The sequence below is a fragment of the Methylobacterium sp. Leaf361 genome (assembly GCF_001424445.1).
Lineage (GTDB): Bacteria > Pseudomonadota > Alphaproteobacteria > Rhizobiales > Beijerinckiaceae > Methylobacterium.
The window spans coordinates 54,151-109,094 of record NZ_LMPY01000009.1 but is presented as its reverse complement, the minus strand read 5'-3'; the positions used below and the strand labels follow the sequence as shown (position 1 = coordinate 109,094).

Annotated in this window: 56 protein-coding genes, 1 tRNA gene, 4 pseudogenes and 1 riboswitch (1 of these 62 running past the window's edge); of the genes and pseudogenes, 33 read left to right on the top strand and 28 right to left on the bottom strand. The window is 72.2% G+C overall.

The genetic code is table 11. The features are described 5' to 3' along the window. From ASG32_RS08475 to ASG32_RS08465, 3 genes are all read right to left on the bottom strand, one after another. Positions 1–401: the 5' end (the start) of a PAS domain-containing protein gene (locus tag ASG32_RS08475; RefSeq protein ID WP_056524532.1), read on the bottom strand. 2,182 nt of this gene lie to the left of the window's left edge; only the first 401 of its 2,583 coding nucleotides appear in the window; it begins with the start codon at positions 399–401; the stop codon falls past the left edge of the window. Positions 402–665: 264 nt separating this feature from the next. Next, positions 666–1,022: a hypothetical protein gene (locus ASG32_RS08470; protein WP_026605381.1), complete on the bottom strand. Its 357-nt coding sequence runs from the start codon at positions 1,020–1,022 to the stop codon at positions 666–668. Between the two features lie 164 nt (positions 1,023–1,186). Next, complete coding sequence (locus ASG32_RS08465; protein WP_056524529.1) at positions 1,187–2,287, bottom strand: L-dopachrome tautomerase-related protein; 1,101 nt, start codon at positions 2,285–2,287, stop codon at positions 1,187–1,189. A gap of 226 nt (positions 2,288–2,513) precedes the next feature. Here ASG32_RS08465 and ASG32_RS08460 point away from each other — a divergent pair, with 226 nt between their 5' ends. The 6 genes and pseudogenes from ASG32_RS08460 (at position 2,514) to ASG32_RS08445 (ending at position 6,084) form a co-directional block, all read left to right on the top strand. Further along, a complete protein-coding gene (locus ASG32_RS08460) occupies positions 2,514–2,768 on the top strand; it encodes a hypothetical protein (RefSeq protein WP_056524526.1) in 255 nt (84 codons plus the stop codon). Beyond that, positions 2,769–3,158: an AAA family ATPase gene (locus ASG32_RS35785; protein ID WP_348271887.1), complete on the top strand. Its 390-nt coding sequence runs from the start codon at positions 2,769–2,771 to the stop codon at positions 3,156–3,158. It begins immediately after the preceding gene. A gap of 107 nt (positions 3,159–3,265) precedes the next feature. Next, positions 3,266–3,541, top strand: a pseudogene (locus ASG32_RS35780) (Holliday junction DNA helicase RuvB C-terminal domain-containing protein); the annotation flags it as partial. Positions 3,542–3,602: 61 nt separating this feature from the next. Beyond that, complete coding sequence (locus ASG32_RS35775) at positions 3,603–3,764, top strand: Holliday junction DNA helicase RuvB C-terminal domain-containing protein (RefSeq protein ID WP_348271888.1); 162 nt, start codon at positions 3,603–3,605, stop codon at positions 3,762–3,764. A 67-nt stretch (positions 3,765–3,831) separates the two neighbouring features. Then, on the top strand, positions 3,832–4,452 hold the full coding sequence (locus ASG32_RS08450) for a glutathione S-transferase N-terminal domain-containing protein (protein WP_056524523.1): 621 nt from the start codon (positions 3,832–3,834) through the stop codon (positions 4,450–4,452). Positions 4,453–4,512: 60 nt separating this feature from the next. After that, on the top strand, positions 4,513–6,084 hold the full coding sequence (locus tag ASG32_RS08445) for an ABC transporter substrate-binding protein (RefSeq protein ID WP_056524520.1): 1,572 nt from the start codon (positions 4,513–4,515) through the stop codon (positions 6,082–6,084). Positions 6,085–6,115: 31 nt separating this feature from the next. On the opposite strand, the gene ASG32_RS08440 is transcribed toward ASG32_RS08445, so the two are convergent. Continuing rightward, positions 6,116–8,047, bottom strand: a complete 1,932-nt coding sequence (locus ASG32_RS08440) for an EAL domain-containing protein (RefSeq protein WP_244491857.1) — start codon at positions 8,045–8,047, stop codon at positions 6,116–6,118. Between the two features lie 446 nt (positions 8,048–8,493). On the opposite strand from ASG32_RS08440, the gene ASG32_RS08435 reads away from it, so the two are divergent. Further along, the gene (locus ASG32_RS08435; protein ID WP_056524514.1) at positions 8,494–8,838 is read left to right on the top strand and encodes an MliC family protein; all 345 of its coding nucleotides are present in this window, start codon (positions 8,494–8,496) and stop codon (positions 8,836–8,838) included. 143 nt (positions 8,839–8,981) lie between these two features. Beyond that, positions 8,982–9,680, top strand: coding sequence for a phosphoglycolate phosphatase (gene gph, locus ASG32_RS08430; protein WP_056524511.1), 699 nt, complete (start codon positions 8,982–8,984; stop codon positions 9,678–9,680). Positions 9,681–9,687: 7 nt separating this feature from the next. Here gph and rclC read toward each other — a convergent pair whose 3' ends face one another. From rclC to ASG32_RS08410, 4 genes are all read right to left on the bottom strand, one after another. Further along, complete coding sequence (gene rclC, locus ASG32_RS08425; protein WP_020096314.1) at positions 9,688–10,311, bottom strand: reactive chlorine resistance membrane protein RclC; 624 nt, start codon at positions 10,309–10,311, stop codon at positions 9,688–9,690. Between the two features lie 36 nt (positions 10,312–10,347). Beyond that, positions 10,348–10,695, bottom strand: coding sequence for a carboxymuconolactone decarboxylase family protein (locus ASG32_RS08420; RefSeq protein WP_020096313.1), 348 nt, complete (start codon positions 10,693–10,695; stop codon positions 10,348–10,350). A gap of 87 nt (positions 10,696–10,782) precedes the next feature. Then, on the bottom strand, positions 10,783–11,766 hold the full coding sequence (locus ASG32_RS08415; RefSeq protein WP_056524508.1) for an AraC family transcriptional regulator: 984 nt from the start codon (positions 11,764–11,766) through the stop codon (positions 10,783–10,785). Between the two features lie 85 nt (positions 11,767–11,851). Beyond that, the gene (locus tag ASG32_RS08410; protein ID WP_056524505.1) at positions 11,852–12,565 is read right to left on the bottom strand and encodes a TetR/AcrR family transcriptional regulator; all 714 of its coding nucleotides are present in this window, start codon (positions 12,563–12,565) and stop codon (positions 11,852–11,854) included. 165 nt (positions 12,566–12,730) lie between these two features. Between ASG32_RS08410 and ASG32_RS08405 the strand changes: the two genes are divergently transcribed. The 4 genes from ASG32_RS08405 to ASG32_RS08390 all read left to right on the top strand — a co-directional run bounded on the left by ASG32_RS08405 (position 12,731) and on the right by ASG32_RS08390 (position 16,584). Then, a complete protein-coding gene (locus ASG32_RS08405) occupies positions 12,731–13,936 on the top strand; it encodes an acyl-CoA dehydrogenase family protein (RefSeq protein ID WP_056524502.1) in 1,206 nt (401 codons plus the stop codon). Positions 13,937–14,021: 85 nt separating this feature from the next. Continuing rightward, complete coding sequence (bktB, locus tag ASG32_RS08400; RefSeq protein ID WP_056524499.1) at positions 14,022–15,200, top strand: beta-ketothiolase BktB; 1,179 nt, start codon at positions 14,022–14,024, stop codon at positions 15,198–15,200. A 17-nt stretch (positions 15,201–15,217) separates the two neighbouring features. Then, positions 15,218–16,258: a phosphotransferase family protein gene (locus ASG32_RS08395; RefSeq protein WP_056524496.1), complete on the top strand. Its 1,041-nt coding sequence runs from the start codon at positions 15,218–15,220 to the stop codon at positions 16,256–16,258. Beyond that, positions 16,255–16,584 (top strand): DUF6285 domain-containing protein, encoded by a 330-nt coding sequence (locus ASG32_RS08390; protein ID WP_056524493.1) that lies wholly within the window; start codon positions 16,255–16,257, stop codon positions 16,582–16,584. Before ASG32_RS08395 ends, ASG32_RS08390 begins: the two co-directional genes overlap by 4 nt. A 138-nt stretch (positions 16,585–16,722) precedes the next feature. Here the strand turns inward: ASG32_RS08390 and ASG32_RS08385 are convergent, their stop codons facing one another. The 9 genes and pseudogenes from ASG32_RS08385 to ASG32_RS34955 form a co-directional block, all read right to left on the bottom strand. Further along, the gene (locus ASG32_RS08385; RefSeq protein WP_056524491.1) at positions 16,723–17,118 is read right to left on the bottom strand and encodes a CsbD family protein; all 396 of its coding nucleotides are present in this window, start codon (positions 17,116–17,118) and stop codon (positions 16,723–16,725) included. Positions 17,119–17,199: 81 nt separating this feature from the next. Beyond that, positions 17,200–17,323 (bottom strand): annotated as a pseudogene (locus ASG32_RS34965) (CsbD family protein); the annotation flags it as partial. Position 17,324: 1 nt separating this feature from the next. Continuing rightward, positions 17,325–17,503, bottom strand: a 179-nt coding sequence (locus ASG32_RS32275) for a CsbD family protein (protein WP_082557793.1), incomplete at its 3' end; no start/stop codon positions are given. A gap of 97 nt (positions 17,504–17,600) precedes the next feature. Beyond that, the gene (locus ASG32_RS08375; protein WP_020096304.1) at positions 17,601–18,524 is read right to left on the bottom strand and encodes a hypothetical protein; all 924 of its coding nucleotides are present in this window, start codon (positions 18,522–18,524) and stop codon (positions 17,601–17,603) included. A gap of 110 nt (positions 18,525–18,634) precedes the next feature. Beyond that, the gene (locus tag ASG32_RS08370) at positions 18,635–19,138 is read right to left on the bottom strand and encodes a CsbD family protein (RefSeq protein WP_056524488.1); all 504 of its coding nucleotides are present in this window, start codon (positions 19,136–19,138) and stop codon (positions 18,635–18,637) included. 90 nt (positions 19,139–19,228) lie between these two features. Beyond that, positions 19,229–19,399 carry a CsbD family protein gene (locus ASG32_RS32270; RefSeq protein WP_020096302.1) on the bottom strand — a complete coding sequence of 57 codons (171 nt, stop codon included), beginning with the start codon at positions 19,397–19,399 and terminating at the stop codon, positions 19,229–19,231. 95 nt (positions 19,400–19,494) lie between these two features. After that, positions 19,495–20,301: pseudogene (locus ASG32_RS33280) on the bottom strand (PAS domain S-box protein); the annotation flags it as partial. Next, a pseudogene (locus ASG32_RS34960) lies at positions 20,300–20,773 on the bottom strand (PAS domain S-box protein); the annotation flags it as partial. The pseudogenes ASG32_RS34960 and ASG32_RS33280, both read right to left, overlap by 2 nt. A 1-nt stretch (position 20,774) precedes the next feature. Then, a partial coding sequence (locus tag ASG32_RS34955; protein ID WP_244491856.1) for a PAS domain-containing protein occupies positions 20,775–21,298 on the bottom strand: 524 nt, incomplete at its 3' end. A gap of 259 nt (positions 21,299–21,557) precedes the next feature. On the opposite strand from ASG32_RS34955, the gene ASG32_RS08355 reads away from it, so the two are divergent. After that, positions 21,558–21,989 (top strand): RNA polymerase subunit sigma-70, encoded by a 432-nt coding sequence (locus tag ASG32_RS08355; protein WP_244491854.1) that lies wholly within the window; start codon positions 21,558–21,560, stop codon positions 21,987–21,989. A gap of 383 nt (positions 21,990–22,372) precedes the next feature. Then, complete coding sequence (locus ASG32_RS08350) at positions 22,373–22,756, top strand: hypothetical protein (RefSeq protein WP_056524481.1); 384 nt, start codon at positions 22,373–22,375, stop codon at positions 22,754–22,756. Between the two features lie 53 nt (positions 22,757–22,809). Here the strand turns inward: ASG32_RS08350 and ASG32_RS08345 are convergent, their stop codons facing one another. After that, on the bottom strand, positions 22,810–24,138 hold the full coding sequence (locus tag ASG32_RS08345) for an alpha-amylase family glycosyl hydrolase (protein WP_056524478.1): 1,329 nt from the start codon (positions 24,136–24,138) through the stop codon (positions 22,810–22,812). A gap of 270 nt (positions 24,139–24,408) precedes the next feature. Continuing rightward, positions 24,409–24,484, bottom strand: a tRNA-Ala gene (locus ASG32_RS08340). A gap of 123 nt (positions 24,485–24,607) precedes the next feature. Here ASG32_RS08340 and ASG32_RS08335 point away from each other — a divergent pair. Further along, on the top strand, positions 24,608–24,910 hold the full coding sequence (locus ASG32_RS08335; protein ID WP_020091350.1) for a YggT family protein: 303 nt from the start codon (positions 24,608–24,610) through the stop codon (positions 24,908–24,910). Between the two features lie 12 nt (positions 24,911–24,922). Beyond that, a complete protein-coding gene (locus ASG32_RS08330; protein ID WP_043353002.1) occupies positions 24,923–25,966 on the top strand; it encodes a MaoC family dehydratase in 1,044 nt (347 codons plus the stop codon). A gap of 49 nt (positions 25,967–26,015) precedes the next feature. Here ASG32_RS08330 and ASG32_RS08325 read toward each other — a convergent pair whose 3' ends face one another. From ASG32_RS08325 to ASG32_RS08315, 3 genes are all read right to left on the bottom strand, one after another. Then, entirely contained in the window at positions 26,016–26,648 is a 633-nt protein-coding gene (locus tag ASG32_RS08325; protein ID WP_056524475.1) for a hypothetical protein, read from the bottom strand. Between the two features lie 93 nt (positions 26,649–26,741). Continuing rightward, positions 26,742–27,290: a formaldehyde-activating enzyme gene (locus tag ASG32_RS08320; protein ID WP_012321386.1), complete on the bottom strand. Its 549-nt coding sequence runs from the start codon at positions 27,288–27,290 to the stop codon at positions 26,742–26,744. A 168-nt stretch (positions 27,291–27,458) separates the two neighbouring features. Next, a complete protein-coding gene (locus tag ASG32_RS08315) occupies positions 27,459–28,022 on the bottom strand; it encodes a L,D-transpeptidase family protein (RefSeq protein ID WP_020091347.1) in 564 nt (187 codons plus the stop codon). A gap of 280 nt (positions 28,023–28,302) precedes the next feature. Between ASG32_RS08315 and ASG32_RS08310 the strand changes: the two genes are divergently transcribed. The 9 genes from ASG32_RS08310 (at position 28,303) to crcB (ending at position 40,188) form a co-directional block, all read left to right on the top strand. Continuing rightward, on the top strand, positions 28,303–28,731 hold the full coding sequence (locus ASG32_RS08310) for a hypothetical protein (RefSeq protein ID WP_056524471.1): 429 nt from the start codon (positions 28,303–28,305) through the stop codon (positions 28,729–28,731). 156 nt (positions 28,732–28,887) lie between these two features. Continuing rightward, positions 28,888–30,168: an efflux RND transporter periplasmic adaptor subunit gene (locus ASG32_RS08305; protein WP_107351936.1), complete on the top strand. Its 1,281-nt coding sequence runs from the start codon at positions 28,888–28,890 to the stop codon at positions 30,166–30,168. A gap of 18 nt (positions 30,169–30,186) precedes the next feature. After that, positions 30,187–33,345: an efflux RND transporter permease subunit gene (locus ASG32_RS08300; protein ID WP_056524466.1), complete on the top strand. Its 3,159-nt coding sequence runs from the start codon at positions 30,187–30,189 to the stop codon at positions 33,343–33,345. Positions 33,346–33,696: 351 nt separating this feature from the next. Next, on the top strand, positions 33,697–35,313 hold the full coding sequence (locus tag ASG32_RS08295; RefSeq protein ID WP_042672016.1) for an ABC transporter substrate-binding protein: 1,617 nt from the start codon (positions 33,697–33,699) through the stop codon (positions 35,311–35,313). Between the two features lie 10 nt (positions 35,314–35,323). Further along, on the top strand, positions 35,324–36,304 hold the full coding sequence (locus tag ASG32_RS08290) for an ABC transporter permease (RefSeq protein ID WP_042672011.1): 981 nt from the start codon (positions 35,324–35,326) through the stop codon (positions 36,302–36,304). Between the two features lie 178 nt (positions 36,305–36,482). Then, positions 36,483–37,454 carry an ABC transporter permease gene (locus ASG32_RS08285; RefSeq protein WP_056524463.1) on the top strand — a complete coding sequence of 324 codons (972 nt, stop codon included), beginning with the start codon at positions 36,483–36,485 and terminating at the stop codon, positions 37,452–37,454. Between the two features lie 139 nt (positions 37,455–37,593). Further along, positions 37,594–38,574, top strand: a complete 981-nt coding sequence (locus ASG32_RS08280; RefSeq protein WP_056524459.1) for an ABC transporter ATP-binding protein — start codon at positions 37,594–37,596, stop codon at positions 38,572–38,574. After that, positions 38,571–39,551, top strand: coding sequence for an oligopeptide/dipeptide ABC transporter ATP-binding protein (locus tag ASG32_RS08275; RefSeq protein WP_056524456.1), 981 nt, complete (start codon positions 38,571–38,573; stop codon positions 39,549–39,551). The genes ASG32_RS08280 and ASG32_RS08275 overlap by 4 nt, the downstream gene beginning before the upstream one ends. 64 nt (positions 39,552–39,615) lie before the next feature. Continuing rightward, positions 39,616–39,677: riboswitch (Fluoride riboswitch) on the top strand. A 79-nt stretch (positions 39,678–39,756) separates the two neighbouring features. Beyond that, a complete protein-coding gene (gene crcB, locus ASG32_RS08270) occupies positions 39,757–40,188 on the top strand; it encodes a fluoride efflux transporter CrcB (RefSeq protein WP_020091338.1) in 432 nt (143 codons plus the stop codon). Between the two features lie 37 nt (positions 40,189–40,225). Here the strand turns inward: crcB and ASG32_RS08265 are convergent, their stop codons facing one another. Together ASG32_RS08265 and ASG32_RS08260 are read right to left on the bottom strand one after the other, a co-directional pair. After that, positions 40,226–40,669 (bottom strand): MEKHLA domain-containing protein, encoded by a 444-nt coding sequence (locus tag ASG32_RS08265; protein ID WP_020091337.1) that lies wholly within the window; start codon positions 40,667–40,669, stop codon positions 40,226–40,228. A gap of 6 nt (positions 40,670–40,675) precedes the next feature. Beyond that, entirely contained in the window at positions 40,676–41,836 is a 1,161-nt protein-coding gene (locus tag ASG32_RS08260; RefSeq protein WP_082557790.1) for an L-dopachrome tautomerase-related protein, read from the bottom strand. Positions 41,837–42,144: 308 nt separating this feature from the next. On the opposite strand from ASG32_RS08260, the gene ASG32_RS08255 reads away from it, so the two are divergent. After that, on the top strand, positions 42,145–42,873 hold the full coding sequence (locus tag ASG32_RS08255) for a ParA family protein (protein WP_056524449.1): 729 nt from the start codon (positions 42,145–42,147) through the stop codon (positions 42,871–42,873). Positions 42,874–42,892: 19 nt separating this feature from the next. On the opposite strand, the gene ASG32_RS08250 is transcribed toward ASG32_RS08255, so the two are convergent. Next, positions 42,893–44,278 carry a M20/M25/M40 family metallo-hydrolase gene (locus ASG32_RS08250; protein WP_042672005.1) on the bottom strand — a complete coding sequence of 462 codons (1,386 nt, stop codon included), beginning with the start codon at positions 44,276–44,278 and terminating at the stop codon, positions 42,893–42,895. Positions 44,279–44,551: 273 nt separating this feature from the next. Here ASG32_RS08250 and ASG32_RS08245 point away from each other — a divergent pair, with 273 nt between their 5' ends. The 5 genes from ASG32_RS08245 (at position 44,552) to ASG32_RS34405 (ending at position 49,214) form a co-directional block, all read left to right on the top strand. After that, entirely contained in the window at positions 44,552–45,076 is a 525-nt protein-coding gene (locus ASG32_RS08245; protein WP_026604649.1) for a (2Fe-2S)-binding protein, read from the top strand. Continuing rightward, the gene (locus tag ASG32_RS08240) at positions 45,073–46,080 is read left to right on the top strand and encodes a xanthine dehydrogenase family protein subunit M (RefSeq protein ID WP_056524445.1); all 1,008 of its coding nucleotides are present in this window, start codon (positions 45,073–45,075) and stop codon (positions 46,078–46,080) included. The genes ASG32_RS08245 and ASG32_RS08240 overlap by 4 nt, the downstream gene beginning before the upstream one ends. An 8-nt stretch (positions 46,081–46,088) precedes the next feature. After that, positions 46,089–48,341: a xanthine dehydrogenase family protein molybdopterin-binding subunit gene (locus ASG32_RS08235; RefSeq protein WP_056524442.1), complete on the top strand. Its 2,253-nt coding sequence runs from the start codon at positions 46,089–46,091 to the stop codon at positions 48,339–48,341. A gap of 204 nt (positions 48,342–48,545) precedes the next feature. Continuing rightward, positions 48,546–48,983, top strand: coding sequence for an EamA family transporter (locus ASG32_RS08230; RefSeq protein WP_056524439.1), 438 nt, complete (start codon positions 48,546–48,548; stop codon positions 48,981–48,983). A gap of 75 nt (positions 48,984–49,058) precedes the next feature. Then, entirely contained in the window at positions 49,059–49,214 is a 156-nt protein-coding gene (locus tag ASG32_RS34405; protein WP_020091329.1) for a hypothetical protein, read from the top strand. A gap of 25 nt (positions 49,215–49,239) precedes the next feature. On the opposite strand, the gene ASG32_RS08225 is transcribed toward ASG32_RS34405, so the two are convergent. The 3 genes from ASG32_RS08225 to ASG32_RS08215 all read right to left on the bottom strand — a co-directional run bounded on the left by ASG32_RS08225 (position 49,240) and on the right by ASG32_RS08215 (position 52,176). After that, positions 49,240–49,920 carry a glutathione S-transferase family protein gene (locus ASG32_RS08225; protein WP_056524584.1) on the bottom strand — a complete coding sequence of 227 codons (681 nt, stop codon included), beginning with the start codon at positions 49,918–49,920 and terminating at the stop codon, positions 49,240–49,242. A gap of 73 nt (positions 49,921–49,993) precedes the next feature. Further along, positions 49,994–51,478 carry a M48 family metalloprotease gene (locus tag ASG32_RS08220; RefSeq protein ID WP_056524436.1) on the bottom strand — a complete coding sequence of 495 codons (1,485 nt, stop codon included), beginning with the start codon at positions 51,476–51,478 and terminating at the stop codon, positions 49,994–49,996. Between the two features lie 5 nt (positions 51,479–51,483). Next, positions 51,484–52,176 carry a pentapeptide repeat-containing protein gene (locus ASG32_RS08215; RefSeq protein ID WP_244491852.1) on the bottom strand — a complete coding sequence of 231 codons (693 nt, stop codon included), beginning with the start codon at positions 52,174–52,176 and terminating at the stop codon, positions 51,484–51,486. 766 nt (positions 52,177–52,942) lie between these two features. On the opposite strand from ASG32_RS08215, the gene ASG32_RS08210 reads away from it, so the two are divergent. Both ASG32_RS08210 and metK read left to right on the top strand, forming a co-directional pair. Next, positions 52,943–53,350, top strand: a complete 408-nt coding sequence (locus tag ASG32_RS08210; RefSeq protein ID WP_012321411.1) for a helix-turn-helix transcriptional regulator — start codon at positions 52,943–52,945, stop codon at positions 53,348–53,350. A gap of 177 nt (positions 53,351–53,527) precedes the next feature. Beyond that, on the top strand, positions 53,528–54,706 hold the full coding sequence (metK, locus tag ASG32_RS08205) for a methionine adenosyltransferase (protein WP_020091324.1): 1,179 nt from the start codon (positions 53,528–53,530) through the stop codon (positions 54,704–54,706). Positions 54,707–54,944: the final 238 nt, after the last annotated feature.

Here is a 54,944-nt window from a genome sequence, read left to right as displayed (position 1 = left end):
CGGTAGGCGACGTCCCGCGGGGCGTCGCCGCGGCGCCGGCTCGCCGCCGTCGAGACGAGGGCCCGGTCCTCCGGCAGGATCAGCGCCTCGACCAGCTCGGCCGGGTAGGTGTCGCGCTCCGGCAGGCCGTAGAGCCGGCAGAATTGCGGGGTCGGGTGCAGGAGCCCGTCCGCGACCCCCACGGTGAACAGGCCGATCCCGCCCGCCTCCTGCGCCCGCAGCAGGCGCGCCTCGGCCTCCCGGAGGGCGAGTCCGGCCCCGGACAGGTCGGCGGGGGGCTGCGGGAGCGTCGGGGCGTCCGCCTCAGCGCCGGTGGCGGCCGCCCGCGCCCGGAGCCCGGCGGCCTCCGCCTCCAGCGCGCGGGCGCGCCGCAGGAGCGCCTCGGTCCCCGTCTCGTCCACGCTCAGCGCCCGTGCGTCGCGATGGACTCCCCCGCCGGCCGCGCGGGGCGGTCGGGGCGGATCGCCAAAATCGGGAGGGCGGGGGATACGGGCACGGGGCTGGCGCTGCGACAGAGGGGCGGGGCGTGGGCGCCTTCTGCCGGAAACGGACCTGGGACGCCACGGGACCGGGACCATAACGCGCGGAAACCGCTAAGGCTGCGTCGGCCGGCCCGGCGGCGGCGGAATCGGCGGGCGCGCCCGCCCGGGCGACGGGGCCGCCGGCTACGGCTCGGCGAGGCGGCAGGTGGCGCTGCTCGCGCGGGGCCAGCCGTAGTAGATCGTCTCGGCCTGCACGTCGGCGAGGCTCACGACCTCCGGCACCGAGGCCTGCTGCGTGTCGAGCACCGTCCCGCCGGCCCCCGTGAAGGTGCAGAGCACGGTCACGTTCGTCGCGAGGTCCGGGCCGGTGTTGCGCAGGTTGACCATCGCCCGCTGCGGCTCGTGCGAGTCCGGCGGCGTGTGCAGCCGGGTCTCCCGCAGGACCAGGGCGGCGTCGGCCCGCGCCGGCGGGGCGAACGCGACGACCAGGCCGGCAGCCAGGAAGGCGCCGGCCCACCGCGACGACTGCATCCTGCGCATGGTCGGTCCATCCTCTCCTCGTGCCGGGCCTCGGTGCCGGATCTCGGTACAGGGTCCCGGGCCCGGCACCCGCCTCGATCCAACTTGTAACCCGGGTTCCGGGTTCGGCGTCAGCCGCCGCGCGCCCGACGCGAGGCCGCCCCTGGGACCGGGCCGATCCGCCCTCAGTTGCGCAGCGGCTCGGCGTCGATCTGCATCCGGTAGATCGTCGTCGGGAACTTGACCGTCGAGGCCGCGCCGCCGCTCATCGCCGGCGTGCGGTTCATCTGCGCCGCCGGGATCCACAGGCCGCCCTGCTCGTCGATCCACATCGCGTCGACCCAGACGAGCCGCGGGTCCTGCACCAGCGTGCTCATCGTCCCGTCCGGCGCGATCTTGAGGATCCGCAGGCCGTCCGTGTCGCTCGCGTAGATGGTGCCGCCCGCGTCGATGGCGGTGCCGCCCGTCGCCACCGTGGCGGCGTGGAGCTTCACGTGCCGAGCGCGCTCGTCGTCGCTCACGGCCGCGTCGTCGAGGTACCGGGTCTCGATGCTGTAGAGCGGCCCGGTGCACGCTTGGTAGTAGAAGGTCTTGCCGTCCGGCGAGACTTCCAGCTGGTCGGCGTGGATGAAGAGCAGCTTGTCCTTGTCGTCCCGGAGCACACGGCCCTGGCCGGTCAGCGGGCGCTGCGCGATCGTCGACCAGTGTCCGTCGAGCACCCGCCGGAGGCCGCCGGTCTCGCGGTCGAGGACGATCAGACCGGGCTGGCCGGCATCCGTCAGGTAGATGTGGCCGCCGTTGAACCGGAAATCGTCGATGAAGCTCTTCTCGGTGGTCGCCGCCTGCAGCGGGTAGACCCTGCGCACGGCGTTCGTGGCGAGGTCGATCTGCACGAGCTTCGGGCCGCCCGGCAGCGGCGCCGCGCCCATGCCGGGCGCGCCCTTGTCGACCACCCAGAGATCCCCGTCCGGCCCGATCCGGATGGCGTTGACCGCCACGAAGGCCTTGGCCGGGTCGTCACCCGTCTTCCAGGCGTTCCAGGCCGCGTCGGGGAACGGGACCGCCTTGCCGTCCCGCCACTCGCCGAGCTCGATCCCCTTGTCCTGGCTCTGCCGCTGGAACGGCGAGAACAGCCGGCCGTCCGCGGACCGGGTGATGCCGTTGAAGACGAGGTCGTTCGACTCCACCATCGGCTTCAGGGCGTCGGACCCGGCCGGCGCCTCGGCGGCGCGCCCGGGCGCGCCGAGGCCGGCGGCCAGCAGGAGGGCGAGGAGCGTGGCGCGCATGGTGGGATCCCGGTCCGGCGGTGAGGCGTCTCGCCCGGTAAGCCCGCGGGGCGCGCGGTGTTCCGGTCCGGTCCCATCGGCCGCAGTCGTGAAGCCGGCGCGGGTCCGGCGCGGGTCGGTTCCGGGGACGCCTGCGACGCTTCGCCGGGGCTGAATCCGGCCGAGAACAGAACATATAGTGAACACAGGGTGAGCGCCGCGCGGGGCGGCCGAGGAGGAGCGAGGGATGGCCAAGTACCGATTCCACTGCACCAACGGCCTCGAATGCGTGTTCGATGCCCGCGGCACCGAGGTCCGCGCGACGGCGCGCCTCGTCGACCGCGCCCACAAGGTCGCCTCCGACGTGCGGCGCTCGCTGGCCAACCGCACCGACTGGGCCGAGTGGCGGGTGAGCGTGCACGACCTCTCGGGCCGGCGGGTCCTGGTGCAGCCCTTCGTGCAGCCCTTCGAGAAGGCGTCGGGTCGCGCCAGGGCGGCCTGAATGGCGACGCCGATCAGGACGGTCGCGCAGGGGGCCGGTGCCGCGGCCGCGGAGCCGGATCAGACGATCCGTCCGCTGAGCCTCGCCGAGTTCATCGGTCAGCGCGCGGCGCGGGCGAACATGCAGGTGTTCATCGAGGCGGCGAGGAAGACCGGGCAGGCGCTCGACCACGTGCTGTTCGTCGGGCCGCCCGGGCTCGGCAAGACCACGCTGGCGCAGATCGTGGCGCGCGAACTCGGCGTGAACTTCCGCTCGACCTCCGGGCCGGTGATCGCCAAGGCCGGGGATCTGGCCGCCCAGCTCACCAACCTGGAGGGGCGGCGCGCTCGGTCAAGATCGAGCTGCCGAAGTTCACGCTGGTCGGCGCCACGACGCGAGCGGGGCTGCTGACGACGCCGCTGCGCGACCGGTTCGGGATCCCGATCCGGCTGGAGTTCTACGAGATCGACGAGCTGGAGCAGATCGTGGCGCGCGGCGCGCGGGTGCTGGGTCTGGGCATGTCGGCGGAGGGCGCCAACGAGATCGCCCGTCGGGCGCGGGGCACGCCGCGGATCGCCGGGCGGCTCTTGCGGCGGGTGCGGGACTTCGCGGTGGTGGCGGAGGCCGAGACGGTGACGCGGGCGATCGCCGACCGGGCGCTGCAGCTCTTGGACGTGGACGGGGCGGGTCTCGACGTGATGGACCGCAAGTACCTGAGCCTGATCGCGCGCGCGTTCGGGGGCGGGCCGGTGGGGATCGAGACGATCGGGGCGGCGCTGTCGGAGCCGCGGGACGCGATCGAGGACATCATCGAGCCCTACCTGATCCAGCGCGGCTTCGTGCAGCGCACACCCGCTGTCGGAGCCGCGGGACGCGATCGAGGACATCATCGAGCCCTACCTGATCCAGCGCGGCTTCGTGCAGCGCACACCCCGCGGACGCGTCCTCACCCGACACGCCTACCGGCATCTCGGCCTGCCGGAGCCGGAGCCGGAGCCGGCCCCGGTCGCCGCCTGAGCGCCGGCCGAATTGCCGGATCCCGTCACGGGCCCTAGCTTCCCTCGGCACAGCGGAGGCGCCCGCGATGATCGATCTCTACGCCTGGAACACCCCCAACGGCCGGAAGATCAGCGTGGCGCTGGAGGAGATGGCGCTGCCCTACCGGGTCATCCCGGTCGACATCACGCAAGGGGCGCAGCACGCGCCGGACTTCCTGGCGATCAGCCCGAACAACCGCATCCCCGCCATCGTCGATCCGGACGGGCCGGACGGGTCCCCGATCCCGGTGTTCGAGTCCGGCGCGATCCTGCTCTACCTCGCCGAGAAGACCGGCCGCTTCCTGCCCGAGGACCGGCGGCAGCGCGTCGCCGCCCTGGAATGGCTGATGTGGCAGATGGGCGGCTTCGGGCCGATGCCCGGCCAGGTCCACCACTTCCTGTCCGTCGCGGAGGCCGACCGCGCCTATGGGCTCGCCCGCTACAGCAAGGAGACGCACCGGCTCTACGGCGTGCTGGACCGGCGCCTCGCGCAGGTCGCGTACGTCGCGGGGCCGCTCTCGGTGGCGGATTTCGCGATCCTCGGCTGGGCGTGGCGCCACGAGCGCCACCAGGTCGACCTCGCCGATTACCCGCAGGTCCGGCGCTGGTACGACCGGATGATGGAGCGCCCCGCCGCGCAGCGGGGCTTCGCCGTCTCGCTGAGCTGAGGCGGGGCGCCCCCTGGTCCGGCGCTTGCGACGCCGGGATCCACCGTTCGGGGAGTGACGATGAGGCGACGCACCTTCCTGGCCGCGGGGGCCGCGGCCCTGGCGGCCCCCTCCGTCGGGCGGGCGCAGGGCGCCCGGGTCCTGCGCATGGTCCCCCAAGCGAACGTCACCTCCATCGATCCGATCTGGACGACGGCGATCGTGACCCGCAACCACGCCTACGTGGTCTACGACACGCTGTTCGGCCTCGACGCCGACCTGCGGCCGCAGCCGCAGATGGCGGCCGGCCTCAAGGTCGAACAGGACGGGCGCCGGGTGACGATCCCCCTGCGCGCGGGCCTGCGCTTCCACGACGGCACGCCGGTCCTGGCGCGGGACTGCGTCGCCAGCATCCGGCGCTGGGCGGCGCGCAACGGCTTCGGCCAGACCCTGATGGCCGCCACCGACGAGCTCGCCCACGACGGCGACACCGACATCGTGTTCCGGCTGAAGGCACCGTTCCCGCTCCTGCCGCAGGCGCTGGCGAGCGTCAGCCAGCCGGCCTTCGTCATGCCCGAGCGGGTCGCCCAGACCGACCCGTACAAGCAGATCACCGACGCCACCGGCTCCGGGCCGTTCCGCTGGTGGGCCGACGAGTTCAACTCGGGCAGCCTGATGGTCTACGAGCGCCACCCCGGCTACGTGCCGGCGCCCGGCACACCGAGCCTGACGGCCGGCGGCAAGGTCGCCCATTTCGACCGGATCGAGTGGCGGATCATCGCCGACGGCGCCACCGCGGCGGCGGCCCTGCAGAACGGCGAGATCGACTGGTACGAGCAGCCGCCGCCCGAGCTCCAGCAGCTGCTCGCCCGCAACCGCGACATCGTGGTGGAGGGCCTCGACCGGCTCACCAACCCGGCGATCCTGCGGATGAACCACCTGCAGCCGCCCTTCGACGACGTCGCGGTGCGCCGGGCGGTGCTGCCGGCGATCGTCCAGAGCGACTTCATGGCGGCGATCGTCGGCGACGATCCCGGGGCCTACGACGACCGCTGCGGGATCTTCACGCCCGGCACGCCGATGGCGAGCCAGGTCGGCCTGGAGGCGCTCACCGGGCCGCGCAGCCTGGAGGCGGCCCGCGCGGCGCTCAGGGCCTCGGGCTACGACGGCGCGAAGATCCGGCTCATCGGCCCCACGGACCTGCTGGCGCCCGCGGCGCTGACCCAGGTCGCGGCCGACCTGCTCCCCCGGATCGGCTTCAACGTCGACCTGGCCCTGAGCGACTGGGGCACGGTGATCCAGCGGCGCGTCTCCCGCGAGCCCGTCGAGAAGGGCGGCTGGTCGGTGCTGCTCACCACCTTCTCGTCCTTCGACAACGCCGACCCCGCCGCCCTGCAGCCGCTCCGGGCCAGCGGGCCGAACGCGTGGTTCGGCTGGCCGTCGGTGCCGCGGCTGGAGGCGCTCCGGACCGCGTGGTTCGCGGCCCCCGACGCGGAGGCGCGCCGGGCGATCTGCGCCGACATGCAGCGGATCGCCCTCGAGGAGGTCGTGTTCGTGCCGGTCGGCTCCTACCGCTCGATGACGTCCTACCGGCGCGACCTCACGGGCCGCCTCCCGGGCTTCCCGATCCTCTGGAACCTCCGGCGCGCCTGAGGGCGCGGCTCCGCCTCGCGCCGGGGCCGCCTCAGGCCCTCCGGCGCACCGTGCCGGCCTCTGCCGCTGCCTCTGCCGCTGCCTCTGCCGCTACCTTCGCTTCCGCCGCGCCCTCGCGCTCCAGCCGCTCCAGCAGGTCGCCGAGGGGCATCGGGCGGCCGATGTGGTAGCCCTGGGCGTAGCGGCTGCCGTGCCGCCGCGCCACGTCGAGCTGCGCCTCCGTCTCGATCCCCTCGACGATCCCGTCGAGGCCGAGGTTGCGGCACAGGTCCAGGATCGTGGAGACGAGGCTGCAGCCCCGGTCGGTGTCGATGTCGGCCATGAAGCCGCGGTCGATCTTGATCTTGTCCAGCGGCAGGCGGTGGACGTAGCCCAGGCTGGAATAGCCGGTCCCGAAATCGTCGAGCGCGATCTTGATGCCCAGGCTGCGCAGGGTGGTGATGGCCGCCTTGGCGTGGTCGAAGTCGCGCATCAGGGCGGTCTCGGTCAGCTCGAGCGTCAGGCGGCGCGGGTCGATGCCGCTGCCCCGCACCGCCGCCAGGATCGACAGGACGGTCTCGGGCGAGGCGAGGTCGTGGGCGGACAGGTTGAAGGACAGGCCGGTCCCGGGCGGGAGCTGCGCGCAGTCGGCGAGCGCCTTGCGCAGGAGCAGCAGCGTCACCGTGTGGATCATGCCGCCGCGCTCGGCGGCCGCGATGAACCGGTCCGGCGCGACGCGGCCCAGCGTCGGGCTCGTCCAGCGCGCCAGACCCTCCACGAAGGCGGTCCGGCCCGTCTCGAGGTCGAGGACCGGCTGGTAGTGCAGCACCATCTCGGCGGCGAGGTCCGCCGTCCGCAGGGCCGTCTCCACCGCCTGCTCGGCGCGGATCGCGTCCTTGTGCTCCTGCGAGAACAGGGTCGTTGCGCCGCGCCGCTGCTCCTTGGAGTGGTAGAGCGCGTAATCGGCGCGGTCGAACAGGGCGTCGGCGTCGTGCGAGATCCGGCAGGGCTGGGCGAGCCCGCCCGAGCAGCCGGTGACGACCTGGATGTCGCCGATCCGGATCGGCCGCTGCAGCGCCGTGCAGACGCCGTCGCAGAAGGCGAGCGCCGCCGCGGCCGAAGCCGGCGCGCGCAGGATCACGCCGAACTCGTCGCCCCCCAGCCGCGTCACCACCACGTCCGCCCCCGCGAAGGCCGCGAGGCGCCGGCCGGCCTCCGCCAGGACGCGGTCGCCGACATTGTGCCCGTAGGTGTCGTTGATCGGCTTGAACCGGTCGAGGTCGAAGATCGCCAGGGCGAAGGGCGTGTCCGCCCCGGAGGACGACCGGAGCGCCTCGTCGAGCTTCTGGAAGAAGTAGCGCCGGTTGGGGAGGCCGGTCAGGCTGTCGGTCTGGGCGAGGCGCGCGTTCTCCTCCGAGAGCCGGCTCGCCACGGCCTGGGACGCGACGAGGGCGACGAAGGCCCGGTAGTTGGTGTTGAGGATGCGGACCATCACGGCCGTGACGAAGGCCGTATTGGCCGCGATGGCGAGGAACACGTGGTTCCCGCTCGTCACGCAGCAGAACAGGAACACGCCCATGACGATGCCGGTGACCAGGAAGGCCGCCAGCGGCAGGTAGGTCAGGCAGAAGATGCAGGCGATCACCGTGACGGCCACGAAGATCGCGACGTGGCCCTGCTCGTAGGGGCCGCCGAACGTGTTCAGGACCATCGCCCAGATCACGAAGGCGACGGAGAAGAAGACCGTGAGCAGCGTCGTCCGCCGCAGGTGGCGGGCGGCTTGCGCCTCGTCCAGGGTCTCGGGCCTCAAGCGCCACCAGTGAATCGCGCGCAGGAGGCACAGCGCGATCACGGTCCCCGGGATGCCGAGGGTCAGGTAGGCGGGCGCCAGACCGTAATGCGTCACCGCGAGGGCGCCGGCATTGACCGAGAGCAGTCCGTAGAGGGACGGGATATGCTTCTGCAGTTCCGCGAGCTGACGCATGGCCGTCAGACCCGGGGCGGATGCGGTCGACCTCCCGATCAATATCGAGAAAGGATATTTCGGACGGTTCATCGAAGCTGCGTCTGAGAGATTGCCATATTATTATACTCCTAACATTAAAGAGATATTTAAGCCGCGAGCTGTCATGGCGGTCGTCCACGGCTCTATTCCCCGCGCCGGACCGCCGCATCGCGGCGCACGGGAGACAATCCGCCGGGCGGGCGAGCCGACGATTTACAGCTTTCGTCCCAATTTGAGCGGGAAGTGATCCGGTTCGACTTGTATCGAGGATCGTACAATTGCCTCGCTGCTCCTTCTGCTCTTCCAGGGACTGGTGGATGGAGGTCGGCCGGCCGCCTCGCGTGCCGTCGGCGCCGATTGCCCGGACAGGACATCCCGGCGATGATCGTCGTCGCGGCCGCGGCCGCGGGGCTCAGGAGAGGCCGATGAGAATCCGTATCCGCGTCGCCCGGCTGGCGATCCTCGTCGGCGGGCTGTTGGTGGCCGCCGCGCCCGCGCAGGCTGAGACGATCGACGTGACCTTCGCCTGTCCGAACGGTCGGACGCTGGCCGTCACCTTCCTGAACGCCGCGGGGCCGGAGCGGGCGGTTGTCCGGCCGGACAACGGCGCCGCCGTCACCCTGCCGGTGCAGCTGAGCGGGTCGGGGTTCCGCTACGCCGACGCCACGCACGAGCTGCGGGGCAAGGGACGGTCGGTCACGTGGACCGACGGCGCCGGCACGCCGGTCACCTGCACCGACCGGACGCCGGCCGACGCCAAGCCGCGCTAGGCTGCCCGGGGGATGCTCGGGGGGGGGCTCGGGGCGCGTGCCGGACCCTGGCCCGGCAGCGCCGGACCCGCTAGGAACCGCCCGTCCCGGAGATTGAGGCGTCGGCGTCCCGCCGCGCGTCGCCCGCGACGCGGAGACGTTCCTTGCCCGCGCCCGCGCCCCCGTCGCGCTTCGACGCCGTCCTCCTCGACCTCGACGGCACCCTCGTCGACAGCCTGGCCGATCTCCGGACGGCCCTGAACGCCACCCTGGCGCGGGAGGGTCTGCCGCCGGTCGGGACCGCCGCGATGCGGGCCATGGTGGGCGACGGCGCGGTGGCGCTGCTGCGGCGCGCCCTGCGGGCTTCGGGCGGCGATCCGGAGCGGGCGCCGGACCTGCTCCCGGCCTTCCTGGCCGTGTACGAGCCGCTCGCGGCCGCCGGCACCGCCCTGTTCCCCAACGCCGCCGCGGCGGTCCGCGACCTCCGGGCGGCGGGCTACGCGCTGGCGATCGTCACCAACAAGCCGGCCCGCGCCACCGGCCTGATCCTCGACGCGGTGGGGCTGGCGCCGCTGATCGACACGGTCGTGGGCGGCGACACGCTGCCCGAGCGCAAGCCCGATCCCGCGCCGCTGCGGGAGGCCCTGCGTCGCCTGCGGGTCGAGCCCGGGCGGGCCGTCATGGTCGGCGACATGCACCACGACATCGCGGCCGCCCGCGCCGCCGGCACCGCCGCCATCCTGGCCCGCTACGGCTACGGGCGCCCGGACGACGCGCGGACCGCCGACGCCGTCCTCGACGACATCGGCGGCCTGCGGGCGATGATCGGGGCGCTGCCCGCGGGCGGCGCCCCGGCCTCCTAGGGGACTCCTAGCGGCTTGCCGCGAGGTCGAGGCGGGCGGGGGCGCCCGGCGCCCGGGCCTGCCGCTCGAGGACGGCGCGGGCGCTGTCGGCGAGGACGAGCCACGCGCCGGCCATGAGGGTGACGTCCTTGAGGACGAGGCGCCCGGCGCCCGAGAGGTAGGGGAAGCCGTGCTCGGCGTCGCCGAGCGCGGCGACCCAGGCCTCGGGGGTGGTCACGAGGAACGACAGGGTCACCACCGGGGTGAGGAAGGCCAGCACCGCGCCGGCCAGACCCAGCCGCCGCGACGCCAGCCCGACGAGGACGAGCAGGCCGATCAGCAGCTCGACCGTGCCGAGTCCGCGGGAGAACGCGTAGGTGTGGTTGGCCGTCTGCCACGCGCGGGCGGCGAGGTTGAGCTCGCCCTCGTGGGTGAGGTGCTGCGCGTACTGGTCGGGGTGGGCGTAGAAGAACGCCATCACCGGGCTGTTGGCGACGAAGGGCGTGATGCTGTCGGCCTCGTAGGGCACGAACTTGAGCGCGCCGATCCAGAGGAAGATGACCGCGATGGCGACCCGCATGGCCTGGAGGCCGAGGCGGTTCGAGCCCGGCCCGGAGACGAGGCCGAGGACGCGGCGAACCTGCGTGTTCATGGCACGATTCCTTGCTCAATCGGATGGGGGGAGGGGCTACGCCTCGGCGGAGGCCGCGAAGGCGTCGAGCGCGCGGGTCGCGTAGACGACCGCGGCACCGGCATTGAGGCTGGTGGCGACCCCGAGGGCCTCGGCCAGCTCGGCCTCGGTGGCGCCGAGCTTGCGGGCGGCGTCGGTGTGGACCGTGATACAGCCGTCGCAGCGCAGGGAGATCGCCACCGCCACCGCGATCAGCTCACGGGTCTTGGCGTCGAGCTGGCCGGTCTTCTGGCCCGCCGTGCTGAGGGTGCCGTAGCCCCGCACCGTGTCGGGGCTGAGCTTGGCGAAGTGTCCGACGCCGGCGGTGACCTGCTGGCGGTAGCTGTTCCAATCGATCATGTGCATGACGACCTCCTTCGTGATGACGAGGAAGGTAGTCGGGGCAGGCCGCGCCCTCGATGACCGCGCGGCGCAGGTCGATGACCGGGCGGATCAACCCGCCTGCGGGGGTGCCTCGGCCTGCCGCGCCTGTCCGGGGCGGATCCCGTACTTGCGCAGGAACGCCCGGCTGAGCGCGGGCGCGGACTGGTAGCCGACCTCCGCGGCCAGACGGTCCAGCGGGACCGTCTCGGTGCGCAGGCGGTGATGGGCGAGCCCGAGCCGCAGGTCGGTGAGGAATTCCAGCGGGGCGACGCCCGCCGCCCCGCGGAAGGCGCGCACGAGGCTCGCCCGCGACGCGGCGGCCGTCGCGGCCAGTTCATCCAGCGTCCAGGGATGCACCGGGTCGCGCACCATCGCGAGCACCGCCCGAGCGGTGAGCGGCTGCCCCAGGAGGCGCAGCAGGCCCTCGGCCGGGGCCGACGCCTCGAGATGCGCGCGGAGCATCATCATGAACAGCGCGCTCGCGAGGTTCTCGGCGACCGCGACCGACCCGGCGCGGAGGTCGTTCAGCTCCTCGCGGATGCCCGCCAGGAGCGGCGCGAAGCGGGTGGCCAGGGGCTCGGTGCCGACGCTCAGGACGAGGAGGTCGGGCAGGGCGGTCACGATCAGGGTCTGGGGCGCCGCCTCGAAGGCCAGGCGGCCGCAGATCAGCTCGACGTCCGGCTCGGCCCCGACGGTGGTCTTGAACCGCAGATCGTGCGCGTGGCGGACCGCGACGGGCAGGGGCGTCGACGGCGGCGGTCCCGCGCCGTGGAACAGGTGCGCGTCGCCGCGCGGCAGGAGCAGGATGTCCCCGGCCGCGACCTGCAGCGGCGCGCCCCCAGGCCGCCGCAGCGTGGCGCGGCCGCGCGTCACGAGGTGGAAATAGGCCTGCCGCGTCGGCTCCGGCGCGTGCGGGGCGGCCCAGGCGCCGCCGAACCGGCAGACGTCGTCCAGGTGCGGCCGCACGCGCAGCAGCGGCGCGAGGCCGCTCAGCGGATCGTCGATTCCGGCGGTTCCGTGTGCGTCCGCGCGGCGCCCGATCGGTCCGGCCATGCTCCCCGCGCTCCGGAATGCCCTCCGGGCCCGGCATAAGGGCGCGCGGCGGCCTCGACCAGGGGTGTTCGTCCGCCGCGCCGGTTCAGGCCGCCGCGATGGCCTTCTCGACGAAGGCGGTCACGCCGGCGATGTAGCGCTGGATCGGGATCCCGCGCTTCCGGTGCTTGGCCCGCTTCACGTACCAGTCCTGCAGGAGCGGCTTGATCAGCGCCGCGGTGAGATCGACGTCGGCGACCGCGAAGACGCCCGCCGCCGCGCCGCGGGCGAGGACTTCGGCGAAGATGCGCTCCGTGGCGGCCTCGCTCTCCGTCGCCATCGTCCGGGCGGGGGCCGGGAAGCCCTTCGCCTCCATGAAGGCGAAGACGAACCAGGACTGCATCGCCTCGGTCAGGCGGATATGGGTCTCGATCAGCCAGCGCAGATGCGCGGCCGGATCCGCCGCGAGCCCCGCCGGGGCCTGCCGCAGGACCGCCTCGGCCGTCTCGGCCACCTCGGTGAGGATCATCACCAGCAGCGTGTTCTTGTTGTCGAAGTACGAGTAGAGCCCGCCCATGCTGAGCCCCGAGGCCCGGGCGAGGTCGCGCAGGCTCGTCTCGTGGAAGCCCTGCCGGCTCGACAGCTTCAGCACCGCCTCGATGATCCGCGCGAGGTTGGCGACGGCGACGTGGTCCTTCCGGACGCTGATCCGGTCGCGGTGCCGCGCCAGGATCCGCGCGCAGATCGCCTCGGTGGCGTAGGCGTCCTTCACCGGAAGGTGCGCCGGAAAGTTCGCCGGAAGAGCGTCTGCGGGGCTCATCGATCCATCGTCGCGCCGTCGTCGTTTCGTCGTCGCGCCAGCCCGCGGTGGCCACGACCGGGAGCGGCTCCCGAGGTCTAGCCCGTTGCCAGGCGCGAATCCAGGCGATAAAAAGCGAGCGCTCGCTCGATTTTTATCGCCGGCACCGACCCAGGAGGTGGGCCCGTGGATTTCACCATCTCCCCGCGCGTCGAGGATTACCGCGCCCGGATCGCGGCCTTCGTGGACGCGCACATCCTGCCGCTGGAGGCCGATCCAGCCGCCTATGACGGTCACGGCAACATCAGCCTCGCCGAGCTGGCCCGGCTGCGCGGCCTCGCCCGCGCAGAGGGCCTGTGGTGCCTGCAGCTGCGGCCCGAGACCGGCGGCGCCGGGCTCGACAAGGTCGGCATGGCGGTCTGCTACGAGGCCATGAACCGCTCGATCTTCGGGCCGGTCGTGTTCAACTCGGCCGCGCCCGACGACGGCAACATGATGGTGCTGGAGAAGGTCGCGACCCCGGACCAGAAGGCGCGCTGGCTCGCGCCGATCGTGGACGGGCGGGTCCGCTCGGCCTTCGCCATGACCGAGCCGCATCCCGGCGGCGGCTCCGATCCCGGCATGATCCAGACCCGGGCCGAGCGGCGGGGGAACGGCTACGTGGTCACCGGCCGCAAGTGGTACATCACCGGGGCCGAGGAGGCCGAGCACTTCATCCTGATGGCGCGCACCTCCGACGACGCGCGGAAAGGGCTGACCGCCTTCCTGTTCCACCGGGACCAGCCCGGCTGGCGGATCCTGCGCCGCATCCCGATCATGGGGCCGGAGGAGCATGGCGGCCACTGCGAGCTGCTGTTCGAGGGCCTGGAGATCCCGGCCGAGAACGTCCTGATGAACGAGGGCGACGGCCTGAAGCTCACCCAGATCCGCCTCGGGCCGGCGCGGCTGACCCACTGCATGCGCTGGCTCGGCCTGTCGAAGCGCTGCGTCGAGATCGCCCGGGCCTACGCGGCCGAGCGGCACGGCTTCGGGATCCGGCTGGCCGACCGGGAGAGCATCCAGCTGATGCTGGGCGACCTCGCCATGCGGATCGAGATCGGGCGCCTCCTGGTGATGAAGGCTGCCTGGGCCCTCGACCGGGGCAGCTTCGCCCGCAAGGAGGTGTCGATGGCCAAGGTCCACGTGGCCAACCTCCTGCACGCGGCCGCCGACACGGCGATCCAGATCAACGGTGCGCGGGGCTACTCCACCGACACGCCCCTCGAGTGGATCTACCGCTACGCCCGGCAGGCGCGCCTCGTGGACGGGGCCGACGAGGTCCACAAGATGGTCCTGAACCGCAATCTCGAGGCCGAGGGCGACGCCTTCTGGTCGTGGGACGTCGGGGCCTGAGTGTCGGGGCCTGCGCGGGGCCGACACCGTCCGTCCGCCGCGCGGGGCGCGTCGGCAGGCCGAGCCAGACAGGGAAGCCGAGAGTATGACCGAGGTCGTGATCACAGGCGCGGTGCGCACCGCGATCGGCACGTTCGGCGGCGCGCTGGCCGGCACGCCGCCCTCCGTCCTCGCCGCACGCTGCGTCGCGGAGGCGCTGCGCCGCGCCGGGACCGCGCCCGAGACGGTCGGGCACGTGGTCCTCGGCAACGTCATCCCGACCGAGCCCCGGGACGCCTACATCGCCCGCGTCGCGGCGATGGAGGGCGGGATTCCCGAGGAGGTGCCGGCCATGACGGTCAACCGCCTCTGCGGCAGCGGCCTGCAGGCGATCGTCTCGGCTGCGCAGTCCATCCTGCTCGGCGACGCCGAGACGGCCGTGGCCGGCGGCGCCGAGAGCATGAGCCGCGCCCCCCACCTGCTGACCACCGGGCGGACCGGGTCGCGCATGGGCGACGCGGTGCTGGTCGACTACATGCTCGGCGCGCTGACCGACCCGTTCGGCAACGGCCACATGGGCGTCACCGCCGAGAACGTGGCCGCGCGCTACGCCGTCCCCCGCGACGCGCAGGACGCCTTCGCGGCCGAGAGCCAGGCCCGCGCCGCGCGGGCGATCCGCGAGGGCCGGTTCCGCGAGCAGATCCTGCCGATCGAGATCCAGCGCAAGCGCGAGACGGTGGCCTTCGACACCGACGAGCACCCGAAGGCCACGACCGCCGAGGACCTCGCCAAGCTGCGCCCGGCCTTCTCCAAGACCGGCAGCGTCACGGCCGGCAACGCCTCGGGGCTGAACGACGGCGCGGCGGCCCTCGTCCTTTCGAGCGCCGCGCGGGCCGCGCGCGACGGCGCGACGCCCCTCGCCCGGATCGTCGGCTACGCCCACGCCGGCGTGGACCCGTCCGAGATGGGCATGGGCCCGGTGCCGGCGGTGCGGCGGCTGCTGGAGCGGACCGGCCTGCGGGCGGCGGATTTCGACGTCGTCGAGTCGAACGAGGCCTTCGCGGCGCAGGCCTGCGCGGTCTCCCGCGCCCTCGACCTCGATCCCGACAGGGTCAACCCGAACGGCGGCGCCATCGCCCTCGGCCACCCGATCGGCGCCACGGGGGCGATCATCACCGTCAAGGCCCTCTACGAGCTGGCCCGGACCGGCGGCCGCTACGGGCTCGTGACCATGTGCATCGGCGGCGGCCAGGGGATCGCCATGGCCCTTGAGCGCGTCCCGTGACGCGGCCCTGAGGCACCATGCTGGACGCGGATCAGAGGACGGCGCTCTGCGCCTGGATCGGCCGGACCCTGGAGGCCGGGTCGGTCGCGCTCGACGACGCCCGGCCGCTGACCGGCGGCTCGATCCAGGAGAACTGGATGCTGTCGTGCCGGGTCGACGGCGCGCCCCGGAGCTTCGTCCTGCGCAAGGACGCGGCCGCCACCATCGCGTCGAGCCGCTCGCGGGCGGAGGAGTTCCGGATCCTGCGCGCCGCCTTCGCGGCCGGCGTGCGGGTGCCGGAGCCGGTCGGATTCTGCGCGGATCCGGGGGTGGTCGGGGCGCCCTTCGCGCTGATGGGCCTCGTCTCCGGGATCGGGCTGGGGCCGCGGGTGGTCAAGGACACGAGCCTCGGCGGCGACCGCGCGGCCTTGGCCGAGCGGCTCGGCCGCGAGCTCGCCCGGACGCACGGCATCCTGCCGGTGGCCGGCCCGGGAACCGCCCCGGCGGACGACCTCGCCTTCCTCGGCGCGCCCGAGCCGGAGCCGGCCCTGGCCGAGATCCGCGCGCTCCGGGCGAGTCTCGACGGGATCGGCGCCGCGCGCCCGGCCCTCGAATGGGGCCTGCGCTGGGCCGAGCTCCACGCGCCGCCCTGTCCCCGGCCGGTCCTAGTCCACCGCGACTTCCGCACCGGCAACTACATGGTCGATGCCGAGGGCCTGACGGCGATCCTCGACTGGGAATTCGCCGGCTGGGGCGACCCGGTCCAGGATATCGGCTGGTTCTGCGCCGCCTGCTGGCGCTTCGGCCGGCCCGACCTGGAGGCCGGCGGCATCGCCCCGCGGGCCGCCTTCTACCGCGGCTACGAGGCCGAGAGCGGGCGCGCGATCGAGCCGGAGGCGGTGCGCTACTGGGAGGTCATGGCGCATCTGCGCTGGGCGGTGATCGCCCTGGAGCAGGGCCACCGCCACGTCTCCGGTCAGGAGACGTCGCTGGAGCTGGCGCTGACCGGCCGGATGGTGCCCGAACTCGAGGCCGCGATCCTGCGCGAGACCGCGCCCGAGCGGTGGGGAGCCCGATGAGCGAATCCTTCCCGGACGCGCCCGCGGGCGCCGCCCTCCTGTCGGTCGCCCGGCAGAGCCTCCTCGACGAGGTCGCGCCGGCCCTGTCGGGGCGCCAGCGCTACGTCCTGCTGATGGCCGCCAACGCGATGGGCGTGGTCATGCGGGAGATCGCGCAGGCCGGCGCGGCGGCCGGGGCCTGGGAGCGGGCGCTGGGCGGCGCCGGATCGCCGGCCGAGCTGGTCGCGGCGCTCCGCGCCGGCCGGCGCGACGGGGACGCGGCGCTCCACGCCGCGCTCGTCGAGACGACACGGATCGCCGCCGGCATCTGGAAGGCCCCGGGCTAGCGATCCCGGGCTCCGGATCCGGGCGTCAGTAGGTGCGGCCGGTGCCCCGGCGCCGGTCGTAGCGGCGCCCGAGATAGGCGATGAGCTTCGGCACGATGAAGGCCGTCAGGAGCTTGCGCAGCATCGGTAAACCCTCCGTCAGCGGGTGCGGCGGACGAGCCATCCCGCCGCGAAAGCGACGGCGGCCAGGCCCAGCAGGGTGTTGGTGCGGTTGGCGTCGGCCATGCGGATCGCCTGCCGGCCGTAATCGGCGCCGCGGCGGCGCGCGTCCCGGGCGCGGTCCCGGCCCTCGTCGATCAGGTGGTCGGCCCGTCTCCGGGCGGCCTCGGCCAGATGGCGGCTATCCTCCGCCAAGTCCTCCGCGAGGTCCTCGGCGCGGTCGCGGGCGCGGCCGTAGGCGTACTGCGCACCGCCGGCCACTTGGTTGACGGCGCCGCGCACCTGCCGGCCCGGGTCACCGGTCAGGCCGCCCAGGGCGGTCTGGGCGCGGCCCTTGAGGTGGCGGGACGCGCCGCGGATCTGGTCGCGGTTCATGCAGCTCTCCTGGTGTCGGGGGAATGGAGCCCCGCCTCGGCGGGGGCGGCGGCGCCGRGGRGMCGGCGCCGCGGTACGGGCTCAGTGCTTGCCGGTGATCTTGTCGGCGACGGACTTGGCGCCGTCCTTGACGTCGCCGACGGTCTTCTGCGCCTCGCCCTTCAGCTCCTGCGCCTTGCCCTCGGCCACCAGCTTGTCGTTGCCCNGCGACGGACTTGGCGCCGTCCTTGACGTCGCCGACGGTCTTCTGCGCCTCGCCCTTCAGCTCCTGCGCCTTGCCCTCGGCCACCAGCTTGTCGTTGCCCGTCGCCTTGCCGGTCGCCTGCTTGACGTTGCCCACCGCCTCGTTGGCCAGGCCCTTGATCTTGTCGGTCGTGCTGCTCATCGCGTGTGCTCCTGCTTCGCTGGTGAGGCCGGTCTCCCCGGCCGGTGGTGGCCCCCGCGATCGGCGCGGGGGCCGGTGAAGGTGTCAGAGGGAGGTGTCAGACGCGCCGGGTCTCGTAGGCGCCGAGCAGGGTCGCGGGCTTGGGCGCACCCATCCGGCCGCCGACATACGCCGCCAGCGCACCCAGGATCAGCGCCAGCGCGGCGTAGAACGCGCCCTGCGTGGCCGCCGACTTCGCCGTCACGGCAGCGGCCTCGGCCTTCTGCTTGGCGCTGGCCACCGCCTGCTCGTACTGCTTCTGGTAGTCGTCGATCTGCGCCTTGGCCTGATCCGGCGTGATGCCCTGCGCCTTGGCCAGGGCGTCGGCGGCGCGGGTCTTGGCCTGCTCCTTCTGGGCCGGGTCACCGGTCAGGACGGCCTTCACCGCTGCCACGGCCGCGTCCTTGGCGGCCTGCGGGTCCTGGCCGGCGGCCTGCTGACGGACCTTGTCCTCGATGCCGTCGAGCGGGTTCGAGATCTTCGACAGCGACGGCGCCGCCGCCTGGGCGGCGGTCTGCACCGTGCCGCCGACGAGGTTGCCGGCGCCGCCGAGCGCACTCGAGACGGTGCCGAGCGTGCCGCCGACCAGGCCGCTGGCGGCCGAGGTCAGCATGTACAGCACCACCAGGGTGGTGACCGCCCAGGAGACCAGCCCGTGCAGGGCGGCCGCGCCCGGAAGGGCCTTGCCCGAGAGCCGCCCGGCGATGAGGCCGCCGGCCAGCGAGGCGACGAGGCCCGAGGCGACGAACCACGCGCCCGCGCCCATGGAGACGGTGGAGGCGGAGGGATTATCGGCGGCGGTCGTGCCGACCGAGGCCAGCCCGACGCCGACGCCGACGAGGTTGATGATCACCTGGGTGACCAGCGCGGTCACGGCGCCGGCGAAGATGGCGCCCCAGGAGACTTGGTTGAGCAGGACGGCGCGCGTGTCGGCGTGCGCGTCCGGCGCGAGGGGCGTTGCAACGGTCTGGATGGTGGTCACGCTGTCACTCCGGTGGTGGATCGCTGAAATTCGTGGGGCCGCCGGCCCCCGGAAGGCCCGGGAGGCCCGGGGACTGCCGGGACGCGGCTCAGTCGCGGCTCAGTCGTGGCTCAATCGCGGCGGGCGCTGACGAGCAGGCCGAGGCCGAAGCCCGCGATGCCGGCGATGAGCAGGGCGGCGAGCGGGTACTCGGCGACCTGCTGGCCGACCTCGCGGGTGCCGCGGCGCAGGGCGTGGCTGCCGCGCGCGTAGGCGTCCTCGGCGTAGTCGTACGCCTCCTCGGCGGCGTGGCGGACGCCGCGCTCGGCGCGGGCGTACTGATCCTGCGCGGCGCCCTGGGCGCGGCGGGCGCGGGCCTCGACGTCGTCGGCCCCGAGATCGTCGACGGCGTCGCGAACCCGGCCGCCGATGTCGCGGGCCGCGTCGGCCACGTGGTCGGCCGCGTCGCGCACGGTGTCCTTGGCCTGGCCGTAGAGGGTCTCGGCCTGTCCGGCGGCCTCGCGGGCGCGGCCCTCGACCGAGTCCCGCCGCGCGCCGGTCAGGTCGCCGAACGCGCCCTGCACCTTGCCGCCGAGTTCCCGGGCCGCGCCCGTGATCCGATTGGTATCGACCATGTCGTTCTCCTTCGTCGTCGCGTCGGCGACCGCCTCCGCGATCGCGCTCGTGGTGGGGGCGCCTCACCGTGAGGCGCCGGGTGACGTCCGTCAGCGCGGGCCGGAGCCCGCGGGCCCGGAGCCGGCCTTCGATCCGGGCGCGTCGCGCTTCTGGCGCCGGCCCTCGGTCTCCGTCCGGGCATCGCCGGTCAGCTTGCCGATGGCCTCCTTCACCGAGCCCTTGAGGTGCTCGGCGGACGGTGTCTTCCTGTCTTCGGTCATGGGCGCCTCGTCATGCGTGAGAAAACCCTTGCCGAGCGGAAGATGTACGCCGGGCGCGCCGGATCAATGGTTTGGTTGTACCAGTATGGCGGTATTCATCCGTCAGAGATGTTCAGGGGAAAGCCGTTCTCGCGCCCCCAGACGACTGCCTCGCTGCGCTTGTGGATGCCGATCTTGCGGTACAGTGCGGCGCCGTGATTGCGCACCGTGTTGCGCGACAGCCCGAGCTTGCGCGCGATCGCGTCGTCGCCGAGCCCCGCGCAGATCAGGTTGAGGATCTGGCGCTCGCGCACGGTCAGGTTTGGCGCCGCCGCGTCGCCGCCCTCCCGGGCCGGCCGTCGCAGGTTCGCCAGCTTCTCGATCAGCCCGCGGCTGAACCACGACGTGTCGGCCATCACCGTCTCGATCGCGTCGAACAGCTCCCGCTCCGAGTGCTTGCGCTCGGTGATGTCCTGCAGCACCAGCAGAACGAAGGCCGTCTCGTTGATCTCGACCCGCTCGGCCGAGACCAGGCAGTCGAGGTTCGCGCCGCTCTCGTGGCGCAGGCACACCTCGAGACCCAGCACGTAGCCCTGCCGCTCCAGGGCGGCCTCGACCTGCAGGCGCTGCTTCTCGGCGACCCACAGGCCGGCCTCCTCCAGCGAGCGGCCGACGACGCGGTCCTCGCCCAGGCCGAAGGCCCGGCTGAACGCCTCGTTCACGCCCGTGACCTGGCCGTCCTCGGCCCGCACCAGCACGGTCGGGATCGGCGTCATCCGGAACGCCTTGGCGAAGCGCTCCTCGCTCTGGCGCAGGGCGGCCTCGGCCTTCCGGCGCAGTTCCAGGTCCGCGAAGGTGAACAGCATGCAGGGCTCGTCGCCCATCTCGATCGGCTGCCCGGCGACGATCACGAAGCGGCTCCCTGAACGCCTTGGCGAAGCGCTCCTCGCTCTGGCGCAGGGCGGCCTCGGCCTTCCGGCGCAGTTCCAGGTCCGCGAAGGTGAACAGCATGCAGGGCTCGTCGCCCATCTCGATCGGCTGCCCGGCGACGATCACGAAGCGRCKCCCGCCGTCGGGCAGGTCGAGGCAGGCCTCCATCTGCGGGATCGTGCCGCCCGCGTTGAGCCGCGCGACGGCGAGGTCKCGGTTGCGCGCGCCGGCCAGGACGTCGACCTCGTAGACGCTGCGGCCGATGACGGCGTCGCGGGTGTGGCCGGTCATCTCCAGGAAGCCGAGATTGACCCTGACGTGGCGCAGGTCGGACAGCCGCGTGATCACGGCCGGGGCCGGRTTGGCGTTGAAGGTGCGCTCGAACCGCTCCTCGGCCTCGAACTGGTCGGAGACGTCCTTCAGGATCAGCGCGAGGCAGCTCGGGTTGCCGTCGCGGTCCGTGGCNTTGGCGTTGAAGGTGCGCTCGAACCGCTCCTCGGCCTCGAACTGGTCGGAGACGTCCTTCAGGATCAGCGCGAGGCAGCTCGGGTTGCCGTCGCGGTCCGTGGCCACGAGGCTGCGCAGCGAGTGCACGAAGTCCATGTCGGGCTTGTCGGCCCGCCGCACCTCGACCACCACGTCGTGGAAGCGCTCGCCGGCAATCACGCGCTCGATCGGGTACTGGTTGGGCGTGATGTGGTTGCGGTAGCGCAGGCAGAAGCGGTTGCGATAGGCGTCGACGGTGGAGCCGAGCTCGTCGAGGCTCTCGGCACCGTGCATCGCCAGGGCGGCCGCGTTGGCGTAGGCGATGGTCTGGTCGGGCTCGACCAGGATCACGCCCTCGCTCTCGTCGAGGCTCTCGGCACCGTGCATCGCCAGGGCGGCCGCGTTGGCGTAGGCGATGGTCTGGTCGGGCTCGACCAGGATCACGCCCTCGCTCAGGCCGGCGATGATCTGCCGGAGCTCATGCCTGTCGACGCCCGCCGTCACAGCTTCTGCACCCCTTCACGCGGTCACTGCCCTGTCGGCAGCGGGGCACAAACGGGTTGCGCACAAGCCGGTTCCCTCATCTAAGTTATTTTCCTGGTATACGCGCACCATTGACGCGGGCGTTTTGAGCCAAAGATAAATGCTCGCAACGCCGCGACGCCGTTCCCGCGCGCTCTCGGCCCCCTTCCCAGAAGACGTGGCCATGCCGACCGTGCAGGATATTGACCCACTAGTGCGGGGGCCCGCGGAACACGGGGACGTGATCTCCGCCCCGGGTGCGACATCATGTACGAGTCGGCGCGAGAATTTTCCAGAAGTTGCAGAACTTGAGGAAACTTCGCGTCTAAGACGTCTGCTCGACCGCCTGTCGGAGGCCGCGGACGCCGCGGAGGCCGAGGGGCAGGTCCCGGTCGGCTTCGGGGCGGCGCTGGTCGACGCCGTGCCGGACCTGCGCCGCCGCGCGCTGACGCTGACCCGCGACGCCATCGCGGGCGATGTCCAGGGGGACGACCTCGTCCGGCTCACCCTCCTGAAGGCCTGGGAGCGCCGGGCGGCGTTCCGGCCCGGAACCGGGATGCCCGCATGGCTCGACACGTTCCTGCGCAGCCGCCCCGCGGGCGGCCGCGCCGGCGGCCGCGTCGGGCCGACCGGCCTGTCGCGGAACGGCGTGTCTGCCGGGATGGCCCGCTGAGACATGTCGGCCCGTGGCATCCCGCGGAGCCGGTGAGAAACACGGCGTACTGGTAAAAATATCTCATTCCCACGAATGTGTTAGGCCCCATATCGCGGTCGTGGAACGCGCCGTGCGCCGTCGGGCGCCGCCGGGTTCCGCGCCCCTTTTCCGAGGTTGTGCCGGGCGGATGGCCCTCTTGTCCGGCACGGCCGCGAGGCCGGGCGCCCGCGCCGCTCCGGGCGCGCGTCCGGCCCGTTGCCCTTTCACCCCGTGCTCCGGCTCCCGACGCTCCGTCGGGCGACCGCACCGACTGACGGTCCGCCCGCGCGCCGTGCTGCGCGACGGGGTCGCCCGGCACGGAGGAATCCCATTCGAGATCCGAGACCATCACCGAGGAGACGATGACCCGACTTCGCGCCGCACGGCTCGCGCCCGCCCTGATCATGACCGCCTGCACGACCGTCTGTGCCGCGACGGGAGCCTCCGCGGCCAACCGGTTCGACGGGTCATGGTCGGTCATCGCCACCGCGGAGAGCGGGAGCTGCACGGGGCCCTACAGCTATCCCATCGTCATCCGGGACGGGACCGTGGACGACGCCGGCGGCAACGGCGTCGACGCCTCCGGCCGGGCCGGGCCGGACGGCCGGATCACCGGCACGATCCGCAAGGGGCTGGCCAGCGTCTCGGTCATGGGCCGCCTGCGCGGGTCCGCCGGGACCGGCCGCTGGACTTTGTCCGGGCTCGGTGCGTGCGCGGGGCGCTGGACGGCCCGCCGCGCCGGCTAGGGAGAGCGGGCGGTCGGCCCCTTTCCGGCCCCTTTCCGGCCGAGGCGCGGCGGTCACACGGTCAGGACGGCCCAGCCGTGGGCCGGAAGGGTCACGCGGGCGCCGGTGCTGCCGGCCTCGGCGAGATCGCCGGTGCCGGCCTCGATCGCCCGGGCCTCCGGCACCGGCAGCGTCGCGTCCGCGTCGGCGAGGTTCAGGGCCGTCAGCACCCGCGCGCTCCCGTCGCCCAGCGCGAGCACGATCTGCGCGTTGGCGAGGTGCAGCGCCCGCGCCCGCGCGCGGTGGAGTCCGGCGTGGCGCCGCCGGAGGGCGATCAGGTCCCGGTGCAGCCGGTAGATCGGCCAACCGTAGGGAGCGAGATCCGCGGGCGTCGGCGGGAAGGCCGGCCGGATGGCGTCGTCGCCGCCGACCCGCTCCTCCTTCACGCCGCGGAAGGCCTGCTCGTCGCCGGCGTAGATCGAGGGCGTCCCGCCGCAGGTCAGCAGGATCGCCATCGCGTGCGGCAGGTGCCGCTCATCGGTGAGCCGGCTCGCGATGCGCGTCACGTCGTGGTTCCCCACGAAGGTCAGGGGCGCGAACCTGTCGAGAAGGCCGTTGTGCCGGTCCAGGGCGTGGGCCAGCTCGAACAGGTTGCGATCGTTGAGGGCGCTCCAGATCGCCTTCCAGAGCTCGTACTGGGTCACCGAATCCATGCCGGTGTCCTGCACGATGCGGGCGTAGTCGCCGTGGATCACCTCGCCGACGATGTAGGCCTCCGGATGCGCGAGGCGGACCTGCCGCAGCACGCGCGCCCAGAAGCGCGGCGGCACCGCGTAGGCCGCGTCCAGCCGCCAGCCGTCGGCGCCCCGGGCGAGCCAGTGGCCCATGACGGCGGCGACGTGGTCGGCGATTCGCGGGTCGTCGTGGTTGAGCGTGACGAGCTGCCGGTGCCCCTCGAAGCAGGCGTAGTCCGGCTCGATGCCCGGGCCGGAGCCCCGCGGCCAGGACAGCCGGAACCAGCCGGCCCGCTCGGATTCGGGCCCGTGCCGCAGGACGTCCTGGAAGGCCGGGTGCGCCCGCCCGACATGGTTGAACACGCCGTCGAGCAGGACGCGGAGGCCGCGGGCCCGGGCCGCCGCGACCAGGGCGTCGAAATCGGCCGCGTCGCCGAGGCGCGGGTCGATGCGGAAATGGTCGACCGTGTCGTAGCCGTGCGTGGAGGCCGCGAAGATCGGCCCGAGCGCCAGCCCGGACGCGCCGAGCTCGACCGCGTAGTCGAGCCAGCCGTGCAGGTGGGCGAGGCGGTGCGTGACCGGTGCGGCCGGATCGGCTTCGTCGGGGGCTCCGACGAAGCCGAGGGGAAAGACCTGCCACCAGACTGCCTGTTCGATCCAGGACGCCACGCGACCTCCTCCGTCTCCGATCGGGACCGAACCCTGCCGCGCCGCGATGGTTGCAGGCTCGCCGCCGGCCCGGACGCGGCCTCGGCTCGCGGCGGGGGATCTCCGGGCAGCCCGGACCGAGACCTGGAGCCAGGCGCGGTCACGGGTCGGGATGTGGGATCGGGCAGGTGGCGCGGGGCGGGAAGAGATCTCCGCGGACCGTCGCTAAGTCCCGGCCGCGCCAGCGCTATCGCTGCGGAACCGGGACGCTGTCTTGTCACCAGGAAAGCCTGGTGGAGCTGAGGGGATTCGAACCCCTGACCTCCGCAGTGCGATTGCGGCGCTCTCCCATCTGAGCTACAGCCCCGTCGAGGCGCCGGCCTTGTAGGCGCGGGCGGCTCAGCCTGTCAATTCCCTGTTTCAACGTCGCCCGCCGCGCGCCGCTCCGGCGCTGGGGTGCGGGCGGCCCGAAGGATACGCGCGGACCCGCATGAACGCCCTGATCTGGCTCTTCGACACGGTCGTCCAGCTTTTCATCTACGTCCTCATCGCAAGCGCGGTTCTCAGCTGGCTCGTCGCGTTCAACGTGGTGAACGTGCGCAACCCGATCGTCGCGCAGATCGGCGAGGTGCTCTACCGGCTGACCGAGCCGGTGCTGCGGCCGATCCGCAACCTGCTGCCCAATCTCGGGGGCGTCGACATCTCGCCGATCATCCTCATCTTGCTACTGCTGTTCATCAGCCGTTTGCTGCATGAATACGCCGTGCCCGCAGCTTACGTTTACACGCAGTAGGGTCGAACGCCCGTGAAGACGAATCCCGGCCGCTTCTTCGAGGATTTCCGCCTCGGCGAGACCATTCGCCACGCCACCCCGCGCACCGTGACGGTGGGCGACGTGGCGCTGTACACGGGCCTCTACGGGCCGCGCTTCGCCGTGCAGTCGTCGGACGCCTTCGCCCGGGCCATCGGCTACCCGAAGAGCCCGCTCGACGACCTGCTCACCTTCCACATGGTGTTCGGCAAGACCGTCCCGGACGTCTCCCTCAACGCGCTGGCCAATCTCGGCTACGCCGAGGGCGGGTTCCGGCGGCCGGTCTACCCGGGCGAGACGCTCTCCACGGTGTCGGAGGTGATCGGCCTCAAGGAGAGCTCGAACCGGCAGACCGGCGTGGTCTACGTCCGCTCGGTGGGCTCCGACGAGCGCGGCGAGACCGTGCTGAGCTATTGCCGCTGGGTGCTCGTGCGCAAGCGCGACCCCGAGGCAGCGATCGCCGAGGAGCACGTGCCGAGCCTCGCCAAGGTGGTCGACCCGCAGGACCTCGCGGGCGCGCTGCCGAAGCTCTCGGCCGCCGCCTACGACACCGACCTCGCCGGCAGCCCGCACCGCTTCGCGGATTACGCGGTCGGTGAGAAGATCGACCACGTCGACGGCATGACCGTCGAGGAGGCCGAGCACCAGATCGCCACGCGCCTGTTCCAGAACACCGCCAAGGTGCATTTCGACGGGCTGGCCGCCAAGGACACCCGCTTCGGCCGGCGCCTGATCTACGGCGGCCACGTGATCTCGCTGGCGCGGGCGCTGAGCTTCAACGGGCTCGGCAACGCCTTCGCCCTCGCGGGCATCAACGCCGGCCGCCACGTGGCGCCGCTCTTCGCCGGCGACACGGTCTATGCCTGGAGCGAGGTGCTGGCGACCGCCGATGTCGGCCGCGACGATGTCGGGCTCCTGCGCCTGCGGACGGTCGCCACCAAGAACCAGCCCTGCGGCGCCTTCCCGGACCGCGCCGGCGACGGCTACGACCCGGCGGTGATCCTCGATCTCGACTACTGGGCGTTCGTGCCGAAATAGGCGCCCACGCCACGGCGCCGCCGCGAGGCGGGGCCGCCGGGGGGCCGCCTCAGCGGATCCCGCCGCCGACCACGCCCGCCTCGACAGCCAGCGAGAGGCGGTCCGTGACCGCCCACTCGACGCCCACGCCGGCGACCGGCCGGACCGCGATGTCCTGGCGCGTGAACGGCAGCGACCCCGGGGTCGGCCCGACGCGCAGCGTCTGGTGCAGGGCCAGGGCGCCGGTCTTGGCGTAGACCAGCACGTCCGGCGCGACGAGGGTGCCGACCTTCACCTCCAGGGATCCGGCGAAGTCGTTGGAATAGGCGAGCCGCCCGTAGCCCGGCGTGAGGTTGCCGCCGAGGCCGGCGAGATAGTCGAACCCGCCGCTGATGCCGTAGAGAATCGGGCCCTCCTGCCACATCCGGCCGCCCTCGAACCCGATGGTCGGTCCCGAATAGCTGCCGAGATGACGGGACGTGCTGACCGCGTAGCCGGTCGACAGGCGGGCGTAGGAGCCGGTCCAGCGGCCGTACGCGTCCTCGGGCATCTGCGGCCACGCGAAGGAGGGCAGCGGCGCGAAGCCGATGGACGGCCAGAACAGCGCCTGGGCGGCGGCGGGACCGGCCGGGAGCCAGCAGGCCCCGAGCGCGAGGCCGGCCGCGAGGCGGCGGAACGGACGGGAATCGGCACGTCTGCTCATGCCGCCATCCTACCCGAAGGCACCGGATCGCGACAGGCTTGGCCGTGGTCGCCCGCGGGATCGTGCGCGCCCCGCCCGCCGCTGACCGGGCGCTCAGATTTTTCCGTCGAGGCCCATCTGGTAGTACTTGTGGGTGATCTTGTCCTGGTTCTCGAGGAGCCAGTCGATCGAGGGCTCGTTGGTCATGGCCTTGCGGATCGCCTCGGTCATGCCCCGGCGCTGGATGTCGAACAGCGCCTTGTGGTCAACGTGCTGGGCCTCGATGACGCCGGGGCTGAGCCAGACCGAGCAGATGATGCCGAGGTCGTTGGCCTTGTGCTTGGGGATGTAGCCGGCGCGCACGGCGTCCAGCACGCCGTTGGCGATGGCGAACTGGACGGTGCCCATCAGGATCGAGGTGTACTTGCTCTCGGTGACGCTGACCTTGGACACGCACAGGGTGACCGGGCGGACCATGATGTCGGTGTTGAGCAGGGCGAAGACGCGGCTGTGGCCGACGACCTGATCGCCGGTCAGCGTGGCCAGGGCGGTGCCGACCGGCCCGTCGAGCTCGCCGATGATGACCTCGGGCTCGGAGGCGGTGTTGGGCGGCCCGCCCGCGACCAGGGCCTCGCCGGCCCGCAGGATGATGCGCTCGTTCATGCTGTCCCTCGTGGCGGTCGGGCGATCCGGCTCTGCCCGACGGCGCGGCTCCTAACACCGGCCCGCCGCGCCTGTCGACGCGGGCGGGCGCACGCCACCGGCTGCGGCTCCGCGGCGCGGGAGGAGGGGGCGGCCGGAGGGGGGCGGCCGTCGCGGCCGCCCGCCCGGTCAGTCGCGCACGATGACCTTGGTGCCGACGCGGACCCGGTCGTAGAGGTCGGTCACGTCCTTGTTGGTCATGCGGATGCAGCCGGACGAGACCGCCGCGCCCATCGTCTCGGGCTCGTTCGAGCCGTGGATGCGGTAGAGCGACGAGCCGAGATAGAGGGCGCGGGCGCCCAGCGGGTTGTCCTGGCCGCCGGCCATGTATCGCGGCAGGTCGGGGCGGCGGGCCAGCATCTGCTGCGGCGGGCGCCAATCCGGCCACTCCTTCTTCATGGTGACGGTCTTGGTGCCGGACCACGAGAAGCCCTGCCGCCCGACGCCCACGCCGTAGCGGACCGCCGCGCCGCCGCCGAGCACGTAGTAGAGCCGGCGCTGGCGGGTCGAGACCACGATGGTGCCGGGCTTCTCCTTGCCGGTCCACGCCACCGTCTCGCGCGGGATCGCCTGGCTGCGGAAGATGTTGAGGAAGTCCGCGATCGGACCCCTGTCCAGCGGGTTGGCGGCCGCCGCCGGGGCGCTCCCGAGCAGCAGGCCCGCGAGCCCGAGTAGCGCGATCCGTCTCGCCATGGTCTTCCGTCCTCCGTTCGTCGCGGCGCGGGGACTCGCGGGTCTTCGCGGATCTCGGCGGGTCTTCGCAGATCTCGGCGGGTCTTCGCAGATCTCGGCCAAGCCCGCGCGGAATCCCTGCGCGCATGGGGCGAGCCGGCCCGGACTTCACGGCAAGGTTGAGGCCGGCCCGCCGGTATGGCCACTTCCGGGCGCAGCTGTGTGCTGCGCGCAACACTGGGCGGGTGGCGCGACGCCGTGGGTGATTGCGCGCGGCGACAGCCGTGCTTATCTCAGACTCGTGATCCGATCCGCCGCTCTCCTGACCCGCCGCGCCGCGGGCCTGCCGGACCGCCTCGCCCGGGGCCTCGCCGCGCTGGCGCTGCTCGTGCTCGCGACGGCCGCGCTGGTGGCCGCGCCCGCGCGGGCCGAGGCCGCGCGCCCGGAGGGCCCGGCCTGCGCCATCGCGAGCCCGCGCCTGACGATCCTGTCCGGCACGCCGGACGCGCAGCCCGAGGCCAAGCGGTCCGAGGCCAAGCGTTCGGTCTTCGGCCGCACCGATCTCTGCGCCGCCGACAGCGAGATCCTCACCGAGTTGGGGCTGCCGCGCCCGCCGGTCGACGCGCCGCGCCCCCGTCACACTGTCACCGCATCGTTCGACTACAGGTCCGACAGCGTACCGGCTTCCGCGCCGGACGGTTCGCCGCACCGGCCTCCACGCCGGGCCTGACGCGCGCGCCGGTCTCGCGGCCGGCATGATGGCGCGCCCGTCCTGATCTTCGCCCGACCGGCCTCGTGACCGGTCCCGGGATCTGACTCGACGATGCGCGGGCCCACGCTCCGCGCCAGCCTCAGCAGACGCATGCTTTCAGGAGCGTCGGTAATCGTGACCCGCACTTTGTCCGCCAGAATCCCGTCGTCGTTCCGCGCCTCGGCCCGCGCGACCGCCCTCCTGCCCGCGGCCCTGCTCCTGCTGGGTGTCGCCGCCTGCAACCCGAAGCAGGTCGCCGCGCCGGCCCCGCCGGTGCCGGAGGTCGGGTTCGTCAAGGTGGAGCCCCAGGCGATCCCCTACCTGCGCGACCTGCCGGGCCGCGTCGCGCCGATGCGCATCGCCGAGGTCCGCTCCCGGGTCTCCGGGCTCGTGGTCAAGCGGCTCTTCGAGCAGGGCAGCCAGGTCAAGGAGGGCGACATCCTCTACAAGATCGACCCGGCGCCCTACGAGGTCGAGCTCGCCAGCGCCGAGGCGGCCCTCGCCCGCCAGGAGGCCGCCCTGGTGCTCGCCCGCCAGCAGGCCGACCGGCTCGAGCAGCTGCTCTCCCGCGCCACCGCGAGCCAGGCGCAGTACGACGCCGCCTACGCGGCCAAGAAGCAGGCGGAGGCCGAGGTGGCCGGCGCCAAGGCGACCCGCGACCGCGCGCAGCTCAACCTCGGCTGGACCGACGTGCGCGCGCCGATCACCGGCCGCATCGGCCGGGCGCTGCTCACCGAGGGCACGCTGATCGAGCCGGGCTCCACGGGCGCGCTCGCCACGATCCAGCAGCTCGACCCGATCTACGTCGACATCACCCAGTCGGTCGGCGAGCTGAACCGCCTGCGCCGGGACCTCGCGAGCGGCGAGCTGGCGCGGCTGGAGGACAACACCGCCAACGTCCACCTGATCATGGATGACGGCTCCCTCTACCCGCTGGCGGGCCGGCTGCTGTTCTCGGACGTCACCGCCGACCCGAGCACCGGCCAGGTGACGCTGCGGGTGCAGTTCCCGAACCCGCACGACGAGCTGTTCCCCGGCATGTACGTGCGGGCGCGGATCAAGCAGGGCATCGATTCCGACGCGATCGCGGTGCCGCAGCAGGCGATCCAGCGCACCGACGACGGCCGCGCCGAGGTCTGGGTGGTGCGCGCCGACGAGACCGTGATGCGCCAGCCCGTGGAGGTCGGGCCGGTGGTCGGGCAGAACTGGCTGATCCGCTCGGGCCTCAAGGCCGGCGAGCGCGTCATCATCGACGGCTTCCAGAAGATCACCGTCGGCGCCAAGGTGAAGCCCCTCGACCAGACCCCGGTCCACGGCGAGACCGGACCGAAGCACGACACCGACGAGGCGCCCGACGTGCCGGGCGACAAGGCGGAGGTCACCCCGCGGGCCGCCGCCGTCCAGCAGCGCCACTGAGTCCGGGAGAGCCCGATCATGGCACGCTTCTTCATCGACCGCCCGGTCTTCGCCTGGGTGGTGGCGCTGTTCATCTGCCTCGGCGGCGCGCTCGCCATCCCGAACCTGCCGGTGGCGCAGTACCCGGTGATCGCCCCGCCCTCCATCGCCCTGTCCACGGCCTATCCGGGCGCCTCCGTGGAGAGCCTCTACATCGGCACGACCCGGCTCATCGAGGATGAGCTGAACGGCGCCGCCAACATCATGAGCTTCGAGTCGACCACCGACTCGTTCGGCTCGGTCAACATCACCGCCACCTTCCAGCCCGGCACCGACCCGTCGCTCGCCTCGGTCGAGGTGCAGAACCGGCTGAAGCGCGTGGAGGCGCGTCTCCCGGCCGAGGTGCGCCAGCAGGGCATCCTCGTGGAGGAGGCCTCGGCCGCGACCCTCAACATCATCACCCTGGTCTCCAAGGACGGGTCGATGGACGAGGTCGGCCTCGGCGACTTCCTGATCCGCAACGTCATCAACGAGATCCGCCGCATCCCCGGCGTCGGCCGCGCGACGCTCTACTCGACGGAGCGGTCGCTGCGCGTCTGGGTGGATCCCGACAAGCTGCGCGGCCTCTCGCTCAGCGCCTCGGACGTCACCGACGCGATCCGCAACCAGAACGTGCAGGTCGCCTCCGGCTCGGTCGGCGCGCAGCCGAGCCCGACCCGGCAGGCGCTCACCGTGCCGATCATCGTGAAGGGCCAGCTCGGCACGATCGAGGAGTTCGGCGCCATCGTGCTGCGGGCCAATCCCGACGGCTCGAACGTGCGCCTGCGCGACGTCGCCCGGATCGAGCTCGGCGGCGACGCCTACCAGTTCTCCACGCGCCTCAACGGCGGCCCCGCCGCCGGCATCTCGGTGACGCTCGCCCCCGACGGCAACGCGCTCGAGACCGCCAAGGCGATCCGCGCCAAGATGGTGGAGCTGTCCCAGTTCTTCCCGCCGGACCTGAAGTGGGACATCCCGTACGACATCACCCCGGCGGTGGAGGCCTCCATCGAGAAGGTGCTGCACACGCTGGTCGAGGCGGTGGTGCTGGTCTTCCTCGTGATGTTCCTGTTCCTGCAGAACATCCGCTACACCCTGATCCCCACCATCGTGGTGCCGATCGCTCTCATGGGCACGGTCACGGTGATGTGGATCTCGGGCTTCTCGGTGAACGTGCTCACCATGTTCGGCATGGTGCTGGCCATCGGCATCCTGGTCGACGACGCCATCGTGGTGGTGGAGAACGTCGAGCGGATCATGAACGAGGAGGGGCTGCCCCCCAAGGAGGCCACCAAGAAGGCCATGGGGCAGATCACCGGGGCGATCATCGGCATCACGCTGGTGCTGATCGCCGTGTTCATCCCGATGGCGTTCTTCCCCGGCTCGGTCGGCATCATCTACCGGCAGTTCTCGATCGCGATGGTGACCTCCATCGCCTTCTCGGCGCTGCTCGCCCTGTCGCTGACGCCGGCGCTCTGCGCGACCTTCCTGAAGCCGATCGAGAAGGGCCACGGCCACGCCAAGGGCGGCGTGTTCGGGATGTTCAACCGGTTCGTCGACCGGGAGACCGCCCGCTACGGCCGCGGCACCGCGGCGTTCATCCGGAAGTCCGGCCGGGTGATGCTGGTCTACGTCGCGCTCGTGGCGGGCACGGCCTACGCCTTCGTCAACCTGCCGGAGGGCTTCCTGCCGGTGGAGGACCAGGGCTTCTTCACGGTCGACATCCAGACGCCCCCGGGCGCCTCCTACAACCGCACCCAGGAGGCGGTCCGCAAGGTCGAGGAGCACCTGCTGGCGCAGCCCGGCGTCGCCACCGTGACGATGCTGAACGGCTTCTCGTTCTCCGGCCAGGCCCCGAGCACCAGCCAGGCCTTCGTCACCCTCAAGCCCTGGTCGGAGCGCGACGCGAAGAACTCGGCCGCCGCGCTGGTGGCCGGCACCAACGCGGCCCTCGCCAGCTACCGCGACGCCACCGTGGACGCGCAGGAGCCGCCGCCGGTCGACAACCTCGGCAACGCGGCGGGCTTCTCGTTCCGCTTGCAGGACCGGGCCAACCGCGGCTACGCGGCCCTGCTGTCGGCCCAGGAGCAGCTCCTGAAGCTCGCCTCGCAGAGCCCGATCCTCCAGAAGGTGAAGATCGAGGGCCTGCCGCCGACCCCGCAGGCGGAGCTGGTGATCGACCGCGAGAAGGCGGCCGCGCTCGGCGTGAAGTTCGAGGACATCAACAACACGATCCAGCTCAACCTCGGCTCGGTCTACCCGAACGACTTCCCCAACCGGGGCAAGATGCAGCGGGTCTACGTGCAGGCCGAGCAGCTCCAGCGCATGAACGCGTCGGACATCCTCAACTACGCGGTGAAGAACGCCACCAACACGATGGTGCCGATGTCGTCCTTCGCGGAGCTGAAATGGAGCATGGGGCCGAGCCAGATCGTCGGCTTCAACGGCTACCAGTCGGTGCGCTTCACCGGCGAGCCGAACCCCGGCTACACGTCGGGCGACGCCATCGCCGAGATGGAGCGGCTGATGCTGCAGCTGCCGAAGGGCTTCGGCTACGCCTGGACGGGTCAGTCCTACCAGGAGAAGCAGGCGGGCAGCCAGGCGAGCCTGCTGCTCGCCCTGTCGGTGCTGATCGTGTTCCTGTGCCTCGCCGCGCTCTACGAGAGCTGGGCGATCCCGGTCTCGGTGATGCTGGTGATCCCGCTCGGCGTCATCGGCGCGGTGGCGGCCGTGTACCTGCGCGGCATGCCCAACGACGTGTACTTCAAGATCGGGCTGATCACGATCATCGGCCTCTCGGCCAAGAACGCGATCCTGATCGTGGAGTTCGCCAAGGACCTCTGGAAGCCCGGCACCTCCGTGGTGCGGGCCGCGGTCGAGGCGGCGACGCTCCGGTTCCGGCCGATCGTGATGACCTCGCTCGCCTTCATCTTCGGCGTGGTGCCGCTGGCCATCGCCACCGGCGCCGCCTCGAAGAGCCAGCAGGCGATCGGCACCGGCGTGATGGGCGGCATGATCACCGCGACCGTTCTGGCGGTGTTCTTCGTGCCGGTCTTCTTCGTCGTCGTCATGCGCCTGTTCCGGCGCAAGGCGGTGGCGGAGGGCGAGGCGGCGGAGGCCGAGGCGCGGCACGAGCCCGCGCGGGTGGCGGCCGAGTAGGCCGGCGCCGGCCGCGCGTTGCGGCGTCCGGTCGACGTCTTCGCTGGATGCCGCCCGCTCCGTCATCACGAGCGGAGCGACGTGACCCGGGGCAGCGCGCCGTCGCGCGGCGCCGCCCTGGATGGCTTCGGTGCGCTCGCCAAGACGGGGCGCGTCGAAGCCGCGATTCTGTAACGGGGATGAAGCGGGGAAAACGCGCTTCGGAACGCGCTTCGGAAGACACGAGATGTCGCGCCCCCGCGACAGGCTCGGCCCTCGTCTTGTATACAGATGGTCCGATGCTTGCTGACGCCGCGGTGGACACCGCCGGGGCAGCCGGCCGGTGGCGCATTCACGGTCTCGGAGATCCGCTTGTCCCGCTCAGCCCTGAAGACCCTCGCCCGCGGCGTGGCCGCGAGCACGGTCGCGACGTTCGCGTTCGCCGCGCTGCCCGCGCAGGCCGCCAACGTCTTCCGCTTCGCCTTCCAGGGTGACCTGAAATCCCTCGACCCGTACTCCCTCAAGGAGAGCTTCACGGAAGGGATGCAGCAGGCGGCCTACGAGTCCCTCGTCACCCTCGACAAGAACCTGAAATTCGCCCCCGGCCTCGCGGAATCCTGGGAGACGCCCGAGCCGACCCGCTGGCGCTTCCACCTGCGCAAGAACGTGAAGTTCCACGACGGCACGCCCTTCACCGCCGACGACGTGATCTTCTCCGCCCAGCGCGTCCGCGCCCCGGGCTCGAACTTCACCACCAACGTGCCCGCCGACGCCGAGTTCGTGAAGGTCGACGACTTCACCGTCGACATGGTGCTGAAGAAGCCGAACCCGATCGCCATCGCCCAGTTCCCGACCTGGGTGATCATGTCGAAGGCGTGGTCCGAGAAGAACGGCGTCGTGCAGCCGACGCCGCCCAGCGCCACCAGCCCGAGCTACGCCACGCTGCACGAGAACGGGACCGGCCCGTTCGTGATCACCGAGCACCAGCCCGGCGTGAAGACCGTCTTCAAGAAATTCGACGGCTACTGGGGCAAGGTGGAGTCGAACCTCGACGAGGCGGTGCTGACCACAATCGCCAACCCGGCGACCCGCGTCGCCGCGCTCCTCTCCGGCGAGGTCGACTGGATCGACCCGGTGCCGCTGCAGGATCAGCAGCGGGTCAACGCCAGCGGCACCGCCACCGTGATGGCGGGACCTGAGCTGCGCACGATCTTCCTCGGCATGGACCAGGACCGGGACGAGCTGAAGGATTCCAGCGTCAAGGGCAAGAACCCGTTCAAGGACATCAAGGTGCGCGAGGCCTTCTACCTCGCCATCGACGAGGACACGATCGCCAAGCGCGTGATGCGCGGGCAGGCGGTGCCCTCCGCGCTGATGATCGCCCCGGCCCTCTACGACCGCGGCGCCGAGTTCAAGCGCCCGGCCACCGACCTCAAGAAGGCCAAGGAGCTGATGGCCCAGGCCGGCTACCCGGACGGGTTCTCGCTGACCATGGACTGCCCGAACGACCGCTACGTCAACGACGAGGCGATCTGCCAGGCGGTGGTCTCGATGCTTGCCCGCATCAACGTCAAGGTGAACCTGAACGCCCAGCCGAAGGCCAAGTACTTCGCCAAGGTGCTGGCGCCGGCCTACGACACCTCGTTCTACCTGCTGGGCTGGACCCCGTCCTCGCTGGACAGCCACAACATCCTCTACGAGATCGTCGGCTGCCGGAAGCCCGGCGACAAGTCGGGCCGGGGCAGCTGGAACCTCGCCGGCTACTGCGACCCGAAGATCGACGCGATCGCCGACAAGGTCGAATCCGAGACCGACAAGACCAAGCGCGACGCCCTGATCAAGGAGGGCTTCGACGTCCTCAACGCCGACTGGGGCTACATCCCGCTGCACCAGCAGGCGCTGGCCTGGGGCGTCTCCAAGAAGGTCCACCTGACGCAGCGCGCCGACAACCTGCTGCTGCTCTACTGGGTGTCGAAGGACCCGCAGTAGGGGCCGGGGCGTGCTCGCCTTCCTGCTGCGCCGGGTGATCCAGGCGGCCGCGGTCCTCGCGGTCGTCGGGCTCATCGCCTTCGCGATGTTCCGGTTCGCGGGCGACCCCGTGAACCAGATCGTCGGGCCCGACACCACCGTGGCCGAGCGGGCCCAGATCCGGACGGATCTCGGCCTCGACGACCCGGTCCTGGTCCAGTTCGTCCGCTACGCCGGCAACGTGGTGCGGGGCCAGTTCGGTATCTCGTACCAGTTCCGGCAGCCGGTCTCGCAGCTGCTCGCCGAGCGCATGCCGGCGACGCTGGAACTCGCCTTCTGCGCCACGGTGTTCGCCCTCGTGGTGGGGATCCTGATGGGCGTCTACTGCGCGCTGCGCCGCGAGTCCTGGCTCGCCGGGCTGTTCCAGGCGGTCTCGCTGATCGGGATCAGCCTGCCGACCTTCCTGATCGGCATCCTGCTGATCTACCTGTTCTCGGTGACGCTGGGCTGGCTGCCCTCCTACGGGCGCGGCGACACGGTGCGGCTCGGCTGGTGGACCACCGGCTTCCTGACCGCCTCCGGGCTCAAGGCGCTGATCCTGCCCTCGGTGACGCTCGGCCTGTTCCAGATGACGCTGATCATGCGGCTGGTCCGCGCCGAGATGCTGGAGGTGCTGCGCACCGACTACGTCCGCTTCGCCCGGGCGCGGGGGCTCACCACCCGGGCCGTCCACCTGCGCCACGCGCTCAAGAACACCCTGGTGCCGGTGATCACCATCGCGGGGCTGCAGCTCGGCTCGGTCATCGCCTTCTCGATCATCACCGAGACGGTGTTCCAGTGGCCCGGCATGGGCCTGCTGTTCGTCCAGGCGGTGCAGAACGTCGATATCCCGATCATGTCCGCGTACCTGCTGCTCGTCGCGCTGATCTTCGTGACCATCAACCTCGTGGTCGACATCCTCTACACGGTGGTGGACCCGCGCCTGCGGCTGCCCGCCGGGCGGACGGCGTGAGGTCGGACATGACCTGCGCTGCCTGCCTGCCCCTCCACCGTCATCGCGAGCGCAGCGAAGCGACCCAGGGTAGCGCGCGTCCGGTCGGCGTGGCGCTGCTGGATTGCTTCGCTCCGCTCGCAAAGACGACAGGTGCCTCCCTGAGCTTCCCGACTGGACATGGCGTGAGGGGCGGCCGATGAGCGGATACGACCTCGACGCGGGCGACGCCCCGCCGGTCCCGCTGCCGGAGGCGAAGCCCTTGCGGCTCGCGCGCTGGCGCGACTCCGACCTGCTGGCGAACTTCCTGCGCTCCAAGGTGGCGGTGGCGGCGCTGGTCGCCACGCTGCTGATGGTCGGTCTCGCCTTCGCGTCGCCCTGGATCGCCCCCCAGAACCCCTACGATCCGGCCCAGCTCGACCTGATCAACTCCAACCTGCCGCCGATCTGGCAGGCGGACGGTCAGGCGCCGTTCTATCTCGGCACCGACGACCAGGGCCGGGACGTGCTCTCGGCGGTGCTGTACGGCCTGCGCCTGTCGCTGATCGTCGGCGTGCTCGGGGTGCTGACCTCCGGCATCCTCGGCATCGCGCTCGGCCTGATCGCCGGCTACGCGGGCGGCTTCCTCGACACGCTGATCATGCGGGTCGCCGACGTGCAGCTCACCTTCCCGGCGATCCTGATCGCCCTGGTGGTGGACGGCGTCGCCAAGGCGAGCTTCGGCAGCGCCCTCGACGTCGGGCCCTTGATCGGGCTGATCGTGGTCTCGATCGGCCTGTCCTTCTGGGTGCAGTACGCCCGGACCGTGCGCTCCTCCGTGATGGTCGAGAAGGGCAAGGACTACGTCCAGGCGGCGCGGCTGATCGGCCTGTCGCCGCCGGTGATCATGGTCCGCCACGTCCTGCCGAACGTCACCGGTCCGGTCTTCGTCATCGCGACGATCAACCTCGCGCTGGCGATCATCACCGAGGCGACGCTGTCGTTCCTCGGCACCGGCCTGCCGGAGACCATGCCGTCGCTCGGCACGCTGATCCGCACCGGCAACCGCTTCCTGTTCTCCGGCGAGTGGTGGATCGTCGCCTTCCCGGGCCTGGCGCTCGCCGGGCTCGTCATCGCCATCAACCTCCTGGGGGATTGGCTGCGCGACGCGCTCAATCCGAAGCTGCAATGATCGGGCATCGACATCGCGAGCGCAGCGAAGCGACCCAGGGCAGCACGACATTGGTGACCATGGCGCCGCTGGATTGCTTCGCTCCGCTCGCAAGGACGGGAGTGGCCGTCCGACGGCCCGACGCCGGAACGGCCAAGGCATGACCGACACCATCCTCTCCGTGCGCGACCTGACGGTCGCCTTCGACACCCGCCGCGGGCCGCTCACCGCCATCGACCGGGTGTCGTTCGACATCGGCCGCGGCGAGATCCTGGGCGTGGTCGGCGAGTCCGGCGCCGGCAAGTCGGTGACCGGCTCGGCGGTGATCGGGCTGATCGACCGCCCCGGCCGGATCGCCGGCGGCGAGATCCGCCTGCGGGGCGAGCGCATCGACAACCTCTCCCCCGAGGCGATGCGGCGCGTGCGCGGCAAGCGCATCGGCATGATCTTCCAGGATCCGCTGACCTCGCTCGATCCGCTGTTCCGGGTCGGCGACCAGATCGTCGAGACCCTGCGCACCCACACCGACCTGTCGGCCAAGGCCGCCCGCACGCGCGCCATCGACCTGCTGGCCGAGGTCGGCATCCCGGCGCCGGAGCGGCGGATCGACGGCTACCCGCACGAGTTCTCCGGCGGCATGCGCCAGCGGGTGGTGATCGCGCTCGCGCTCGCCGCCGAGCCGGAGCTGATCATCGCCGACGAGCCGACCACGGCTTTGGACGTCTCGGTCCAGGCCCAGATCATCACGCTGCTGAAGCGCCTGTGCCGCGAGCACGGCACCGCGGTGATGCTGGTCACCCACGACATGGGCGTCATCGCCGAGGCCGCCGACCGGGTGGCGGTGATGTATGCCGGGCGGGTGGCCGAGATCGGCCCGGTCGCCTCGGTGATCGCCAAGCCCCACCACCCCTACGCGGTCGGCCTGATGGGGGCGATCCCGACCCTCTCGCAGGAGGCCGACCGGCTGAGCCAGATCCCGGGCTCGATGCCGCGGCTCACCGCCATCCCGAAGGGCTGCGCCTTCAACCCGCGCTGCCCGAAGGTCTTCGCCCGCTGCCGGGTCGAGCGGCCCGAGCCGATCCCGGTCGACGCGAGCCGGGTGGCCTGTCACCTGTACGATGCAGCGGAGCGCGCAGCGTGAGCGCCTACGTCGAAGTCACCGACCTGCGCCGCCAGTTCGACGTCTCGAAGCCCTGGCTCAACCGGGTGATCGAGCGCGAGCCGCGGAAATTCCTCACGGCGGTCGACCGCGTCGGCTTCGAGATCCGGAAGGGCGAGACCTTCGCGATCGTCGGCGAATCCGGCTCCGGCAAGTCGACGGTGGCCCGGATGGTGGTCGGCCTGCTGCCGCCCACGGCCGGCGAGGTGCGGATCACCGGCGTCTCGATGACCGACCCGCGCCAGGCCGCGGCGCGGCGGCGCCTGCGCGCCCGGATCCAGATGATCTTCCAGGACCCCTACGCGTCCATGAACCCGCGCTGGCGGGTGGGGAAGATCATCGCCGAGCCGATCCGGGCCTTCGACCTGATCCAGGGGGAGGGGGCGATCCGCGCCCGGGTCGGCGAGCTTCTCGGCCTCGTCGGCCTCCACGCGGATGATTCCAAAAAATACCCGCACGAATTCTCAGGCGGGCAGCGCCAGCGGGTGGCGATCGCCCGGGCGCTGGCGAGTCAGGCCGAGTTCCTGGTGGGCGACGAGCCGACCTCGGCGCTCGACGTCTCGGTGCAGGCGCAGATCCTCAACCTGATGCGCGACCTGCAGGACCGGCTGGGGCTGACCTACCTGTTCATCTCCCACAACCTCGCCGTGGTCCGCCACATGGCGACCCGCGTGGGCGTGATGTATCTCGGCCGCCTCGTGGAGGTCGCGTCCGCCAGGGACCTGTTCGCGACGCCGCGCCACCCCTACACGCGGATGCTCCTCGACGCGGTACCCGACCTCGCCCATGTCGGCCGCGCCCGGGTGCCGGTCTCCGGCGAGATCCCGAACCCGATCGACCCGCCGCCTGGTTGCACCTTCAACCCGCGCTGCCCGCTCGCCAACGACCGCTGCCGGACCGAGGTGCCGGCGCTCCTCGACGGCGTCGCCTGCCACGCCGTGCAGGAAGGGCGGGCCTGACAAGCGGGCCCGGGGGGCGGCCCCGGGCGGCCGTTGCGCTCGGCCCGCGCAGGCGCTATGGGCCGTCCCCGATGGGGATGGAGTTCCCCGAAACCGCCCGTCAGGGCTGATGACTCCTACCGCGAAACCGGCGGTGGGAGTGCGTCTTGCAAGCACCCGCCGCGACGGCGGGTCTCTCATGCCCGCCCGACGCACTGGAGCGCGCATGTCCTTCACCACCTGCATCCTGGTCATGATCGGCGGTGCCCTCGGCACCCTGGCCCGCTACGTCGTCTCGGTGCTGGCGCTGCCCATCAGCCGCGACCTGCCCTGGGGCACGATCCTCATCAACGTGACGGGCTCGTTCATCATCGGCCTGTTCGGCACGCTGACCCTGGCGCATGGGCGCTTCCCGGTCTCCGAGAACGTCCGCCTGTTCGTGATGATCGGGCTGTGCGGCGGCTACACGACCTTCTCGTCGTTCAGCCTCCAGACCCTCGACCTCATGCGGAACGGCGCGGTGGTCCGGGCCATGGTCAACGTGTTCGCCTCGGTGGTGCTCTGCGTCCTCGCGGTCGCGCTGGGCCACGTCGTGGCGGCCCACTGGAACGGCGGCGCCGTCCAGATCGCCCAGGTGAGCATCGAGGAGGACGGCTGACCGGGCGGCGGCCGCGCGCATCGGCGCGGCCCGGCCCTCACGCGTCGCGCCACTGGGCGAAGGTCGCGGCCTGCCCCACCGTCGCGCCGTCGCGGTCGAGCTGCCAGACCACCGCCTCGTCGATCCAGAAGCGCCGGCCGTCCTTGGCGATCCGCAGGCCGCGATAGCCGCGGCTGAAGCCGTCCCGGGTGACCGCGTCGAGGAGCCGCTGCCGCTCGGCCCGCTCGGGGGCCTCGGCCGAGAGCCGCGAGGGCAGGCCGACGAGCTCGTCCCACGCGTAGCCGAAGCAGGCCTGCGCGGTCCGGTTGGCGTAGACGAAGCGCGGATCCGCGCCCCCGTCATGGGCGAGTACCGCGAACGGGGCCGCCGCGTAGAGCCAGTCCGCGTCCGCATCCGCCGGCACCAGAGGCTCGCCGAGGCGCCGCGCGTAGCTGCCGGTGAGCAGGGCGAAGAAGTCCGGGTCGTGCGAGAGGTCCGTCATGATCCGCTACAGGACTGGGTCGGCGTCGATGCGCATGCGCAGGATCGCGTAGGGCGGCTGCTGCAGGTCCCGGCCGCGGTTGAATTCCGGCCGCCGGTTGACCTGGGCCGCCGAGATATAGAGCCACCGGTCCGGGGTGATCCAGAACGTGTCGGCCCAGACCAGCCGGTCGTCGGCGGCCAGCACCTCGACGGTGCCGTCCGGCAGGCGCCGGCCGACCGCGTTGTGCTCCTGCAGGCTGAGATAGACCCGGTCCTGGGAATCGGTGGTCAGTCCCCCGGTCATGCCCTTCTCGCCGAGATCCTCGACGGCGGCGGCCACGGCCGCGTCCGCGACGCCCGGATCGCGCAGGGCCGCGGTCTCGACCGCGTAGAGCCGCCGGCTCATCAGCGGCGCGTAGTAGAGGCGGCGGCCGTCCGGGCTGATCGCGATGCCGTTGGCGCCGCCCTTCGGGCTCTTCTCGGGCGCGTCGCCCTTCCGCTCCATCACGGGGCGGCGCTCCACGAACTTGACCAGGCCCTCCTCGGACCGCGTGCTGACGTGGTCCGCGAGGCGCCGCACCACCCGCCCGCTGTCGAGGTCGACCGCCAGGATCGCGCCCGCGCCGGACTGGCCCTGGTCGGTGACGTAGGCCAGAGCCCGCCCGTCGCGCACGTCGACCCGCAGGTCGTTCAGGGAGGAATCCGGGCCGATGCCCGCGTCGAGGGGGATCGTCCGGCGGACGCTGTTCCGGGCGATATCGATCGCCAGGATCTTCGCGCCGCCCGGCACCGGCCGCCCCTTGCCCGCGGGCAGGCCGGCATCGAGGATCCAGAGGGTGTCGTCGCGGTCGAAGACGCCGTTGGGGACGTGGAACAGCGACGCCTGCGGCGCCCCCGGATCCGGGCGGTTGGTCGCCGCGTCCGGGTAGGGCTTCACCGACCCGTCGGGCAGCACCTCGCCGAGGGTGATCGGCTCCGCGCCGGTGAAGCGCGGCATCATCACGAAGATCCGGCCGCCCCGGGCGATGGCGAGCCCCGTGGGGGTCGAGGGCGCGTCCGCCGCGATGGCGAGCTCCAGCGTCCCCACGGGCCGGCTCGTCGGGGGCGACGGCGTCGCGGCGCGCGCCGCGGGGGCGGCGAGGGCCAGGAGACCGGTTCCCAGCAGGCGGCGGCGGTCGAGGCGCATGGGAATCCTGTCGCGGAGCTTGTCGGGGCGAGGGTCTTGGCGCGCCGCTCAACCTGTGGGGATGCCGGCCCAACGCGCGGGCCCGGCGCGCGATCCCGCGATGCGGTAGCGCGGCGGCCTCGCGGCGGAATTCCGGGACCGGTCCCCGGGCCCGGTGATCGGGAGCCGCCTCGGGGCGGTCCACAGGTGCCGGGGTGCGACGCTGGCTCCGGCCCACGCCGTCACGCTAAGCACGGTCGTGCCGGGCGTTCGATTCGGCGCCGCACGGGCCGCGGCCCGGCTGGCAGATGTGGAGAGGTGGGACACGCATGGATCCCGAAGGATCCGAACCGGCGCCGGAGACCGCGCCCCGGCCCGCCGCCGGGCCGCTGCGGGTCCTCGCCCTGGCGGTGCAGAAGGGCGGGACGGGCAAGACCACCCTGGCGGCCTCCCTGGCGGTCGCCGCCGCGGAAGCGGGCGAGCAGGTGACCGCCCTCGATCTCGACCCGCAGAGCTCGCTGGCCGGCTGGGGGGCCCTGCGCAAGGCCGACGGCAGGAGCGACCGCGCGCGCGACGCCGTCGCGGTCGACCGGGTCCAGCCCTGGGAGATGGGGCAGCTCTCGGAGATCCTCGGCATCCTCGCCGAGCAGGGCACCACCCTCGCCGTCCTCGACACCGCCGGCAGCGCGTCCGGCCTCGCCCCGGCCCTGAAGGACGCCGATTTCGTCCTGATGCCGGTCCGCCCCTCCCGGCTCGACATCGTGGCCGCCCGGCCGACGCTCCAGGCGCTGGTCGGCCTCGGCCTGCGGGAGCGGCTGGCCCTGGTGCTGAACCAGTGCCCGCCGCCGCCCTCGCCGCGCACCAGCGCCTACGCGGCGCAGCTGCGCGCCCTGGGCGTCCTGGCCGAGCCCGGGATCATCCACCGGGTCGACCACCAGGACGCCCTGGCGACCGGGCTCGGCGTCACGGAATTCGCCCCCGGCAGCCAGGCCGCCGAGGAGGTCCGGGCGCTCTGGGCCTGGGTCGACGGGAAGATGCGGGCGGCGCCCGCCCGCTGAGATCGGCCTTCCGCCGGGATCAGCCCTGGCCGAGGGCCGCGAGGATCCGCGCCCAGGAGCGCGTGCCCTTGTGGAAGCTCGTCAGGTCGTACTTCTCGTTCGGCGAGTGGATCCGGTCGTCGTCGAGGCCGAAGCCGATCAGCAGGGTGTCGCGCCCCAGGATCCGCTTGAAGTCGCCGACGATCGGGATCGAGCCGCCCGCGCCCACGGTCACCGCCGGCACGCCCCACTCGTCCTGTAGCGCCGCCTTGGCGGCCCCGAGCTGCGGCATGTCGAAGGGCAGGCTGATCGCCCGCGAGCCCTTGTAGGTGATGACCTCGACCTGGCAGTCCGCCGGCACCCGCGCGCGCACGAAGGCCTCGAAGCTCTCGGCGAGCCGCTTCGGGTCCTGGTCGTCCACGAGGCGGAACGAGACCTTGGCGGAGGCGGTGGAGGCGATCACCGTCTTGGTGCCCTCGCCCGTATAGCCGCCGATGATGCCGTTGGCGTCGCAGGAGGGGCGGGACTGCACCAGCTCGATCGGCATCCGCCCGCGCTCGCCCGCGGGCTCCTTGAGGCCGATCGGCCCGAGCAGCGTCTCCGGCGTCAGGCCGAGGCCGCGCCACTGCTCCAGCACCTCCGGCGGGCGCTCGTGCACGCCCTCGTAGAAGCCCGGGATCGTCACCCGCCCGTCCGCGTCGTGCAGGTCGGCGATGATCTTCGACAGAACGTGGATCGGGTTGCGCGCCGCGCCGCCGAAGAAGCCGGAATGCAGGTCGCGGTCGGCGCAGGTGACCTTCACCTCGAAATAGGCGAGCCCGCGCAGCGACGACGTGATGGCCGGGGTCTTCCGGTCCCACATGCCGGTGTCGCAGACGAGGACCACGTCGCAGCCGAGTCTCTCGCGGTTGGCCGCGACCCATTCGGGCAGACCTTGTGATCCACTCTCCTCGGCGCCCTCGATCAGGATCGTGACGCCGCAAGGCAACTCGCCGTGCATGGCGATATAGGCCCGGCATGCCTCCACGAAGGTCATCACCTGACCCTTGTCGTCGGAGGCGCCGCGCCCGACGATCGTCTTGCCGCCCTGGCCGTCGTCAGCGATGTGCGGCTCGAAGGGCGGCGTCTTCCACAGGTCGAGGGGATCGACCGGCTGCACGTCGTAATGGCCGTAGAACAGGACGTGCGGCGCGCCCGGCTTCGGCCGGTGGGCCAGGACCACCGGGTGGAGCGAGGTCTCCTCCACCGAGGTCTCGAAGCCCAGCGCGGTCAGGTCCTGGGCGAGCCAGGCGGCGGCCTCGCGGCAATGCCCGGCATAGGCGGGATCGGTGGAGATCGACGGGATCCGCAGGAAGGCGAACAGCCGCTCCAGGGCGTTCTCCAGGTCCGTGTCGATGTCGTTGAGGATCGCGTCGAGCGCGGCCATCGGTGGCTCCGGGGTGCGGCGTGGACTCTGCGGGAAGGAGGGTTAGCCGAGGCGGGGTGGGGCCGGCAATGTCGGACGGTGCGGCGGCCGATATGCGCGCCGCAGGCGCGCCACCCTCGCTCACGGGTTGAGACGGCGCGCTCCGGAACAGGCGCAGATTGGAATGGTTATCGACCGGAAGCCCAGGCCGCGGCCCGCGCGTCGCTGCCGGTCGCTGCCCCGGACCGATCCGCTCCCGCCCGGCCCCGGCCGGCCCAGACCGTGGACGACATCATGCGCCTCGAGACCCAGCCACCGGTGTCGGCGGACACGCCGATCGGCATCACGCTGACGATCAACGGGCAGCGGCGCGAACTGCAGGTCGCGCCGTGGACCACGCTCCTCGACCTCCTGCGCGAGCGGCTCGACCTCACCGGCACCAAGAAGGGCTGCGACCACGGCCAGTGCGGAGCCTGCACGGTGCTGGTGAACGGCACCCGGGTGAATTCCTGCCTGACGCTGGCGGTGATGAAGGACGGGGCCGAGATCACCACGGTCGAGGGGCTGGCCGCCCTCGGCGACCGGGCGGGCAGCAACGCCCTCCACCCGATCCAGGAGGCGTTCATCGAGCACGACGCCTTCCAGTGCGGCTACTGCACGCCGGGCCAGCTCTGCTCGTCGGTCGGCCTGATGAACGAGGGCCACGCCCACACCCGGGACGAGATCCGCGAGGCGATGAGCGGCAATATCTGCCGCTGCGGCGCCTACACCAACATCGTCGACGCCATCGAGGACGTCATGCAGGGAGGCGCCCGATGAACCGCTTCGACTACGTCCGCGCCGGCACGGTGGCGGAGGCGGTGCAGGCCTTCGGGGCCGGGGCCCGCTTCATCGCCGGCGGCACCAACCTGATCGACCTGATGAAGTACGAGGTCGAGAAGCCGGGCCGGCTGATCGACATCACCCGCCTGCCCCTCGACCGGATCGAGGACAACGGGGACGGCCTGCGGATCGGGGCGCTCGTGACCAACGCCAAGGCGGCCTACGACGATCGGGTCGCGGCCCGGTACCCGCTCCTGCGCAACGCCATCCTGGCCGGCGCCTCGGCGCAGCTGCGCAACGCCGCCTCCACGGGCGGCAACCTGCTCCAGCGGACCCGCTGCTACTATTTCTACGACGTGGCCACGCCCTGCAACAAGCGCGCACCCGGCTCCGGCTGCCCGGCGATCGGCGGGATGAACCGCATCCACGCGATCTTCGGGACGAGCGCGCACTGCATCGCCACCCACCCCTCCGACATGTGCATCGCGCTGGCCGCTCTGGAGGCCACCGTGCGGGTGAGCGGGCCGCAGGGCGACCGGTCGATCCCGTTCTCCGAGTTCCACCGCCTGCCGGGGGACTCGCCCGAGCGGGACACGAACCTCGCCCCCGGCGAGATCATCGTGTCGGTCGACCTGCCGGAGAGCCGCTTCCCGCAGCACTACACCTACCTGAAGCTGCGCGACCGCCTGTCCTACGCCTTCGCGCTGGTCTCGGTGGCGGCGGCCCTGGAACTCGACGGCGACCGTGTGAAGACCGCGCGGCTGGCGCTCGGCGGCGTCGCCCACAAGCCCTGGCGCAACCGCGAGGCCGAGGCCCTGCTGGAGGGCCGGCCCGCGACCCGCGAGAGCTTCCAGGCGGCGGCCGACCTGATCGTCGCGGAGGCCAAGCCCCAGTCGGAGAACGGCTTCAAGATCGATCTCGCCCGGCGCGCCATCGTGCGCGGCCTCGAGCAGGCCGCCGCCGGCACGCCCCAGTCGCTCAGCGACAAGCGCATCCAGTAGGGCCCGCCATGACCCAGACCTTCAGCTCCACCGGCCGCGACACCTTCGTCGGCAGCCCGCGCAGCCGCATCGACGGGCCCGCCAAGGTCACCGGGCTCGCCAAGTACGCGGGCGAGTTCGCCGCGCCCGACCTCGCCTACGGCGTGGTCGTGTCGAGCTCGATCGCCAAGGGCCGGATAACCGCCATCGACGCCGCCGAGGCCGAGGCGGTACCGGGCGTCCTCAAGGTCCTCACCCACGAGAACCGGCCGCGCACCGCGTGGCGGGACAAGAACTTCCAGGACCAGGTGGCGCCCCCCGGCTCGCCGTTCCGCGCCCTCTACGACGACCTGATCGTGTTCAGCGGCCAGCCGGTCGCCCTGGTGGTGGCGGAGGATTTCGAGACCGCGCGCTACGCCGCGTCCCTCGTCCGCGTGAGCTACGCGATGGAGGAGCCCGGGACCGACCTGGAAGCCCTGCGCGGCACCGCCTACGACCCGCCCTACAAGCGCACGGGCATCAAGCCGCCGCCGGAGCCCTGGGGCGACGCCGACACGGCGTTCGGCAGCGCGCCGGTCCGCGTCCAGGGTGCCTACAGCCTCGCCGACGAGCACCACAACCCGATGGAGCCGCACGCCTCCACGGTGGTGGTCGAGCAGGACGGTACCTACACGGTCTACGACAAGATCCAGGGCGTCTCGAACAGCCACCAGTATCTCACCAACGTCTTCGGCCTGAAGCCCGATCAGGTCCGGGTGCTCAACCCCTATCTCGGCGGCGGCTTCGGCTCGGGCCTGCGCCCGCAGTACCAGCTGTTCCTGGCGATGCTGGCCGCCCAGGAGCTGAAGCGCTCGGTGCGGGTGACCCTGACCCGCGACCAGCTGTGGAGCTTCACCTACCGGTCGGAGGCGCTGCAGACGATCGCGCTCGGCGCCGAGGCGGACGGGAGGCTGACGGCCCTGCGCCACGACGCCGTCCAGGGCACCTCGCAGTACGAGGATTACCAGGAGGTCGTCGTCAACTGGTCGGGCGTCCTCTACCGCTGCGACAACGTCGCCCTCGGCTACCGGCTGGTGAAGCTCGACACGCCGACGCCCGGCGACATGCGCGCCCCCGGCGCGGTGACCGGCGTCTTCGCCATCGAGACCGCGATGGACGAGCTCGCCTACGCGACCGGGCTCGACCCGATCGAGCTGCGGCTGAAGAACTACGCCGAGTCCGACGCCACCGCCGAGGGCAAGCCGTTCGGCTCGAAGGAGCTGAAGAGCTGCTTCCGGCAGGGCGCCGAGCGGTTCGGCTGGACGAGGCGCAGCCCTGAGCCCCGCTCCATGCGCGAGGGCCGGGAACTCGTCGGCTGGGGCGTGGCCACCGGCATCTGGGAATCGATGATGATGCAGTCGAGCGCCATCGCGACCCTGACGCCGGACGGCCGCCTGACGGTCGGCAACTCCACCGGCGACATCGGCACCGGCACCTACACGATCCTGACGCAGATCGCGGCCGACACCCTCGGCCTGCCGATGGACGCGGTCACCACCAAGCTCGGTGACACCCGGCTGCCGGAGGCCCCGGTCGCCGGCGGCTCGTGGACCGCCGCCTCCTCGGGCACCGCCGTGATGAAGGCCTGCCGCAACGTCGGCGCGCAGGTATTCAAGCTCGCCCGAGCCATGGAGAACTCGCCGCTCGCCAACGTCGACTTCGAGCGGGCGGTGTTCTCGGACGGCCGCATATCCGTTGCCGGCGATCCGGGCCGCGGCGTGTCGCTCGTCGAGGTGCTCCAGGCGGCCGGCGTCGACAAGGTCGAGGCCGTCGAGGAGGCCGGACCCGACAAGGACTTCAATCAGAAATACGAGGCCTACACCCACTCGGCGATCTTCGCCGAGGTGAAGGTCGACGAGGAGCTGGGTCAGGTCCGGGTCACCCGCATCGTCTCGGCGATCGCGGCCGGCAAGGTGCTGAACCCGAAGACGGCGCGCAGCCAGATCCTCGGCGGCGTGGTGATGGGGATCGGCTCGGCGCTCGAGGAGGAGTCGATGCTCGACCACCGCATCGGCCGGTTCATGAACCACAATCTCGGCGAGTACCACGTGCCGGTCCACGCCGACATCTACGACATCGACGTGATCTTCGTGGAGGAGGAGGACAAGGCCAACCCCCTGGGCGTGAAGGGGCTCGGCGAGATCGGCATCGTCGGCACGGCGGCGGCGATCGCCAACGCGGTCTTCCACGCCACCGGCAGGCGGGTGCGCGACCTGCCGATCACCGTCGACAAGCTCCTGTGAACAGCGGATGTTTCACGGGAAACATTGACGGTTCTGCAAGGAGTCGTGCGGGTCACGCCGGGCCGCGCCGTCAGCGCGAGCGCAGCGAAGCGACCCAGGGCGGCGCGACATCGTCGAGCGTGGCGCTGTCTGGGTTGCTTCGCTGCGCTCGCAAGGACGAGGATGCGACCGAGCCCTGCGAATAGGGACGGCGTGGGAATTTCCGTGAGCCCCCTGCTGGAATCCTGGCGCTTCTGGGCGCTCGCCGCCGCCGGCTTCGCGGCGCTGACCGCGATCCTCGCCAAGGTCGGGGTCGCGGGCGTGCCGTCGGACGTCGCGACCTTCGTGCGCACCGCGGTGATCCTGGTCTTCGCCGGCGCCATCGTGGTCGCCTCCGGGCAGGCCGGCGGCCTCGCGCAGGTCTCCGGTCGGAGCCTCGTCTTCCTCGTCCTGTCGGGGCTCGCCACCGGGGCGTCGTGGCTTTGCTACTTCCGCGCGCTGTCGCTGGGCGACGCTGCCCGGGTCGCGCCGATCGACAAGCTCAGCGTCGTGCTGGTGGCGATCCTCGGCGCCACCCTGCTCGGCGAGACCCTCAGCCTCGCCGCCTGGGCCGGCGTCGCGCTGATCGCGGTGGGCGCGGCCCTCGTCGCCTCCGGACTGTGAGACCGTGCGCGCTGGCGCACCGATCCCTTAACGCGATGCGCGCATCCTGCGGTTGCCTCGCGAAAGGGGACCGTCATGGAATGGGTTTATCGCGGCTTCGAGACCTCGATGCTCGGTCTCGCTCTCTGTCTCGGACTCGGCGCCTGCCTCACGCTCGGCACCGCGCGCGTGCCGGCCGGAACGCTCTCCGTCACCCTGCCGATGCTCACGGTGACCGCCCCCGCGCCCTGAGGCGCGGGACCGGTCCGGCGGGGCGTCAGGCGGCGCCCTTCACGGCGCAGAACATGAAGCCCCGCGCCTCGGCGTCCATCTCCGCCTTGAAGGCGTGGCGGCCCTTCAGCGCCTCGGCGGCCTGGGCGGCCGGCCGCGCGTTGAGCGCGTCGAGGTGGCGCTTGACGTTGGGCAGGTCCCCGAAGGCGCCCTCACCGAGGACGAAGGGCACCATCCGGGCCCAGCCCCAGACCGCCATGTCGACGATCGTGTAGGTGTCGCCCAGCACGTAGGGGCGATCGGCGAGGCGCTGGTCGAGGATGCCCCAGTGCCGGCGCGCCTCGAAGGCGTAGCGCTCGGTGGCGTAGGCGCCCCCGTCCTGCGCGAAGTGGCGGAAATGCACGCACTGGCCGGAGAACGGCCCGATGCCGGTCGCCACGAACATCAGCCAGGACAGCATCTCGCCGCGGACCGGCTCGCCCTCCGGCAGGAACCGGCCGGTCTTGCCCGCCAGGTACATCAGGATCGCGTTCGAATCGAACACGGTGACGTCGCCGTCGACGATCGCCGGCACCTTCCCGTTCGGATTGACGGCCGTGTAGGCCGGATCGAACTGCTCGCCCCTGCGGGTGTCGACCGGCACCGGCTCGTAGGGCAGCCCCATCTCCTCGAGGCAGAGGGCGACCTTCATGGGGTTGGGGCTGAGATTGTAGAAGAATCGAATCACGGCGCTCTCCCTGAACGACCCGGGCAGGATGTCCGGGCCCCGCGCCCGCACAAGGCGCGGCCGCGCAGGGCGGCTATTCCGCGACGATCTTGTAGCCGCGTCCCGGCACCAGCGGGGCGCCCCGCTCCAGCCCGTTGAGGACGAGGAACCGGTCGAGCGCCCGGTCGGGCACCGCCATGCGGCGGGCGAGGTCCTCGGCGCTGGTCGAGGTCGCCTGGACCACCTGCAGCCGCAGGGGGCGCAGGACCGCCTCGTCGGGCGACACGGCGACGAGGGTCGCGGTCCAGCGGCGGAAGGCCGGGTCGGGATCGGTGGCGCCCTTGGCGGCCATGATCATCCGGTAGGTCGAGTCGCCGATCCGGATGGCGGCGAGGCGGAAGGTCCACTCCTTCCCCCGCGACAGCGCGAAGGCCGCGGGGTGGCCCGCGACGTCCCGGGTCTCGAAGCCGGCCGGGTCGAGGGCGTCGTTCCAGCTCGCCTTGAGCACCGCCTCGAGGGGCTGGCCGTCCTTGGCCTCGATCTGGTCGAACAGCAGGCGCCGGGCGCCGTCCGGGGTGGTCCCGAGCACCGCCGAGCGGGTGTTCTCCAGGGTGAAGCCCTCCGGCACCTCGAAGGCGATGCCGAGGCCGGGATGGATGAAGCGGTGCCCGCGCACCGCGCCGTCGCGCGGGTTGTCGCCGTAGGCGAGCCCGTCCACCGCCGCGAGGTAGGCGGCGCGGTCGTCGGTGCCGATGCCCGGCGCGCCGATGCGGCGGGCCGCGCGGGTCACCTGGGTGATGCGCTCGGCCGTGCCCGGATGGGTCGCCAGCATGTCGGGCGCGGCGGCGCTGCCGGCCTTCAGCCCCGTGGAGCGGTTGAGCGCGGCGAGGAAGCGCCCGGCCGCGAACGGGTCGTAGCCGGCCTTGGCCAGGGTGCGCACGCCGGTGGCGTCCGCCTCCAGCTCCTGCTCGCGGGAGAACCGGGCGAGGGCGAAGCGCGACTGGCTCTGCAGCTGCGCGCCGGTATCGGGGTCGTTCAGCACGTCGGCCACGACGCGGCTGACGAGCGCCGAGCGCAGCTCGAGCTCGCTGCGGGCCGTGGCGTGGTTGAGGGTCACGTGGGCCATCTCGTGCGCCAGCACGGCGGCCACCTCGGAGGTGTCGCTCGCCAGGGCCACGAGGCCGCGGGTGACGTAGAGCCGCCCGTTCGGCAGCGCGAAGGCGTTGACCACCGGCGAGTCGAGGAGCGTCACCGTGTAGGCCTGGTCGGGCCGGTCGCTGGCCTTCACGAGGCGGTCGGTCACCTCGGTCAGCATCCGCGTGACGTTGGGGGCCCGGGCCTCGCCCCCGAAGGAGGCCACGAGCTTGAGGTGGTCGGCATCGGCGGCGCGCTCGCGGCCGGTGGTGCGCGGCGCCTCCGCGGGCACCCGCACCACGGCCGGCCGCACGGTCGCCTCGGTCTGGTCGGCCACGCAGGCGCCGAGCAACAGGGCGAGGCCGCCCAACGCCGCCGCGCCGAGGGTGCGCCGCCCCGCCGCGCGGGTCCGCCCCGCGCCGATGTGCCCCGTGATCCCGCCCATCGCGATCAGCGCCGCAATCCCCGTTCCCCCTCCGGATCGGCCTCCGGCCGGTCCGTCTCCTCGAGCGTCTCGAGCCCGTCGAGGGCGACCTCCAGGGTCGGGCCGCGCCGGACCTCCAGGAGGCCGCGCACCCGCACGCGCCGGCCCTCGAGCGAGGCCGCACTCAAACCACGGGCGCGCATCATTCGCCAAGTGCGTTTCGATACCGTCACCGTGAGGCCGTCCGTGCCGCGGGCCGCGAAATCGAGATAGGTGCGCGCGCCGCGCTCGCCGACATGGCGGATTCGGCCCTCCGCGACGACGAAATGTCCGACCTTCTCCCGGAGCGCCGGGCCGTCCCCCGCCGCAGGGCGCGCCGCGCCCCAGAGGCCGAGCCCGCGCGCGCGGGCGGCCGCCTCCACGAGGCGCAGGCCGGGCCGGCAGAGCGAATCGGCCTCGTTCGCGTCCGCGTATGCCAGCCCGGCCCCGATGAGGCCGCCCGCCAGATCCGCGCCCGCCAGATCCGCGCCCTCCGCGATGTCGCCCTCCGCGACCAGGAGGTCGGCCCGCGCGCGGTCCCACCGGTCGGGCTGCCCGCGGGGAACCACCGTGACCCGGGCGCCCCGCCGGGTCTCGAGCCAGACCCGCGCGGCGGACGCGGCCTCCGGCGTATCCGGCCAGCGCAGCGAGTCCAGCACCGCCCGGAGGCCCGAGACCATACGGATCTCCCCGCGGGGCCCGATTTCCGCCACCACCTCGTCGCGCGCCGGCCCGGTCGCGCACGCCGACGACCCGGCGCCAGGCGCGGCGCGTGCCGGACAGGGCGGCGCCGCGGCGAGCGCCGCCGCCATCAAGGTCGCCATCGAGGTCGCCAGCGGGCGTCCCCGCACGACCGCCGCGCGCCCGCGCATCGGTTCCCCCCGCGATCGCGGGCTCCGGCACCGCGCCGCCCCACCGGTCGCGGTTGGCCTCGGCCGGCGAGAATGCTATGGAGCGCCGGTCGTCTCCGTAGCTCAGCTGGACAGAGCACAGGTTTCCTAGAAGGTTCAATTGGGCGTCGCGCCGGGAAACCGCGCGACGGATCCGCTCAAAGTCGGGGAAAGCTTCCGGCATCGACGCGCCGCCGTCCGATGCTCTGCCGATCCCGAGCCAAGCCCGCGCGGCGCCCCGGCGTTCTGCGGGAAGGTGTAGAGACTAGACGGGCGGCACCTACCGGTTGGATGCAGTCCAGCCCACGGTGAAGGGATAGTCCAGGCCACGAACGCGGTCCTTCGGGGCGCGGCGGCGAAAGCCGAAGTGGTATGAAACCTGGGGTCGCAGGTTCGAGCCCTGCCGGGGACACCAAGTTGTCTATTCTTGCAGATCTCCCGGCCGCAGAGCCGTGAGCAAATCGTCCACCACGTCGAACGCCTGCCGGTGACAAGTACCGAGGGGCGCGCTAAGCTTTGCCGCCAGGATTCATGGCAGGGGGTGGACGAGCACTTCATGGCGGGCCAGAAGACCGATCAGCGCGACGTCTATGTCGGGCAACGCATCGCCGAGCAGCGCCGCAAGGCATCGCTCACACAGCGCCGCGTCGCGCAGAGCTTCGGTATGTCTGCAGCTCAGCTCCAGAAGTACGAGAAGGGAACCAACCGGATCAGCGCCGTCCATCTCGACATCTTCTCGCGCATGACCGGCGTGCCGATGGATTACTTCTTCAAAGGAATGCCCCGGAACGATGACTTCATCGCGCCGGGCTTCAGCGAGCGCGAGCAGTCGACCCTGTCGGAAGCCGGGCTGAAGGGGCTGGCGGAAGTCGTGGGCCGCCACATCACCGAGAACTTCTCCGAGGAGGCGCGCCGCGACGTGGCCGACGCCATCCGGGCCCTCGAGAGCAAGCTCGGCGGCTGAGGGCGAGGGCAGGCCCCGGGGCGTCGCGCGATCGTTTTTCCGGTCGCTTCGTCCGGTATAGCGGATCCGTTCGTTCCTCCATCTTGACCGGCCCCCGGCCGGGTGCGAGAACCCCGGCCCCATGAAGGGTCAAACGCCGCGATCGCGACGGCGTACCTCTGCAGCCGAGGCCGTCCGATGCCGCGTTCCAACTACCTGTTCACCAGCGAGTCCGTGTCCGAGGGACACCCCGACAAGGTCTGCGACAGGATCTCGGACACCGTGGTCGACGCCTACCTCGCGGCGATGCCGGAGGCGCGGCTCGGCGTCGAGACACTCGCCACGACCAACCGCATCGTCATCGCCGGCGAGGTGCGCGGACCCGATTCGGTGACCTTCAAGGACCTCGAGGCTCTGACCCGCGAGGCCGTGAAGGATATCGGCTACGAGCAGTCGGGCTTCCACTGGAAGAACAACGACGTCGCGATCCACCTGCACGCCCAGTCGGCCGACATCGCCCAGGGCGTGGACGCGGCCGGCAACAAGGACGAGGGCGCGGGCGACCAGGGCATCATGTTCGGCTACGCCGCCGACGAGACGCCGGAGCTGATGCCGGCGCCGATCTTCTACGCCCACAAGATCCTCAAGGACCTCGCCGACGCCCGCAAGGCGAAGCAGGGCGACGCCGCCAAGCTCGGCCCCGACGCCAAGAGCCAGGTCACGGTCCGCTACGAGAACGGCCGCCCGGTCGAGGTGACCCAGATCGTGCTGTCGACCCAGCACCTCGACGAGTCCCTTGATTCCGCGGACGTGCGCGCCATCGTCGAGCCCTACATCCTGAAGGCGCTGCCGCAGGGCTGGGTCAACGAGGGCACGGTCTGGCACGTGAACCCGACCGGCAAGTTCGTGATCGGCGGCCCGGACGGCGACGCCGGCCTCACCGGCCGCAAGATCATCGTCGACACCTACGGCGGCGCGGCCCCGCACGGCGGCGGCGCGTTCTCCGGCAAGGACCCGACGAAGGTCGACCGCTCGGCGGCCTACGCGGCGCGCTACCTCGCCAAGAACGTGGTGGCCGCGGGCCTCGCCAGCCGCGCCACGATCCAGCTCGCCTACGCGATCGGCGTGTCCAAGCCGCTCTCGATCTACGTGGACCTGCACGGCACCGGCACGGTCGACGAGGCCAAGCTCGAGGCCGTGCTGATGGACGCCATGGACCTGTCGCCCCGCGGCATCCGCACGGCGCTCAGCCTGAACAAGCCGATCTACGCGCGCACCTCGGCCTACGGCCATTTCGGCCGCGCCCCCGAGGCCGACGGCGGCTTCTCGTGGGAGCGCACCGACCTCGCCGGCAAGCTGAAGTCGGCGCTGGCCTGAGGGCGGCTTCCGCTCGGCCCCGGGCCGACGCGCGGGCCGGAGATCGGCGGCGCGCCGGGGTGACGTGAAGGCGGTGCGGGCGGTGCTTTGAGCGCCGCCCGGTCCCGGACGCTCCGCGGCCGGGGATCCCGTCCGGGCGCTGGCGGCGCGGTGCGTTCGGCGCCGCGGCGTCCGCGCGGGTGCCGCGCCACCCGATCGTGCCGCGTCGCGGCGTGCCGGGCGTGCTGTCCCGGACGGC

What these genes read in the sequence shown, in the direction of transcription:
- ASG32_RS08420 (WP_020096313.1), bottom strand. Translation starts at nt 10,695, where the DNA reads ATGCACATGATCGATTGGAACAGCTACCGCCAGCAGGTCACCGCCGGC.
- ASG32_RS08260 (WP_082557790.1), bottom strand. Translation starts at nt 41,836, where the DNA reads ATGCGCCTCGACCGCCGCCGCCTGCTGGGAACCGGTCTCCTGGCCCTC.
- ASG32_RS08410 (WP_056524505.1), bottom strand. Translation starts at nt 12,565, where the DNA reads ATGAGCCCCGCAGACGCTCTTCCGGCGAACTTTCCGGCGCACCTTCCG.
- ASG32_RS08300 (WP_056524466.1), top strand. Translation starts at nt 30,187, where the DNA reads ATGGCACGCTTCTTCATCGACCGCCCGGTCTTCGCCTGGGTGGTGGCG.
- ASG32_RS08350 (WP_056524481.1), top strand. Translation starts at nt 22,373, where the DNA reads ATGACCCGACTTCGCGCCGCACGGCTCGCGCCCGCCCTGATCATGACC.
- ASG32_RS32270 (WP_020096302.1), bottom strand. Translation starts at nt 19,399, where the DNA reads ATGACCGAAGACAGGAAGACACCGTCCGCCGAGCACCTCAAGGGCTCG.
- ASG32_RS08220 (WP_056524436.1), bottom strand. Translation starts at nt 51,478, where the DNA reads ATGGGCGGGATCACGGGGCACATCGGCGCGGGGCGGACCCGCGCGGCG.
- ASG32_RS08370 (WP_056524488.1), bottom strand. Translation starts at nt 19,138, where the DNA reads ATGGTCGATACCAATCGGATCACGGGCGCGGCCCGGGAACTCGGCGGC.
- ASG32_RS08465 (WP_056524529.1), bottom strand. Translation starts at nt 2,287, where the DNA reads ATGCGCGCCACGCTCCTCGCCCTCCTGCTGGCCGCCGGCCTCGGCGCG.
- ASG32_RS08390 (WP_056524493.1), top strand. Translation starts at nt 16,255, where the DNA reads ATGAGCGAATCCTTCCCGGACGCGCCCGCGGGCGCCGCCCTCCTGTCG.
- ASG32_RS35785 (WP_348271887.1), top strand. Translation starts at nt 2,769, where the DNA reads ATGGCGACGCCGATCAGGACGGTCGCGCAGGGGGCCGGTGCCGCGGCC.
- rclC (WP_020096314.1), bottom strand. Translation starts at nt 10,311, where the DNA reads ATGAACACGCAGGTTCGCCGCGTCCTCGGCCTCGTCTCCGGGCCGGGC.
- ASG32_RS08215 (WP_244491852.1), bottom strand. Translation starts at nt 52,176, where the DNA reads ATGGTCTCGGGCCTCCGGGCGGTGCTGGACTCGCTGCGCTGGCCGGAT.
- ASG32_RS08385 (WP_056524491.1), bottom strand. Translation starts at nt 17,118, where the DNA reads ATGAACCGCGACCAGATCCGCGGCGCGTCCCGCCACCTCAAGGGCCGC.
- ASG32_RS08440 (WP_244491857.1), bottom strand. Translation starts at nt 8,047, where the DNA reads ATGCGTCAGCTCGCGGAACTGCAGAAGCATATCCCGTCCCTCTACGGA.
- metK (WP_020091324.1), top strand. Translation starts at nt 53,528, where the DNA reads ATGCCGCGTTCCAACTACCTGTTCACCAGCGAGTCCGTGTCCGAGGGA.
- ASG32_RS08415 (WP_056524508.1), bottom strand. Translation starts at nt 11,766, where the DNA reads ATGGCCGGACCGATCGGGCGCCGCGCGGACGCACACGGAACCGCCGGA.
- ASG32_RS34405 (WP_020091329.1), top strand. Translation starts at nt 49,059, where the DNA reads ATGGAATGGGTTTATCGCGGCTTCGAGACCTCGATGCTCGGTCTCGCT.
- ASG32_RS08285 (WP_056524463.1), top strand. Translation starts at nt 36,483, where the DNA reads ATGAGCGGATACGACCTCGACGCGGGCGACGCCCCGCCGGTCCCGCTG.
- ASG32_RS08445 (WP_056524520.1), top strand. Translation starts at nt 4,513, where the DNA reads ATGAGGCGACGCACCTTCCTGGCCGCGGGGGCCGCGGCCCTGGCGGCC.
- ASG32_RS08395 (WP_056524496.1), top strand. Translation starts at nt 15,218, where the DNA reads ATGCTGGACGCGGATCAGAGGACGGCGCTCTGCGCCTGGATCGGCCGG.
- ASG32_RS08335 (WP_020091350.1), top strand. Translation starts at nt 24,608, where the DNA reads ATGAACGCCCTGATCTGGCTCTTCGACACGGTCGTCCAGCTTTTCATC.
- ASG32_RS08320 (WP_012321386.1), bottom strand. Translation starts at nt 27,290, where the DNA reads ATGAACGAGCGCATCATCCTGCGGGCCGGCGAGGCCCTGGTCGCGGGC.
- ASG32_RS08235 (WP_056524442.1), top strand. Translation starts at nt 46,089, where the DNA reads ATGACCCAGACCTTCAGCTCCACCGGCCGCGACACCTTCGTCGGCAGC.
- ASG32_RS08240 (WP_056524445.1), top strand. Translation starts at nt 45,073, where the DNA reads ATGAACCGCTTCGACTACGTCCGCGCCGGCACGGTGGCGGAGGCGGTG.
- ASG32_RS08460 (WP_056524526.1), top strand. Translation starts at nt 2,514, where the DNA reads ATGGCCAAGTACCGATTCCACTGCACCAACGGCCTCGAATGCGTGTTC.
- bktB (WP_056524499.1), top strand. Translation starts at nt 14,022, where the DNA reads ATGACCGAGGTCGTGATCACAGGCGCGGTGCGCACCGCGATCGGCACG.
- ASG32_RS08250 (WP_042672005.1), bottom strand. Translation starts at nt 44,278, where the DNA reads ATGGCCGCGCTCGACGCGATCCTCAACGACATCGACACGGACCTGGAG.
- ASG32_RS08255 (WP_056524449.1), top strand. Translation starts at nt 42,145, where the DNA reads ATGGATCCCGAAGGATCCGAACCGGCGCCGGAGACCGCGCCCCGGCCC.
- crcB (WP_020091338.1), top strand. Translation starts at nt 39,757, where the DNA reads ATGTCCTTCACCACCTGCATCCTGGTCATGATCGGCGGTGCCCTCGGC.
- ASG32_RS08280 (WP_056524459.1), top strand. Translation starts at nt 37,594, where the DNA reads ATGACCGACACCATCCTCTCCGTGCGCGACCTGACGGTCGCCTTCGAC.
- ASG32_RS08435 (WP_056524514.1), top strand. Translation starts at nt 8,494, where the DNA reads ATGAGAATCCGTATCCGCGTCGCCCGGCTGGCGATCCTCGTCGGCGGG.
- ASG32_RS08325 (WP_056524475.1), bottom strand. Translation starts at nt 26,648, where the DNA reads ATGAGCAGACGTGCCGATTCCCGTCCGTTCCGCCGCCTCGCGGCCGGC.
- ASG32_RS08210 (WP_012321411.1), top strand. Translation starts at nt 52,943, where the DNA reads ATGGCGGGCCAGAAGACCGATCAGCGCGACGTCTATGTCGGGCAACGC.
- ASG32_RS08265 (WP_020091337.1), bottom strand. Translation starts at nt 40,669, where the DNA reads ATGACGGACCTCTCGCACGACCCGGACTTCTTCGCCCTGCTCACCGGC.
- ASG32_RS08245 (WP_026604649.1), top strand. Translation starts at nt 44,552, where the DNA reads ATGCGCCTCGAGACCCAGCCACCGGTGTCGGCGGACACGCCGATCGGC.
- ASG32_RS08450 (WP_056524523.1), top strand. Translation starts at nt 3,832, where the DNA reads ATGATCGATCTCTACGCCTGGAACACCCCCAACGGCCGGAAGATCAGC.
- ASG32_RS08470 (WP_026605381.1), bottom strand. Translation starts at nt 1,022, where the DNA reads ATGCGCAGGATGCAGTCGTCGCGGTGGGCCGGCGCCTTCCTGGCTGCC.
- ASG32_RS08315 (WP_020091347.1), bottom strand. Translation starts at nt 28,022, where the DNA reads ATGGCGAGACGGATCGCGCTACTCGGGCTCGCGGGCCTGCTGCTCGGG.